The sequence below is a fragment of the Kitasatospora sp. NPDC001603 genome (assembly GCF_040298365.1).
Taxonomy (GTDB): Bacteria; Actinomycetota; Actinomycetes; order Streptomycetales; family Streptomycetaceae; genus Kitasatospora.
On record NZ_JBEPAA010000024.1, the window covers coordinates 1 to 55,435 of the forward strand.

At 72.4% G+C, this 55,435-nt stretch carries 54 protein-coding genes (1 of these 54 cut by a window edge); 23 read left to right on the forward strand and 31 right to left on the reverse strand.

The genetic code is table 11. The annotated features are described in order from the left end of the window. Positions 1 to 153: 153 nt before the first annotated feature. Genes ABT263_RS17230 through ABT263_RS17240 form a run of 3 tightly spaced genes read right to left on the reverse strand, consistent with a single transcriptional unit; the run spans position 154 to position 1,771 of the window. Positions 154 to 1,002: a helix-turn-helix domain-containing protein gene (locus ABT263_RS17230; RefSeq protein WP_352291233.1), complete on the reverse strand. Its 849-nt coding sequence runs from the start codon at positions 1,000 to 1,002 to the stop codon at positions 154 to 156. Positions 1,003 to 1,005: 3 nt separating this feature from the next. Further along, positions 1,006 to 1,524: a DUF6879 family protein gene (locus ABT263_RS17235; protein WP_352291234.1), complete on the reverse strand. Its 519-nt coding sequence runs from the start codon at positions 1,522 to 1,524 to the stop codon at positions 1,006 to 1,008. Then, positions 1,505 to 1,771 carry a hypothetical protein gene (locus ABT263_RS17240; protein WP_352291235.1) on the reverse strand — a complete coding sequence of 89 codons (267 nt, stop codon included), beginning with the start codon at positions 1,769 to 1,771 and terminating at the stop codon, positions 1,505 to 1,507. The genes ABT263_RS17235 and ABT263_RS17240 overlap by 20 nt, the downstream gene beginning before the upstream one ends. Before the next feature lie 341 nt (positions 1,772 to 2,112). Here ABT263_RS17240 and ABT263_RS17245 point away from each other — a divergent pair, with 341 nt between their 5' ends. Both ABT263_RS17245 and ABT263_RS17250 read left to right on the forward strand, forming a co-directional pair. Then, positions 2,113 to 2,265 (forward strand): hypothetical protein, encoded by a 153-nt coding sequence (locus ABT263_RS17245; protein ID WP_352291236.1) that lies wholly within the window; start codon positions 2,113 to 2,115, stop codon positions 2,263 to 2,265. Beyond that, positions 2,262 to 3,455: a methyltransferase domain-containing protein gene (locus ABT263_RS17250; protein ID WP_352291237.1), complete on the forward strand. Its 1,194-nt coding sequence runs from the start codon at positions 2,262 to 2,264 to the stop codon at positions 3,453 to 3,455. The genes ABT263_RS17245 and ABT263_RS17250 overlap by 4 nt, the downstream gene beginning before the upstream one ends. 55 nt (positions 3,456 to 3,510) lie before the next feature. Here ABT263_RS17250 and ABT263_RS17255 read toward each other — a convergent pair whose 3' ends face one another. Further along, on the reverse strand, positions 3,511 to 3,711 hold the full coding sequence (locus ABT263_RS17255; protein ID WP_352291238.1) for a DUF397 domain-containing protein: 201 nt from the start codon (positions 3,709 to 3,711) through the stop codon (positions 3,511 to 3,513). 10 nt (positions 3,712 to 3,721) lie between these two features. Beyond that, positions 3,722 to 4,606, reverse strand: coding sequence for a helix-turn-helix domain-containing protein (locus tag ABT263_RS17260; RefSeq protein WP_352291239.1), 885 nt, complete (start codon positions 4,604 to 4,606; stop codon positions 3,722 to 3,724). Between the two features lie 247 nt (positions 4,607 to 4,853). Here ABT263_RS17260 and ABT263_RS17265 point away from each other — a divergent pair, with 247 nt between their 5' ends. Genes ABT263_RS17265 through ABT263_RS17280 form a run of 4 tightly spaced genes read left to right on the forward strand, consistent with a single transcriptional unit; the run spans position 4,854 to position 5,858 of the window. Further along, complete coding sequence (locus tag ABT263_RS17265; protein ID WP_352291240.1) at positions 4,854 to 5,219, forward strand: ATP-binding protein; 366 nt, start codon at positions 4,854 to 4,856, stop codon at positions 5,217 to 5,219. Further along, entirely contained in the window at positions 5,216 to 5,479 is a 264-nt protein-coding gene (locus ABT263_RS17270) for a hypothetical protein (protein WP_352291241.1), read from the forward strand. Before ABT263_RS17265 ends, ABT263_RS17270 begins: the two co-directional genes overlap by 4 nt. After that, the gene (locus tag ABT263_RS17275) at positions 5,467 to 5,706 is read left to right on the forward strand and encodes a hypothetical protein (RefSeq protein WP_352291242.1); all 240 of its coding nucleotides are present in this window, start codon (positions 5,467 to 5,469) and stop codon (positions 5,704 to 5,706) included. Before ABT263_RS17270 ends, ABT263_RS17275 begins: the two co-directional genes overlap by 13 nt. Next, the gene (locus ABT263_RS17280; RefSeq protein WP_352291243.1) at positions 5,703 to 5,858 is read left to right on the forward strand and encodes a hypothetical protein; all 156 of its coding nucleotides are present in this window, start codon (positions 5,703 to 5,705) and stop codon (positions 5,856 to 5,858) included. The genes ABT263_RS17275 and ABT263_RS17280 overlap by 4 nt, the downstream gene beginning before the upstream one ends. 168 nt (positions 5,859 to 6,026) lie before the next feature. Here ABT263_RS17280 and ABT263_RS17285 read toward each other — a convergent pair whose 3' ends face one another. Genes ABT263_RS17285 through ABT263_RS17295 form a run of 3 tightly spaced genes read right to left on the reverse strand, consistent with a single transcriptional unit; the run spans position 6,027 to position 8,481 of the window. Continuing rightward, complete coding sequence (locus tag ABT263_RS17285) at positions 6,027 to 7,118, reverse strand: ABC-2 membrane transporter-related protein (RefSeq protein WP_352291244.1); 1,092 nt, start codon at positions 7,116 to 7,118, stop codon at positions 6,027 to 6,029. Then, the gene (locus tag ABT263_RS17290; RefSeq protein ID WP_352291245.1) at positions 7,115 to 8,074 is read right to left on the reverse strand and encodes an ABC transporter ATP-binding protein; all 960 of its coding nucleotides are present in this window, start codon (positions 8,072 to 8,074) and stop codon (positions 7,115 to 7,117) included. The genes ABT263_RS17285 and ABT263_RS17290 overlap by 4 nt, the downstream gene beginning before the upstream one ends. After that, a complete protein-coding gene (locus ABT263_RS17295; protein ID WP_352291297.1) occupies positions 8,071 to 8,481 on the reverse strand; it encodes a GntR family transcriptional regulator in 411 nt (136 codons plus the stop codon). The genes ABT263_RS17290 and ABT263_RS17295 overlap by 4 nt, the downstream gene beginning before the upstream one ends. A gap of 322 nt (positions 8,482 to 8,803) precedes the next feature. On the opposite strand from ABT263_RS17295, the gene ABT263_RS17300 reads away from it, so the two are divergent. Then, positions 8,804 to 8,986: a PspC domain-containing protein gene (locus ABT263_RS17300; RefSeq protein ID WP_329488007.1), complete on the forward strand. Its 183-nt coding sequence runs from the start codon at positions 8,804 to 8,806 to the stop codon at positions 8,984 to 8,986. A gap of 188 nt (positions 8,987 to 9,174) precedes the next feature. On the opposite strand, the gene ABT263_RS17305 is transcribed toward ABT263_RS17300, so the two are convergent. The 3 genes from ABT263_RS17305 to ABT263_RS17315 all read right to left on the reverse strand — a co-directional run bounded on the left by ABT263_RS17305 (position 9,175) and on the right by ABT263_RS17315 (position 11,916). Further along, positions 9,175 to 9,528 (reverse strand): ATP-binding protein, encoded by a 354-nt coding sequence (locus ABT263_RS17305; RefSeq protein WP_352291246.1) that lies wholly within the window; start codon positions 9,526 to 9,528, stop codon positions 9,175 to 9,177. Positions 9,529 to 9,732: 204 nt separating this feature from the next. Continuing rightward, on the reverse strand, positions 9,733 to 10,881 hold the full coding sequence (locus ABT263_RS17310; RefSeq protein WP_329488009.1) for an adenosine deaminase: 1,149 nt from the start codon (positions 10,879 to 10,881) through the stop codon (positions 9,733 to 9,735). Positions 10,882 to 11,001: 120 nt separating this feature from the next. After that, the gene (locus ABT263_RS17315; protein ID WP_352291298.1) at positions 11,002 to 11,916 is read right to left on the reverse strand and encodes a LysR family transcriptional regulator; all 915 of its coding nucleotides are present in this window, start codon (positions 11,914 to 11,916) and stop codon (positions 11,002 to 11,004) included. A 155-nt stretch (positions 11,917 to 12,071) separates the two neighbouring features. Between ABT263_RS17315 and ABT263_RS17320 the strand changes: the two genes are divergently transcribed. The 3 genes from ABT263_RS17320 to ABT263_RS17330 all read left to right on the forward strand — a co-directional run bounded on the left by ABT263_RS17320 (position 12,072) and on the right by ABT263_RS17330 (position 14,757). Beyond that, positions 12,072 to 13,361, forward strand: a complete 1,290-nt coding sequence (locus ABT263_RS17320) for an MFS transporter (protein ID WP_352291247.1) — start codon at positions 12,072 to 12,074, stop codon at positions 13,359 to 13,361. A 125-nt stretch (positions 13,362 to 13,486) separates the two neighbouring features. Next, a complete protein-coding gene (locus tag ABT263_RS17325; protein WP_352291248.1) occupies positions 13,487 to 14,161 on the forward strand; it encodes an alpha/beta fold hydrolase in 675 nt (224 codons plus the stop codon). A 41-nt stretch (positions 14,162 to 14,202) separates the two neighbouring features. Further along, the gene (locus ABT263_RS17330; protein ID WP_352291249.1) at positions 14,203 to 14,757 is read left to right on the forward strand and encodes a Uma2 family endonuclease; all 555 of its coding nucleotides are present in this window, start codon (positions 14,203 to 14,205) and stop codon (positions 14,755 to 14,757) included. 29 nt (positions 14,758 to 14,786) lie between these two features. Here ABT263_RS17330 and ABT263_RS17335 read toward each other — a convergent pair whose 3' ends face one another. The 7 genes from ABT263_RS17335 to ABT263_RS17365 form a co-directional block, all read right to left on the reverse strand. Further along, entirely contained in the window at positions 14,787 to 16,064 is a 1,278-nt protein-coding gene (locus tag ABT263_RS17335; RefSeq protein ID WP_329488013.1) for a thymidine phosphorylase, read from the reverse strand. 97 nt (positions 16,065 to 16,161) lie between these two features. Next, complete coding sequence (locus tag ABT263_RS17340; RefSeq protein ID WP_329488014.1) at positions 16,162 to 16,560, reverse strand: cytidine deaminase; 399 nt, start codon at positions 16,558 to 16,560, stop codon at positions 16,162 to 16,164. Next, positions 16,557 to 17,822 carry an ABC transporter permease gene (locus ABT263_RS17345; RefSeq protein WP_352291250.1) on the reverse strand — a complete coding sequence of 422 codons (1,266 nt, stop codon included), beginning with the start codon at positions 17,820 to 17,822 and terminating at the stop codon, positions 16,557 to 16,559. Before ABT263_RS17345 ends, ABT263_RS17340 begins: the two co-directional genes overlap by 4 nt. Further along, a complete protein-coding gene (locus ABT263_RS17350; protein WP_329488016.1) occupies positions 17,819 to 18,973 on the reverse strand; it encodes an ABC transporter permease in 1,155 nt (384 codons plus the stop codon). The genes ABT263_RS17345 and ABT263_RS17350 overlap by 4 nt, the downstream gene beginning before the upstream one ends. Positions 18,974 to 18,977: 4 nt before the next feature. Continuing rightward, positions 18,978 to 20,549 (reverse strand): ABC transporter ATP-binding protein, encoded by a 1,572-nt coding sequence (locus ABT263_RS17355; RefSeq protein ID WP_396486174.1) that lies wholly within the window; start codon positions 20,547 to 20,549, stop codon positions 18,978 to 18,980. A gap of 338 nt (positions 20,550 to 20,887) precedes the next feature. Then, positions 20,888 to 21,940, reverse strand: a complete 1,053-nt coding sequence (locus ABT263_RS17360; RefSeq protein ID WP_329488017.1) for a BMP family lipoprotein — start codon at positions 21,938 to 21,940, stop codon at positions 20,888 to 20,890. 309 nt (positions 21,941 to 22,249) lie between these two features. Continuing rightward, the gene (locus tag ABT263_RS17365; protein ID WP_352291300.1) at positions 22,250 to 23,494 is read right to left on the reverse strand and encodes an amidohydrolase; all 1,245 of its coding nucleotides are present in this window, start codon (positions 23,492 to 23,494) and stop codon (positions 22,250 to 22,252) included. Positions 23,495 to 23,849: 355 nt separating this feature from the next. Here ABT263_RS17365 and ABT263_RS17370 point away from each other — a divergent pair, with 355 nt between their 5' ends. The 3 genes from ABT263_RS17370 (at position 23,850) to ABT263_RS17380 (ending at position 27,125) form a co-directional block, all read left to right on the forward strand. After that, complete coding sequence (locus tag ABT263_RS17370; protein WP_352291251.1) at positions 23,850 to 24,590, forward strand: SDR family oxidoreductase; 741 nt, start codon at positions 23,850 to 23,852, stop codon at positions 24,588 to 24,590. A 78-nt stretch (positions 24,591 to 24,668) separates the two neighbouring features. Further along, a complete protein-coding gene (locus ABT263_RS17375) occupies positions 24,669 to 26,327 on the forward strand; it encodes an alpha/beta hydrolase (RefSeq protein ID WP_352291252.1) in 1,659 nt (552 codons plus the stop codon). A 312-nt stretch (positions 26,328 to 26,639) separates the two neighbouring features. Then, positions 26,640 to 27,125, forward strand: coding sequence for a 2-oxo-4-hydroxy-4-carboxy-5-ureidoimidazoline decarboxylase (locus ABT263_RS17380; RefSeq protein WP_329488020.1), 486 nt, complete (start codon positions 26,640 to 26,642; stop codon positions 27,123 to 27,125). A gap of 13 nt (positions 27,126 to 27,138) precedes the next feature. On the opposite strand, the gene ABT263_RS17385 is transcribed toward ABT263_RS17380, so the two are convergent. Beyond that, complete coding sequence (locus tag ABT263_RS17385) at positions 27,139 to 27,906, reverse strand: hypothetical protein (RefSeq protein WP_352291253.1); 768 nt, start codon at positions 27,904 to 27,906, stop codon at positions 27,139 to 27,141. Between the two features lie 265 nt (positions 27,907 to 28,171). Between ABT263_RS17385 and sdhC the strand changes: the two genes are divergently transcribed. Genes sdhC through ABT263_RS17405 form a run of 4 tightly spaced genes read left to right on the forward strand, consistent with a single transcriptional unit; the run spans position 28,172 to position 31,600 of the window. After that, entirely contained in the window at positions 28,172 to 28,552 is a 381-nt protein-coding gene (sdhC, locus tag ABT263_RS17390) for a succinate dehydrogenase, cytochrome b556 subunit (RefSeq protein ID WP_329488022.1), read from the forward strand. A gap of 8 nt (positions 28,553 to 28,560) precedes the next feature. Continuing rightward, positions 28,561 to 29,052 carry a succinate dehydrogenase hydrophobic membrane anchor subunit gene (locus ABT263_RS17395; protein WP_329488023.1) on the forward strand — a complete coding sequence of 164 codons (492 nt, stop codon included), beginning with the start codon at positions 28,561 to 28,563 and terminating at the stop codon, positions 29,050 to 29,052. 32 nt (positions 29,053 to 29,084) lie between these two features. Then, on the forward strand, positions 29,085 to 30,827 hold the full coding sequence (sdhA, locus tag ABT263_RS17400) for a succinate dehydrogenase flavoprotein subunit (RefSeq protein ID WP_329488024.1): 1,743 nt from the start codon (positions 29,085 to 29,087) through the stop codon (positions 30,825 to 30,827). Further along, the gene (locus ABT263_RS17405; RefSeq protein WP_352291254.1) at positions 30,827 to 31,600 is read left to right on the forward strand and encodes a succinate dehydrogenase iron-sulfur subunit; all 774 of its coding nucleotides are present in this window, start codon (positions 30,827 to 30,829) and stop codon (positions 31,598 to 31,600) included. Before sdhA ends, ABT263_RS17405 begins: the two co-directional genes overlap by 1 nt. A gap of 64 nt (positions 31,601 to 31,664) precedes the next feature. Here the strand turns inward: ABT263_RS17405 and ABT263_RS17410 are convergent, their stop codons facing one another. After that, positions 31,665 to 31,922 carry an SCO4848 family membrane protein gene (locus ABT263_RS17410; protein ID WP_352291255.1) on the reverse strand — a complete coding sequence of 86 codons (258 nt, stop codon included), beginning with the start codon at positions 31,920 to 31,922 and terminating at the stop codon, positions 31,665 to 31,667. A gap of 142 nt (positions 31,923 to 32,064) precedes the next feature. On the opposite strand from ABT263_RS17410, the gene ABT263_RS17415 reads away from it, so the two are divergent. Further along, on the forward strand, positions 32,065 to 33,279 hold the full coding sequence (locus ABT263_RS17415; RefSeq protein ID WP_352291256.1) for a D-alanyl-D-alanine carboxypeptidase family protein: 1,215 nt from the start codon (positions 32,065 to 32,067) through the stop codon (positions 33,277 to 33,279). Between the two features lie 25 nt (positions 33,280 to 33,304). On the opposite strand, the gene ABT263_RS17420 is transcribed toward ABT263_RS17415, so the two are convergent. Both ABT263_RS17420 and ABT263_RS17425 read right to left on the reverse strand, forming a co-directional pair. After that, positions 33,305 to 34,360 (reverse strand): YihY/virulence factor BrkB family protein, encoded by a 1,056-nt coding sequence (locus tag ABT263_RS17420; RefSeq protein WP_352291257.1) that lies wholly within the window; start codon positions 34,358 to 34,360, stop codon positions 33,305 to 33,307. 86 nt (positions 34,361 to 34,446) lie between these two features. Continuing rightward, positions 34,447 to 35,445, reverse strand: coding sequence for a glycosyltransferase family 2 protein (locus ABT263_RS17425; protein WP_329488028.1), 999 nt, complete (start codon positions 35,443 to 35,445; stop codon positions 34,447 to 34,449). A 197-nt stretch (positions 35,446 to 35,642) separates the two neighbouring features. On the opposite strand from ABT263_RS17425, the gene ABT263_RS17430 reads away from it, so the two are divergent. Together ABT263_RS17430 and ABT263_RS17435 are read left to right on the forward strand one after the other, a co-directional pair. Continuing rightward, positions 35,643 to 39,215, forward strand: coding sequence for a bifunctional glycosyltransferase/CDP-glycerol:glycerophosphate glycerophosphotransferase (locus tag ABT263_RS17430; protein ID WP_329488029.1), 3,573 nt, complete (start codon positions 35,643 to 35,645; stop codon positions 39,213 to 39,215). A 372-nt stretch (positions 39,216 to 39,587) separates the two neighbouring features. Further along, positions 39,588 to 42,152 carry a CDP-glycerol glycerophosphotransferase family protein gene (locus ABT263_RS17435; protein ID WP_352291258.1) on the forward strand — a complete coding sequence of 855 codons (2,565 nt, stop codon included), beginning with the start codon at positions 39,588 to 39,590 and terminating at the stop codon, positions 42,150 to 42,152. Here ABT263_RS17435 and ABT263_RS17440 read toward each other — a convergent pair. The 6 genes from ABT263_RS17440 to ABT263_RS17465 form a co-directional block, all read right to left on the reverse strand. Beyond that, positions 42,137 to 42,625 (reverse strand): 2'-5' RNA ligase family protein, encoded by a 489-nt coding sequence (locus tag ABT263_RS17440; protein ID WP_352291259.1) that lies wholly within the window; start codon positions 42,623 to 42,625, stop codon positions 42,137 to 42,139. The genes ABT263_RS17435 and ABT263_RS17440 overlap by 16 nt on opposite strands. 62 nt (positions 42,626 to 42,687) lie before the next feature. After that, positions 42,688 to 43,728, reverse strand: coding sequence for a tryptophan--tRNA ligase (gene trpS, locus ABT263_RS17445; protein WP_352291260.1), 1,041 nt, complete (start codon positions 43,726 to 43,728; stop codon positions 42,688 to 42,690). Between the two features lie 30 nt (positions 43,729 to 43,758). Continuing rightward, positions 43,759 to 45,081 carry a hemolysin family protein gene (locus tag ABT263_RS17450; protein WP_352291261.1) on the reverse strand — a complete coding sequence of 441 codons (1,323 nt, stop codon included), beginning with the start codon at positions 45,079 to 45,081 and terminating at the stop codon, positions 43,759 to 43,761. An 80-nt stretch (positions 45,082 to 45,161) separates the two neighbouring features. Further along, positions 45,162 to 46,154 carry a malate dehydrogenase gene (locus ABT263_RS17455; RefSeq protein ID WP_352291262.1) on the reverse strand — a complete coding sequence of 331 codons (993 nt, stop codon included), beginning with the start codon at positions 46,152 to 46,154 and terminating at the stop codon, positions 45,162 to 45,164. A 215-nt stretch (positions 46,155 to 46,369) separates the two neighbouring features. Further along, on the reverse strand, positions 46,370 to 46,756 hold the full coding sequence (locus tag ABT263_RS17460) for a DUF3017 domain-containing protein (protein ID WP_329488035.1): 387 nt from the start codon (positions 46,754 to 46,756) through the stop codon (positions 46,370 to 46,372). 151 nt (positions 46,757 to 46,907) lie between these two features. Further along, a complete protein-coding gene (locus tag ABT263_RS17465; RefSeq protein WP_329488036.1) occupies positions 46,908 to 47,762 on the reverse strand; it encodes a bifunctional methylenetetrahydrofolate dehydrogenase/methenyltetrahydrofolate cyclohydrolase in 855 nt (284 codons plus the stop codon). A gap of 509 nt (positions 47,763 to 48,271) precedes the next feature. Here ABT263_RS17465 and ABT263_RS17470 point away from each other — a divergent pair. Continuing rightward, positions 48,272 to 49,018, forward strand: coding sequence for an RDD family protein (locus ABT263_RS17470; RefSeq protein ID WP_352291263.1), 747 nt, complete (start codon positions 48,272 to 48,274; stop codon positions 49,016 to 49,018). Between the two features lie 80 nt (positions 49,019 to 49,098). Here ABT263_RS17470 and purH read toward each other — a convergent pair whose 3' ends face one another. Then, positions 49,099 to 50,700: a bifunctional phosphoribosylaminoimidazolecarboxamide formyltransferase/IMP cyclohydrolase gene (gene purH / locus ABT263_RS17475; RefSeq protein ID WP_352291264.1), complete on the reverse strand. Its 1,602-nt coding sequence runs from the start codon at positions 50,698 to 50,700 to the stop codon at positions 49,099 to 49,101. Continuing rightward, the gene (gene purN, locus ABT263_RS17480) at positions 50,697 to 51,356 is read right to left on the reverse strand and encodes a phosphoribosylglycinamide formyltransferase (RefSeq protein WP_352291265.1); all 660 of its coding nucleotides are present in this window, start codon (positions 51,354 to 51,356) and stop codon (positions 50,697 to 50,699) included. The genes purH and purN overlap by 4 nt, the downstream gene beginning before the upstream one ends. 535 nt (positions 51,357 to 51,891) lie before the next feature. Here purN and ABT263_RS17485 point away from each other — a divergent pair. Then, a complete protein-coding gene (locus tag ABT263_RS17485; RefSeq protein ID WP_352291266.1) occupies positions 51,892 to 52,566 on the forward strand; it encodes a hypothetical protein in 675 nt (224 codons plus the stop codon). 34 nt (positions 52,567 to 52,600) lie between these two features. Here ABT263_RS17485 and ABT263_RS17490 read toward each other — a convergent pair whose 3' ends face one another. Beyond that, positions 52,601 to 54,205 (reverse strand): cell division protein PerM, encoded by a 1,605-nt coding sequence (locus tag ABT263_RS17490; RefSeq protein WP_352291267.1) that lies wholly within the window; start codon positions 54,203 to 54,205, stop codon positions 52,601 to 52,603. Between the two features lie 135 nt (positions 54,206 to 54,340). On the opposite strand from ABT263_RS17490, the gene ABT263_RS17495 reads away from it, so the two are divergent. Then, positions 54,341 to 55,435, forward strand: partial view of a LuxR C-terminal-related transcriptional regulator gene (locus ABT263_RS17495; protein ID WP_352291268.1) — the 5' portion only. The gene runs 963 nt beyond the window's last position; the window shows 1,095 of its 2,058 coding nt (coding positions 1-1,095); the start codon lies at positions 54,341 to 54,343; the stop codon falls past the right edge of the window.

A 55,435-nucleotide genomic window follows, 5' to 3' on the forward strand; every position in this document is an offset into this window, starting at 1 on the left:
CCGGCGGCCCCTCGGCCCGCCACCAGGCTGCCGCGGCGGCGCCCTCGCCGCACCCCCCCCCCCCCCCCCCCGCCGGCCCCGCCCCGGCCCCAGGGCGGCGAGCGAGAGCAGCATTCACGGGCGGGGAATCTGCTGGCGCAGATTCCCCGCCCGTCACGCCAGCGCCTCCATCGCCGCACCGATCAGGGCCCGGGCCTGCTCACCGTGGACGGCCTGGTCGGCCAGCTCGCCGAAGGCCTGGGCGTAGAGGGCGATCTCGCTGGGCTGGGTGATGGTGAGGTAGCCGGAGACCAGTTCCACGTTGACCTGGGCGGTGTCATAGATCCAGAAACCCTCGACCGGCATCCGGGAACGGCCCGGCCCCATGGGGACGATGCCGAGACTGACCTGGGGCAGCGCGCCCACGGTCAGCAGGTGCGCCAGTTGCTCGCGCTGAACATCCCGGCTGCCGGGGCCCGACCGTAGGACGGACTCCTCCAGGAGAACGGCGAACCGCCGGTCACCTTCGCGGAGGATCCGCTGCCGCTCCATCCGGACTTCCACGGCGGCGTCCACATCGTCCACCACGACCCGGCGCCGCTGCACGGCCCGCAGCACCGCTTCGGTGTAAGCCCGGGTCTGGAGCAATCCGGTCACCAGCCACGACGAATACGCCCGGAAGCGGCGCGTGCGTTCGTAGCGCGGCAGGACAGACTCCTGTACACGCTTCAAACCGTCACGCTCGATGCGGCGCCATTCGACGAACATGCCCTCGACAGCGCGCAACGAGGCAATGAGATCCGAGGCCTGGTCATCGGCTCCGGAAACCCGACACCAAGCCAGAAGATCTGCCGGTGAAGGCACCGTCCGTGCATTCTCGATTCGGGACGTCTTGGACGGATGCCAGCCACAGAGCTGCGCGAGCTCCCGCCCGGTGATCCCCGCCTCCCGCCGGATCTCGCCGAGCCGATCGGCGAGATCCCGGCGCGCCCGCTGAACGCTTGACGATGCTGACAGAGTCATGGATCAGGTCGGCCGGTACTCCGAGTGGGGGACGGCGCGCAGCCAGACGGATTCGAATGCCCTGGCGTACAGCTCTACCAGAGCCGGATCCGTGCAGACCTCCATGCCCGAGCCGGCCCACTGCCCATCACCACTGAAGTGATGGAGGATCAGCGTCTCGCTGTCCACTACCCAGCAGTCCAGAGCGGGCAACAACAGATCACGCGCTGTCGATCGGGGCAGCCAGCGCACCTGCTCACCTGCTGCGACATTCGTGAACGTGCCGTCGTACTCGTACTGGATGTAGTCACTGACAGGCTCCGACACGACGCGGGCCCGCCGCATCGAAACGCCTCGTCCGGTCGTCTCGGCCACGACATCGAGCCATGGCCGCCACCAGGATTCACGATCCTCCGGATCTTCCCGGTGCCCTCCCTGCCAGGAGATGAACGCCGGGTCGTCACGCATGTAGCTGTCACGCATCTCAAGGTGCACGGCCGACCGCCGGGCCTTGGCGAGCGCCTCACGAACCGCAGTGGCCACCGTTGACCTCGCCATCGACTCGGGGGATGAACTGAAGCATGTTGGCGGGGAGCCTGATCACCGTCTCGTGATCGGGAACGTCCGTTGAGTGCCCAGGGATCGACCCGATCTCCTGGCAGCGCCTGATGGTCTCCTCGTCTGCTTTCCACGATTGAATGACCAGGTCACCGCTGGTCTCATCGAGCCAGATGGTCGGAGATCCGTCGTCCGGGGTGTTGGGGTAGATCCCGAGGAACTTGAGCGGCATTCCTGTCCCCCTCTGTGTCGAGTGAGTCGCTTCTGCCGCAAGGGTTCACCGCCCGTCGATCCTGGGTCAAGGCCACGACCCGGCGCACCGGAGTGAGGCCCGGCGCGGGGGCGCATCAGTGCAATTCGCCGCAACTCTGTTGGAGACAAAGGAGATCGCTACCTACGGTGGCGATGGCTCGACGTATCGAGCCATCGCCACCATGCGAGAGGGGTCTTCATGACCGCCCCCGGAGATCGCCCGAAGCCCCCAGAGCGTCCGCCCGGTCCGATGCCGCCGGACGGCCGGGGTCGCGCGGTCTGATTCACCTCAACCACCCTCAGCAGCAGAGGAGAAGGACCATGGCATGGGGAACCGGCAAGGGCGGCAGCTCCGGCGGAGGCAGCGGCCCCAACGACGGCGGGCAGGGCAGGCACGCCGGCAACAAGGACCCGGGCAAGGCTGCGCCGAATCCTGACACCGACAAGGCCAAGCCGGAGCCGAAGCACAAGTGACCCAGAACCAGCAGGAAGAGGAGCAGGCCGCCATTCGCGGCCTGCTCCTCTCCGTACGTGACGAGCTCGGTCACGAGGTCGCCGCCGAATGGCGGGCGGCGGCACTCGCCCTTCCGCGACACCGCTTCCTTCCCGATCTGATCTGGCTCCGGGACGGTCGGGGCCGCTATCGAGCTTGTGATCGCCGGACAGATCCCGCAGCTTGGTTCACCGCGGCCTACACCGACGAGGCAGTGGTGACACAGATCAATGACGGCGCGTCTCCGGCGGAGGGCGACCGGCCGTGGCCGTCGTCCTCCGCCTCTGCGCCGTCTGTGGTCTTCCGCATGCTCGAAGCGCTCGATCTCTCGGCCGGCATGAGAGTCCTGGAGATCGGCACTGGCACCGGCCTCACCTCGGCCTACCTCGCACACCGACTGGGCGATGCCAATGTGGTCACCATCGAGGTGGATTCGGCACTCACGGAGAAGGCCCGGGCAGTGCTGGCGGCGAACTCGGCGAAGCCGACGGTGATCTGCGGAGACGGGCAGGAAGGTTGGCGGCGAGAGGCACCGTACGACCGCGTGGCTGCCACCTGCTCCGTCACTCGTGTACCGGACGCATGGGTCCAGCAGACCAGGCCCGGCGGGGTGATCCTCACGCCGTGGGACAACCCCTGGATCTGCTGGGGCCTGTTGAGGCTCACGGTCAGAGGGGGCGGCACGGCAGAGGGCCGGTTCAGTCCGTACAGCGCCTTTATGACGTTGCGCGACCAGCGGCAGCAGCACCGGATCTACCGTGACGTGGTGCGGGACGAACACGAGCCGAAGGAGTCCTCGACCGGGCTCGACCCCCGGCTCGTGGCTGGGGGTGACTGGGAATCGGACTTCGCCGTCGGCCACCGGCTCGGTGACGTCTGGTATGTCTGGCACGACGATCCCGAGGTGGAGGGAGTGCGGCGGCGACTGTGGCTCGCCACGACGGACTGCACGTCGTGGGCCGCCGTCGACTGGGACGGCAATGAGAACGCCGAGCGGTACACGGTATGGCAGTACGGTTCGCGGCGCCTATGGGAGGAGGCCGAGGCGGCATACCGATGGTGGGGTGACCACGGACGGCCAGGACCGGAGCGATTCGGGCTCACGGTAAGTGGAGAAGGCCACCGGGTCTGGCTGGACGCCCCAGCGAACAGTTGGCCACTGCGCGGTTGAGCGATTTTGTGGGGGCGGGTGGCCTGGTGGCCGCCCGCCCCTCAGTGCTCGCTACTCAGATGAAGTGGTCGAACTCGCCGGCCTTGACCCCGAGGATGAACGCCCGGAGCTTGGCCACGTCGGTCGTGACGACGACATCAGGGTCGTCCGACTCGCGCAGGTGACGCAGGTCGCCGGTGCCGGGGGCCAGTTCGAGGCAGTTGTTCGAGGCATCTCCGCCGCTGAATGACGACTTCTGCCACAGGACTTCTGACATCACAGGCCTTTCAGACTTGGATCAGGTAGAGAAGGTGGTGGAGGAGGCCCCAGGAGTCACGGAAGGCCACCCCACGCCGAGGCTCGGCCGCGCTGACAGCAGGAAGGGCCAGATCCCTCAACTGATCGAACATCTGACGGTAGGCCGCGATGCTCTCCGGGTCACCATAATGCTCGGCACGACCAGGGGCATCAACGATGATCGTGGAAAGGTCGATGCAGGCAGGCTCGCAGAACAGGAACGAGTTGGGACTCGGCGGCTTCTCAGCCGCCGTGAACGGCATCACCTGCACGGTGATGTTCGGGCGCTCTGCCATGTCGAGCACATGAAGCAACTGGGCCCTCATGACTGCATCGCCGGGGAAGCGCATTCGCAGTGCGGCCTCATGAATGACGAAGTGGAACTCCCTGTCCTCCTCAAGGACTCGTTGGCGGTCCATTCGGAACTGGACCGCGTCCGCATTGCTCCACTTCCCGTCACCGTAGGGACCTCCGAAGATCGCCTCGGCATAGGCCTGAAGTTGAAGTGGCCCCGGGATGTAGAGCATCTCGTAGTTGGCCAGTCGCACGGACCGGTCCTCGGCCTCCGCCAGGTCCAGAGCAAGCGGAGGCACCTTGCCCTCGTACTCGCTCCACCAGCCCTTGCCCGTGCTCCGGCCCATCTCCGCAAGCGTGGACCTGTACGCGACATCGGTGCAGCCGTAGGCGTCGAGCCAGACTTCGAGTCGCTCCGCGTTCAGGGTGATCCGACCGGCCTCGGTGTGGCTCACCGCCGGGCCGCCCATCCCCACCAGTGCTCCGGCCTCCGCTGCTGACAACCCTGCTGCCATGCGCAGCCGTTGCAGCTCTTCGCCGAATCGGCGCTGCCGCTGGCTGATCGGCCCCTTGTATCCCACGGCTGTCCTTCCCTGTCTGCGCAGTCTCGCGCACAACCCACCTACGACGCCACCAAGGAGTGACGCAACCCTGAGACCCGACGAATGGCTTGCAAGTCTGCCATCGATCCCCCTACTCTCAGTGTTGCACCGATCACACGGCGGAGCGTCAGTAATGCCCTGTCCGGGCGCCGCAGAGCAGCCGTCACAGCCTGGCTCACGGTCTCGCCTCCGTCGCGAACTCCCTCTCCTCTCCCGGAGGTTCTTCGTGCGTGCCCTCAACCCTCCCGACTGGTCCGCCGCCCGGCACGAACTGCGTGCGGCCCTCGCCTCCTCCGGGTGGCCGCCGGACCCCATCGCCGACGCCGAACTCGCCCTCCACGAGCTCTTCGTCAACGCCTGGCGCCACGCGGGCAGCCAGGCGCCCCTCGTGGTCGTCGTCCTCGCGAACCGCACCCTCCGGGTCTCGGTCGCCGACGACAGCCCCACCCTCCCCGAGCAGCGCACCTCCGCCGATCCCTACGAACTCTCGGGCCGCGGCATCCACTTGGTCCGCTCCCTCACCCACCGCTTCGGCGCCGACGCCCGCAAGGACGGCAAGGTCGTCTGGTTCGAGCTGGACGCCGCCGCATGACCCGCCACGCCCCGGTCGCACCGGACGACCCCCGGATGCGCGACTACACCGAACCCCAGGTCACCGCACTGCTCGCCGAACTCCACGAGCACGGGCGCCCGTTCGGCATCGCCTGGGGCTCGGCCGCCACCAACGGCAGCGTCGACGGCCGCGTCCTCATCGGCTTCGGCAACGCCCCCGTCGCCACCCTCCTCAACCTCCTCGGCCTCCTGCGCGCCGCCGCGAGCGCCGCCGAACGGGGTGACCCGTGGGCGTCCTGATCCCGCTCCTCACCCAGGCGATCCACACCGAGCGCACCACCGTCGCCTACCTCGCCGTGGAGACCGTTCCCGACGCCGCGCTCCAACTCCGCGTCGCCGTCGACCTCGACGTCAACACCGGCCCCGGCGAGCACCTCGCCCTCCCGCTCACCCGCGACCAGGCCGACGAACTGCTCCACGCACTCGCCGCCCGTCTCGGCCGCCGCGTCATCGGCGTCCGGCGGTGAGGGCCGGCGGCACCGCCGACTTCCTCGTCGCCACCGCCTTCGTGCTCCTCCTCGCCCTCGCGCTCCTCACCGTCGTGCTCGGCGTGATCACCGCGCTGAGCGTGAACCGGCGCACCGGGGACGACTCCGAACGCGAGCGGCTGCCCCGCTGACCCACCCCGCCCGGCGGCTGCCGCCCCAGCCGCCGCGGCCCCCACACGCAGGAAGTCGGCCCGTCCGACTTTCCACTCTATTGCAGAGTTGCCACCTCATCCGGGCAAGCGGAAGGCAGGGCCCCCTGGATAAGAAGGCCCTGCCCGACAACCGCACCCCACGCCGGCTCAGCGCACGCGGCGCACCCACAGCGCGCAGAAGACCAGCAGCGCCGCCGTGGCCAGCAGGCTCAGCCCGGTCTGCGTCCAGTGCATCATCCACTCGTCGGCCGGCGGGTGGTAGAGCGTGTAGGCCCGGTCGATGACGTCGTAGTGGGCCTTGCAGGCATCGGTGGGGCAGACGGCCGTCCCGTCCGGCAGGGTGCCGATCCAGTCGCTGTCGGTCGGGATCCGCAGGCCGTCACGCGTCAGGAGACCGTTCTCCACGATGTGCGATTCGAGCGGCGAGGACGTCGACACCCGACCGCTCTGGACCACGGACATCCGGTCGACCGCATCGGGCGAGGCCATCCGGATGCTCGCCAACGCCTCCCGCGCCGGCGTCAGCAGGTACCGCCCGGAGTCCACCGCGAACCGTACGGCGACGGTCAGCACCGCCGTGACCACGATCGAGGCCACCACCCGCCGCACCACCAGTCCGACGGCGGCCCCGAGCGCGACGGAGAGCAGGCAGGACGCGACCAGCGACGGCCCGGAGGCACTGCGGCTCATCCAGCTGAACCAGTGGTACAGGCCGGGGAGGGCGAACCGCCCCTCGACCTGGTGGACGAACCGGGTCGAGACGACCGCGAGCAGGCTCGACCCCACCAGGGTCAGGAGCAGCGGCACGCCCAGCCGGGCCGCCAGCCAGCGCTGCCGCGACACGGACTGCGTCCAGGCCAGCGCGTACGTCCCGGTCTCGAACTCCCGTGCCAGCAAGGGCGCCGCGTAGAAGAGACCGAAGGCGATCGGCAGGATCACCAGCAGCCAGCCGGTGATCATCACGGCGATGCCCCAGTGCGCGTCCAGTGCGATCGCCTGGCTGCCCTCGCACTCCGCCGGGAAGTAGACGACGTTGCAGCCCTGGAGATGCCATTCGGCTATCTGGTCGGCGATCCGGCTGTGCAGGTAGACCATCCAGCCGCAGAGCAGCACCAGGACGGAGCCGGCGATCAGGAGCGGCGTGCGGTCCTGGCGCAGGCCCAGCCAGGTGGTGCCGCTCAGCAGGCGACGCCCGGACGGGCGGCTCCGCGGCATGGTGGCGAGGTCGGCGGTGCTCATCGGGCCACCACCTCCTCGCGCCCGGCGGTGTGCGCGCCGGCCTCGACCGGGGGCCGGCCCTGCGGGGCGGCGGTACGCAGATAGGCGATCAGAATCTCCTCCAGGTTCGGCCGGCTGACGTCCCAGCGCGGGTCGATCTCTCCGTGGGGCCTGAGCAGCGCGGTCGCCTGGCGGCCGGTGCGGCGCAGCTCGACGATCTCGTGGCGCGCCAGCTCGGCCGGGGTGCCGTCGGTGCCCTCGGTGGCGCCGACCACCAGGCGGTGGTCGTCCAGCAGGTCGTCGACGTCACCGCTGAGCCGGATCCGCCCGTCGCGCAGCACGGTGACGTGGTCGCAGACGCCGTCCAGCTCGGCGAGGACGTGCGAGGAGATGAGGATGGTCGTCCCGTGCTCCGCCGCCTCGGCCATCAGGATGCCGGTGAGCTCCTGGCGGGCCACCGGGTCGACGTCGGCGAGCGGCTCGTCGAGCATCAGCAGGTCGGGGCGCTTGCCGAGGACGAGCGCGAGGGCGACCCGGGTCCGCTGGCCGGCGGTGAGCGTGCCCACCCTGGCGTTCTGCGGGAGGTCGCCCAGCCGGACGATCCGCTCCGCGATCTCCTGGTCCCAGCCCGGGTTGAGCTCCCGGCCGGCGCGCAGGGTCTCCGCGACGGTGAACCGCGGGTAGAGCGGCTTGTCCTGCCGCAGGTAGGCGGTGCGCCGCAGGGCGGCGGCCCCGCCCGGGCCGGTCCCGAACACCGCGACCGTTCCCTCGGTCGGCGTGAGGAGTCCGGCGGCGAGCGCCATCAGGGTGCTCTTGCCGGCGCCGTTCGGGCCGACGAGCGCGCAGACGCGGCCGGCCGGGAGCCGGAGTTCGCAGTCGCGCAGGGCCCAGCGCGATCGGTACTTCAGGCCGAGGCCGGTCGCCTCCAGGGCGGGGACGTCCTCGGTGGGTCGGTGCTCTGCTGCGGGGTGGTTCACCCGGACTCCTCGGGGGCCTCGGTGCTGGTGGGGTAGGCGCGGTCGAGAGCGGTGTCGACGAGCGCGGCGACGTCCTCGCGTTCCAGGCCCGCGTCCCGCGCCCGGGCGATCCACCCGGCGAGGTCGGCGCGCAGGGCCGAGTCCTCGACGGCCGGCGGTTTGGCGAGGGACTTCCGGACGAAGGTCCCGACTCCCCTCCGGCTCTCGACCAGGCCTTCGCGTTCGAGCTCGCGGTAGGCCTTGAGCACGGTGTTCGGATTGATCGCCGTCGCCTCCACCACCTCGCGGGCGGTGGGGAGTTGGTCACCGGGCTGGAGCACTCCGAGCCGCAGTGCCCGCTTCGTCTGCTCGATGATCTGCAGATACGGCGAGAGGCCGCCGCGACGGTCGATGAGGTACTCGACGATGACATCCACCTTTCCACTAGTTAACTAGTGGAATAGTGCACCCGAGATGATCGGCCGTCAACTCCGGACTCAGCCGTCGCCTCCACGGGGGCCGCCCCCGGCCGCCCGCACCGGAAGTCGGCCCGTGCGACTTCCCACTCCTGCGCAGGCGAACCTCCGGGGCACCCCCGAGACAAACCCCGAGGTCGGGTCCTCCTCACCGGGGACAAAGGCCAGGGTCGGGATCGCCGCCGAGGCTGAGGATCCGGGGGCGGAGGCGGCGGAGTATGGACGTACGCCCTCCGGAGAGCCCGGACCGGGCGCCAGGAACACGGAGACCGCCATGAGCCGCCTCGCCCGCCCCCGCCACAACCGCGTCATCGCCGGCGTCTGCGCCGGGATCGCCGAGCGCTTCGGCCTGACCCCGTGGACCGTCCGGATCATCTTCCTCGCGTCCTGCCTGCTCCCCGGCCCGCAGTTCCTGATCTACCTGGCGCTCTGGCTGCTCCTCCCCCAGGAGCCGTGAGCCACGGCGCCCCCGCGCCCCCGCGCCCCCGCGCCCCTGGCGCCCAGCACCCACGCACCCCCACGCACCCACGCACCCACGCACCCACGCACCCACGCACCCACGCACCTGGGTCCGAACGCCGAAACGGGCCGCCCGCGCCCCGGGATCACCGGGGTGCGGGCGGCCCGTCGGCCGTGGCGGGAGCGTCAGCCGCCGAGGCCGGGCAGCGGGAGGGCCTGGGTCAGGCCACCGACCGGGGTGCTGCCGAGGCCCGGGATGCTCGGCACGCCGGCGCGGGGGGTGGCGTCCGCGGCCGGGGCCATCGCCTGGCCGGCGCTCGGGGTCAGGGTGCCGAGGGTGCCGGCGACCTTGTCACCGCCGGGCAGCTTGCTCGCGGTGTCGGTGACCGCGCCGGTCACGGCGGGGTTGGTCACGGCGCCGGTGGGAAGCCCGAGGCCACCCGGGGCGACCGGGTCGGCGGACGCGCTGCCGGCGCCGACCGCCGCGATGGCGAGCCCGAGCACGGCGGTGCCGGCGGCCTTGAGAGTGGCCTGCTTCATGTTCGTCCCCTTGGATCCTCGTCGGTGGCCGACATTCACGGCGGGGTGGCGGGTTCCGCCACCTCCGCCGGTCGGCGTTGACTGCCACACCGTAGTGATCGGATCGCACGGGGACCAAAGGCCGTTAACCCACACGAGTGGGTAGTCAGATGAACGCCAACACCCAGGGGTGACCAGGGCGTTCACCCGACCGACCGCACCGCCTCAGGAGGTCGCGCTGAACAGCCACTCCGCCTTGAGCTCGGCGTAGCCCGGCTTGATCACGTCGTTGATCATCGCCAGCCGCTCGTCGAACGGCAGGAACGCCGACTTCATCGCATTCACGGTGAACCACTCCATGTCGCCCAGCGTGTAGCCGAACGCCTCCACCAGGTGCCCGAACTCGCGGCTCATGCTGGTGCCGCTCATCAGCCGGTTGTCGGTGTTGACCGTGACCCGGAACTTCAGCCGGCTCAGCAACCCGATCGGGTGCTCGGCGTACGACGTGGCGGCCGCCGTCTGCAGGTTGGAGGTCGGGCACATCTCCAGCGGGACGCGCTTGTCGCGCACGTACGCGGCCAGCCGGCCCAGCTCGACGCTGCCGTCCTCGTTCACCGTGATGTCGTCGACGATCCGCACGCCGTGGCCGAGCCGGTCGGCGCCGCAGCACTGCAGGGCCTCCCAGATCGACGGCAGGCCGAAGGCCTCGCCCGCGTGGATGGTGAAGTGGTTGTTCTCGCCCTTGAGGTAGTCGAAGGCGGCCTGGTGGCGGGTGGGGGGGTACCCCGCCTCGGCGCCGGCGATGTCGAAGCCGACCACGCCGCGGTCGCGGTGGCGGTTGGCCAGCTCGGCGATCTCCGAGGAGCGGGCCGCGTGCCGCATCGCGGTGATCAGGGTGCCGACGCGGATCCGGTGACCGGCCGCGCGGGCGTTCGCCTCGCCGAGGCGGAAGCCCTCGTTGACGGCGTCGACGACCTCGTCGAGGGTGAGGCCGGCCTCCAGGTGCTGCTCGGGGGCGTAGCGGACCTCGGCGTACACGACGCCGTCGGCGGCCAGGTCCTCGGCGCAGTCCGCGGCGACCTTGATCAGGGCCTCGCGGGTCTGCATCACGGCACAGGTGTGCGCGAAGGTCTCCAGGTAGCGGACCAGCGAGCCGGAGTCGGCGGCCTCGCGGAACCACTCGCCGAGTTCCTTCGGGTCGGTGGTGGGGAGGCCCTCGTAGCCGACCGCGGCGGCCAGCTCGACGATGGTCTCGGGCCGCAGCCCGCCGTCGAGGTGGTCGTGCAGGAGCACCTTCGGGGCGCGGGCGATCTGGTCGGGGGTGGGGATCCGGGGGCCGGTGCCCGCGGTGGTGACAGGGGTCTGGTTCTCCATTGCGGGAGTGTAGCTCCTACGCGCGTAGACAGGCCACACCCGCGCGGCCGGTTCGGCCAATGTGCACCGGGAATTCCTCCGAAGGGCCGAGCGCGGCGCCCGGGCGCGCGGCGCGCCGGGTCAGTCGTGCTGCAGCAGCCGCCCCCGGCGGGCCAGCACGAAGTCGCGGAACGCCGCCACCGGCGGGGTCGGCGGCCGGCCCGCCGCCCAGGCCAGGCCGATCGCCCGCCGGGTGCGCGGCGCCGTCACCTCCAGCTCGACCACCCCCGGCCGGGGCACCAGCGCGGGCGGCAGCAGCGCCACCCCGAGCCCGGCCGCGACCAGGCCGCGCAGCGTCTCGGCGTCCTCGCCCTCGAAGGCGAGCCGCGGCACGAACCCGGCCTCGGCGCAGAAGCCGTCGGTGATCGCGCGCAGCCCGTAGCCGCGCTCCAGCCCGACGAACGGGTCCCGGGCCACCTCGGCCAGCCGGATCCGGCGCCGCCCGGCCAGCCGGTGGTCGGCCGGCACCGCCAGGTGCAGCCGCTGCTCGTCCAGCGGGCGGGCCACCAGCGCCGGGTCGTCCGGCACCGGCGAGACCAGGCAGAGGTCCAGCTCGCCGGCCAGCAGCCGCTCCAGCATCGCGCCGACGTAGTCCTGCACCAGCTGGAACCGCACCTGCGGGTGCGCCGCCCGGAACCCCCGCAACAGCGCCGGGACCGCGTCCGTCCCCATGGTGTGCAGGAAGCCGAAGACCACCCGCCCGGCCGCCGGGTCCGCCTCCGCCCGGGCCGCCTCCGCACCCCGTTCGACCTCGGCCAGCGCCCGCTCCACCGAGGCGAGCAGCAGCCGGCCGGCCCTGGTCAGCCGGACGGTCCGGCCCTGACGGGCCAGCAGGTCCACGCCCAGCTCGGCCTCCAACCGGGCCACCGCCCGGGACAGCGTCGGCTGCGGCACACCCAGCAGCGCGGCCGCCTGCGTCATGTGCTCCAGCCGGGCCACCGCCGCGAACTGCGCGAGCCGGGGCGCGAGTTGGACGGCCGGCAACTCCGGCCCCAGCTCCGCCGGCCGGTGCGGGCGATCGGCCCCGTCCGTGCTCTCCGCCACTCCCGCGCCATCCTCACCGACTCGACCTGCACTCATACTCCTGCGCATCGATTCTCCCGCATTCATGCATTGGACGCATCAGAGCGGCCGGTCCTAACGTCGACCACATGCAGCCCGCCAGTACCGGGGCGTCCGCGACCGTGCCGGATGCCCTCACCAAGCCGTCCCCGCTCGCCACCGACGACGCCCGCCACCGCCCCGGGCAGCGCGCCTTCCGCCGCGCCAACCTGGCCCTCTTCGCCGCCGGCATCGCGACGTTCGTCCTCCTCTACTCCACCCAGGGCCTGCTGCCGGTCCTCTCGGCCGACCTCGACCTCACCCCCGGCCAGGCCAGCTGGACGGCCTCCGCCGCCACCCTCGGCCTCGCCCTCGCCCTGCTCCCGGCCAGCGCCCTCTCCGACCGGTACGGACGCACCGCGGTGATGACGGCCTCCGTGCTCGCCGCCTCCGCGCTCGCCCTGGCCCTGCCCTTCGCGCCGGACCTCACCACCCTGGTCGTGCTGCGCGTCCTCCAGGGCGCCGCCCTCGCCGGGCTCCCCGCCACCGCGATGGCGTACCTCGCCGAGGAGATCCACCCCAGCGCGCTGGCCTCCGCGATGGGGCTGTACGTGGCGGGCAACAGCATCGGCGGCATGGGCGGGCGGCTGATCTCCGGGTGGACGGCCGCCGGCTTCGGCTGGCGCTGGGGCCTGGCCGCCTCCGCCGCCCTCGCGCTGCTGGCCGCGCTCGCCTTCCGGCTGCTGATCCCGCCCGCCCGCCACTTCACACCCGCCCCGGTGGACGCCCGCGCGCTGGCCCGCACCGTCGGCCGCCACCTGGGCAACCCGCTGCTGGTCCGGCTGTACGCGCTCGGGCTGCTCTTCATGGCGGTGTTCGGCGCGGTCTACAACACCGTCGGCTACCGCCTGATCTCCGCGCCGTTCCACCTGCCGGAGTCGGTGGCGGCCTCGATCTTCGTCGTCTACCTGGTCGGCACCGGCACCTCGGCCGCCGCCGGACGGCTCTCCGGCCGACTCGGCCGACGCGGCGCGCTGTACGTGGCGATCGGCGTGACCACCGCCGGCCTGCTGCTCTCGCTCGCCGACTCGCTGCTCTGCGCGCTGCTCGGCCTGGTGCTGATCACCGCCGGCTTCTTCGCCGGCCACGCCACCGCGTCCTCCGCCGTCGGCCGCACCGCCACCGAGGGCCGCGCCCAGGCCTCCGCGCTGTACCTGATCGCCTACTACCTGGGCAACAGCCTCGGCGGCACCATCGGCGCCGACGCCTACCACTCCACCGGCTGGCCCGGCGCGGCCGCCGTCGGCCTCACCGCGATGACCCTCGCCGCCGGCGTCACCCTCTACGCCACCCGCCGCGCCCACACCACCCGCCGTGCGGCCGTCCCGGCGGGGCGCTGACGACCGGCTTCTCCCCGGCGGATACCTGACACAGGGTGTCGGGTATCCGCCGTAGCTTCCTCTCGTCGCCCAGCCCGATCGAGCCTTCGACCGATCGACCGATCCGCCCAGAGGAAGAAGACGCCATGGCCAGCTACGTACTCGTCCCCGGCATGCTGCACGGCGCCTGGTGGTACCGGCCGCTCACCGAGGGGCTCCGCGCCGCCGGGCACGAGGTGTACCCGGTGACGCTGACCGGCGTCTCCGAGCGGGGGCACCTGAACAACGCGGTGGTCGACCTGGACACCCACGTCCAGGACGTGGTCGGGCTGCTGGAGGCGGAGCGGCTCACCGACGTGGTGCTGGTCGGGCACAGCTACGGCGGGATGGTCCTCTCCGGGGTCGCCGACCGGGTGCCGGAGCGGGTCGGGGCGCTGGTGTACGCGGACGCCTTCGTCCCCCGCGACGGCGAGTCGGCCTACCGGATCGTCAACGAGGTCTGGAAGCAGCGCTACCTGGCCGGCGCCGCGGCGGGCGGCGGTGTCACCGTGGTCGGCTCGAACCCCGCCCTCGACCCGCGCGCCACCGTCCACCCGGTGGCCAGCCTCCTCCAGCCGATCGCCCTCACCGGCGCGGCCGACGCCGTCACCCGCCGGGTCTACATCCACGCCGAGCGCTTCGAGGACAGCCCGCTGCTGGAGACCTTCGACCGCCTGCGCGACGACCCGGCCTGGACCGTGCACACCCTCCCGGTCGGCCACGACCTGATCCACGAGGCCCCCGAGGAGTTCCTGAAGATCGCCCTCACGGCGGCCTCCTGACCGCCGTGAGGGCGTCGGCGGTCGCCGATACACTCCGGACTATGAGCATCGATCCTGCTGCGTACGCCCGGTTGCGCGAGATCGCCGATCAGCTACCGCAGATTCCCGGCATAGGGAAGGTCGAGATCGCCGACGGCGAGATCGTCATGATGATGTCGCCGGTCATGCGGCACGAGCTCGCCGTTCTGCGCATCGCCCGGCAGCTCAATGCCCAGGTGCCGAACACGCACCCCGGCCACATCGCCTACCACGGAGCCGACCTGGAGGACGTCGGGCTCGGCCGGCTGCGCAATCCGGATCTGATGGTCTTCCCCGAGGCTCTGCTGGAGAGCGAGCAGTCCGCGGTTCTCCCGCACGACGTGCTGCTCGTCGTGGAGATCGTCTCCAAGTCGAACCCCGAGAACGACTACCGCGACAAGGTCCGCGACTACTCGGCGATGGGAATCCCGTTCTATCTGATCATCGATCCGCGCACGGGCACAGGCATCGTGCACTCGGAACCCGGCTACGACTCCTGCGAGAAGTTCGCCTTCGGCGACACGATCACCGTCGGTCCCTGGATCATCGACACCAGCGGTCTGCTCACGTACGCCTGACCCGGCGCACGTGAGCGGACCTCAGGCCGTCACGCGATGCGGTCCAGCACGATCGGGTTCGGGGTGAACGCGGTGCCCGCCGGGGCGACCTCGATGCCGCCGGCCAGCGCCTCGATCGCGTACTCGTAGCGCTCGGGGGTGTCGGTGTGCAGGGTCAGCAGCGGCTGCCCGGCCACCACGGTGTCGCCGGGCTTGGCGTGCATCTCGACGCCGGCGCCGGCCTGCACCGGGTCCTCCTTGCGGGCCCGGCCGGCGCCCAGGCGCCAGGCGCAGACGCCCACCGCGTAGGCGTCCAGGGCGGTGAGCACGCCCGAGGCCGGGGCCGGGATGACGTGCTGCTCGCGGGCGACCGGCAGCGGGGCGTCGACGTCGCCGCCCTGGGCGGAGATCATGCGGCGCCAGTGGTCCATCGCGGAGCCGTCGCGCAGCGCGTCGGCCGGGTCCTTGCCGTGCACGCCGGCCGCGGCGAGCATCTCGCGGGCCAGCGCGAGGGTGAGCTCGACGACGTCGGCCGGGCCGCCGCCGGCCAGCACCTCGACCGACTCGCGGACCTCCAGCGCGTTGCCGGCGGTGAGGCCGAGCGGGGTCGACATGTCGGTCAGCAGCGCGACGGTGTTGACGCCGGCCGCGGTGCCCAGGCCGACCATGGTGCGGGCCAGCTCGCGGGCGTTGTCCAGGTTCTTCATGAAGGCGCCGGAGCCGACCTTCACGTCCAGGACGAGGGCGCCGGTGCCCTCGGCGATCTTCTTGGACATGATCGAGGAGGCGATCAGCGGGATGGCCTCGACGGTGCCGGTGACGTCGCGCAGCGCGTACAGCTTCTTGTCGGCGGGGGCCAGACCGTCACCGGCGGCGCAGATGACGGCGCCGGCGTCGTGCAGCACCTTCATCATCTCGTCGTTGGAGAGCAGGGCGCGCCAGCCGGGGATCGACTCCAGCTTGTCCAGGGTGCCGCCGGTGTGGCCGAGGCCGCGGCCGGAGAGCTGCGGGACGGCGGCGCCGCAGGCGGCGACCAGCGGGGCGAGCGGCAGGGTGATCTTGTCGCCGACGCCACCGGTGGAGTGCTTGTCGCTGGTGGGCTGCGCGAGGGAGGAGAAGTCCATCCGGACGCCGGAGCGGATCATCGCGTCGGTCCAGCGGCTGATCTCGCGCGGGTTCATGCCGTTCAGCAGGATCGCCATGGCGAGGGCGGACATCTGCTCGTCGGCGACGTCGCCGCGGGTGTAGGCGTCGATGACCCAGTCGATCTGAGCGTCGCTCAGCTCTCCGCGGTCGCGCTTGGTCCTGATGACGGAGATGGCGTCCATGGCTGCTCCAAGAGGGGTTCAAAATGCGAAGAGTGTCGCGAGCTGGCCGGATTGCGGCCCCACTCGCGACACTCTACGCGCGTAACAGAAACAAAGACTAGAGCCGCTCCGGCCCGAACGCGTCGGGCAGGACCTCGCTCATCGGCTTCACGCCGGACGGCAGCTCGACCAGCAGATCGGGCCCGCCGTGCTCGTACAGCAGCTGGCGGCAGCGGCCGCACGGCATCAGCAGACCGCCGCTGCCGTCCACACAGGTGAACGCGGTCAGCCGGCCGCCACCGGTGGCGTGCAGCATGGAGACCAGGCCGCACTCGGCGCACAGCGCGAGTCCGTACGAGGCGTTCTCCACGTTGCAGCCGGTGACCACCCGACCGTCGTCCACCAGCGCGGCCGCGCCGACCGGGAACCTGCTGTACGGGGCGTAGGCGTGGGTCATCGCCTCGCGCGCCGCCGCCCGCAGTGCCTCCCAGTCGACCGCCGCCGCGGGGGCCGTCACTTGCCCTGGCCCTTGCGGTAGATCTGGCCGTCGGCCTTCGGCGGCCGCAGCCGCTGCGAGGCCAGCGAGAGCACCACCAGGGTGATCACGTACGGCGTCGCCACGATCAGCGGACGCTGCACCTCCTCGGTGGTGGCGTACCAGACCGCCAGGCCGCCGGCCACCACGAAGGTGATCAGCGCGGCCGGGATCTTGCGGCGGTACAGGTTCCAGAGCGCCAGCAGGAACATGGCGATGGCGACCACCAGGATCAGCACGTGCACCGACTCCGGGTCACGCAGCTGGAGGCTGTCGGTGAAGCCGAACAGACCGGCGCCCATGGCGAGGCCGCCCGGCATCCAGTTGCCGAAGATCATCGCCGCGAGGCCGATGAAGCCTCGGCCGTTGGTCTGGCCGTCCTTGTAGAAGTGCGCCGCGACCAGCGAGAGGTACGCGCCGCCGAGGCCCGCGAAGGCGCCGGAGGTGATGACCGCGAGGTACTTGTACTTGTAGACGTTGACGCCCAGCGACTCGGCCGCCGTCGGGTTCTCGCCGCAGGAGCGCAGGCGCAGGCCGAACACCGTGCGCCAGAGGGCGAAGTAGCTGACCACGATCAGCGCGCCGGCCAGCAGCACGACCACCGAGATGTTGGTGACCAGACCGCCGAGCACGCCCGCGACGTCGGACACCAGGAACCAGTGGTGGGTCTCGATGTCCTTCAGCCCGGAGGAGAGCCCAGGGATGGTGATGTACGGCAGCGGATCGGCCGGCGGGGACTGGTTCGCCCCGGCGCCGACGGAGATGTAGTCCTTGTAGTAGATCCGGTTGACGTACGCGCAGATGCCGGGGATCAGCAGGTTGACGCCGACACCGGAGACGATGTGGTCGACGCCGAAGGTCACCGTGATGACGGCGTGCAGCAGACCGCCGAGCGCACCGCCGAGCATGCCGGCCACCAGGCCGAACCACGGGTTGACCAGGTAGCCGCCCCAGGCGCCGCAGAAGGTGCCGGCGACCATCATGCCTTCGAGGCCGATGTTGACCACGCCGGCCCGCTCGGACCAGAGGCCGCCCAGACCGGCCATGCCGATCGGCACGGCGGCGCTGAGCGCGGCGGTGACCTGGCCGGAGGAGGTCAGCGAGTGGTTGCCGGTGGCCATGCCCACGGCGGAGAAGAGGACCAGGGCGCCCGCGATCAGCAGCAGCACCACCGGCCAGGACAACTTGCGCTTCTTGGCGGGAGCGCCCGGCGCCTTCGCGCGGGCAGCGGTGGCCGTGCTCATGCGGACACCTCCTTCTTCTCGTTGGCGGCAGCCTGGGCCGCGAGCTCGGCGCCGACCTTCTGCTGCTGGCGCTTGAGGCCGTAGCGGCGCACCAGCTCGTAGGCGACGACGACGCAGATGACGATGGTGCCCTGCATGACCGGGACGATCTCGAACGGGAAGCCGCCCTGGAGGGGCAGCTGCGAGCCGGTGGCGTCCAGGAAGGCGAACAGCAGCGCGGCGAAGGCCATGCCGATCGGGCTGTTGCGGCCGAGCAGGGCGACCGAGATGCCGAGGAAGCCGAGGCCGCCCTGGAAGCTCTGACCGAAGTTGTACGAGTTCTGCAGCAGCTCGGGCATGCCGATCAGGCCGGCCAGCGCACCGGAGACCACCATCGAGGTGACGACCATGCGCTTGACGTTCACGCCGGAGGCGGTCGCGGCGGTCTCGGAGCGGCCGGTGGCGCGCAGGTCGAAGCCGAAGCGGGTGCGGGTCAGGGTGAACTGGAAGGCCACGCCGACCAGGATCGCGATGAAGAGGAAGCCGTAGAGCGGCCCGCCGTCGGTGTTGATCGCGAAGAAGTGGCTGGACTCCGAGACCGGGCTGGTCTGGATGGAGTTGCTGGTCGAGCTCTTCTCCGGCGCGAAGATGCCGGGGACGAGCAGCAGACCGACGATCGCCACCGCGATGGCGTTCAGCATGATGGTCGAGATGACCTCGCTGACGCCGCGGAAGACCTTCAGCAGACCGGCGATGCTCGCGTACAGGCCGCCGACCAGCATGGCGGTGATCAGCAGCAGCGGGATCTGGATGAACGACGGCAGGTCGAGCCGGCTGCCGACGAACGCCGCGAACAGCGCCGCGACCTTGTACTGGCCCTCGACACCGATGTTGAAGAGGTTCATCCGGAAGCCGAAGGCGGCGGCCGCGGCGGCCAGGTAGTACGTGGTGGACCGGTTGAGGATGGCCACCTGGCCGTCCGACTTGGTGGCGTACGTGATCATCACGTTCCAGGCGTCGAACGGGTTCTTGCCCGAGGTCGCCAGGAGCACCGAACAGATCACGACGGAGAGCAGCACGGCGAGCACCGGCGCTGCGAGGGCGAGCACGATCTTCTCGCCGTCGAACCGCTGCGCCAGCTTGCTCTTGGCCGCGGGGTTGGGACTGGTCATGTGGCTACTCCCCCGCCTGCGGGTCGGCGGTGTCGGTGGGGGTGTCGGACGAGGTGGCGTCCTGGGCGGCGGCGTCCTCGGTGGAGCCGGTCCCGGCGGCCTCGGCCTCGGTGCCCTCCGCGGTGACCGCGTGGAACTCCTCGACGGCCTCGGGCTCGGACTCGATGTGGCCGCGGGCGGCACCGGTCATCGCGGTACCCAGGTCCTCGGCGGTGACCGTGGCCGGGTCGGCGTCGGCCACCAGACGGCCGCGGTAGATCACCCGGATGGTGTCGGAGAGGCCGATCAGCTCGTCCAGGTCGGCGGAGATCAGCAGCACCGCGAGACCGGCCCGCTGGGCGGTCCGGATGTGCTCCCAGATCTGCGCCTGCGCGCCGACGTCCACCCCGCGGGTGGGGTGGGCGGCGATCAGCAGCTTGGGGTCGTGGCTCATCTCGCGGCCGATGATCAGCTTCTGCTGGTTGCCGCCGGAGAGCGACGCCGCGGTGACCTCGATGCCGGGGGTGCGGACGTCGTACTCGTCGACGATCCGCTGGGTGTCCTTGCGGGCACCGGCCGGGTCGAGCAGCAGGCCCTTGGAGTTCGGGCTCTCGGTGACGTGACCGAGGATCCGGTTCTCCCAGAGCGGGGCCTCCAGCAGCAGGCCGTGGCGGTGGCGGTCCTCGGGGATGTAGCCGATGCCGGCCTCGCGGCGGCTGCGGGTGAGCGAGCCGGAGAGGTCCTTGCCGTCCAGCGTGACGGCGCCGCCGTCCAGCGGCAGCATGCCCATGATGGCCTCGACCAGCTCGGCCTGGCCGTTGCCCTCGACACCGGCGATGCCGAGGATCTCGCCCTTGTGGATCCGCAGCGAGATGTCGTCGAGCACCACGCGCTCGATGCCCTCGGCGTCGGTCTTGGCGATCCGCAGGTCCCGGACGTCGAGCATCTCGGTGGTGGTGACGGTCGACTCGCGGCTCCCCGGGGAGGGCAGCTCGGCGCCGACCATCAGCTCGGCCAGCTGGCGCGCGGTGACGTTCGCCGGGTCGGCGTCGCCGACCGTGGTGCCGCGCCGGATGACGCTGATCGCGTCCGCCACCGACAGCACCTCGTGCAGCTTGTGCGAGATGAAGATGACGGTGACGCCCTCGGCCTTGAGCTCGCGCAGGTTGCCGAAGAGCGCCTCGACCTCCTGCGGGACGAGCACCGCGGTGGGCTCGTCGAGGATCAGGATCTTGGCGCCGCGGTAGAGCACCTTGAGGATCTCGACCCGCTGGCGGTCGGCCACGCCCAGGTCCTCGACCAGCGCGTCCGGGCGCACGCCCAGGCCGTACTGGTCGGAGATCTCCTTGATCTTCGCCTTCGCCTTGGCCCCGATGCCGTGGAGCTTCTCGCCGCCGAGGACGACGTTCTCCCAGACGGTGAGGTTGTCGGCGAGCATGAAGTGCTGGTGCACCATGCCGATGCCGCGCGAGATGGCGTCACCCGGGGTGTTGAACTCGCACTGCTCGCCGTTGATCGCGATGGTGCCCTCGTCCGGCTTCTGCATGCCGTAGAGGATCTTCATCAGCGTCGACTTGCCGGCGCCGTTCTCACCCATGAGGGCGTGCACGGTGCCGGTGCGGACGGTGAGGTTGATGTCGTGGTTGGCCACGACGCCGGGGAAGCGCTTGGTGATGCCGCGCAGTTCGACGGCCGGTGTCGCCGTCCCCGCGCTGGGGGTACCGCCCTTGCTGAGGGCGGGGTCGGATGCGGTGATGGCGATCTCCTGGTGGTCTGGAGGCGCGTCGTTGCGCTGGAGGGCCAAGAAAATACGGTGGGGTACGGGACGGGGCCCGGGGGTACGCACTGAGCGCACCCTTCCGGGCCCCTCCCTGATGCTGCGTCAATCATTGCGCTGCCGGGCAGGCGGCAGCGGCAGCGACGTCCGGGCGCGCCTTACGGAGCGGTCGGGACGGTGGTGGCGCCGCTCTTGATGGCGGTGGCGGCGTCGTTGAGCTTGCCCTGGATGTCGTCGATCTTGCCGCCGGTGGTGGCGAGCGAGACGCCGTCGGCCTTCAGGTCGAAGTTCTTCACGCCGGTGAAGGGGGAGCCCTTCTTGGCGGAGTCGATGTAGGCGAAGACGGCCTTGTCGACGTTCTTCACCATCGAGGTGAGGATGCTGGCCTTGTACTTCGCCAGGGCGGGCTGGGCGGCCTGGTCGGAGTCGACGCCGATCGCCAGCTTGCCGGCGTTGGCGACGGCCTCGATGGCACCGTTGCCGGAGGAGCCGGCGGCGGTGTAGATGACGTCCGCGCCCTTGTCCAGCTGACCCTGCGCGGCCTCCTTGCCCTTGTCGGGCGAGTTGAAGCCGGAGAAGTCCGGGGGGGTGGTCAGGTAGGTGGTCTCGACCGCCATGCTCGGGTCGACGGACTTCACACCCGCCTTGTAACCGGCCTCGAACTTCTTGATCAGCTCGGACTGCACACCGCCGATGAAGCCGACGTGCTTGGTCTTCGTCTTGAGGGCGGCGGCCACACCGGCCAGGTACGAACCCTCCTGCTCCGAGAACGTCAGCGAGGTGACGTTGCTCGGCTGGGTGTCGGACGCCGAGTCGATGATCGCGAACTTGGTGTTCGGGTTGTCCTTGGCGACCTTCTCGACGGCGCCCTGGTACACGAAGCCGACCGCGATGATCGGGTTGTAGCCGGCGGTGACCAGGTTCTTGAGCCGGGTCTCCTTGTCGGCCTCGGCCTCACCGGTCTTGGCGTCGGCCTCGGTGACGGCGACGCCCAGGTCGGCCTTGGCCTTGTCGAGACCGCGGGCGGCGGAGTCGTTGAACGACTGGTCGCCACGACCACCGATGTCGTAGGCCATGCCGACCTTCAGGCCGCCCTCGGACGAGCCGGAGGAAGCGGTGGTGTCGTTGCTCTTTGCGCCGCAAGCGGCGAGCGAGGCGATGCCCAGGGAACCCGAGAGCACAACCGCAGCGAGCTTAGTAGAACGGCGCAAGGGAGTATCTCCTTCTCACACGCACCCGTTTAGCGTGGTCGGACGCCACCGTAACGCGCGTAGAACACGGTTGGGTCACAGGTCGCCGGAGCATTCGGGTTGTTATCAAACCGTGGTCTGACAGTCCTCCCGGGGCCCCTTTCCCGTACGCGGAGGGTGATCGGAACTGGCGCTGCCCAGTGTACGTAACCGGACAAAAAGCCAGGAAGCAGATAACTCGGGCGTTGCTCGATCGAGGCCCGGCCCGGTGAACCGACGACGGGCCCGGTCCGTTGCGGACCGGGCCCGGGACGCCCACCGCGGAGCGGACTACGCCCCCTCGGTCTCCAGCGCCAGCGCCGCGAACAGCTCCACGCCGATCCCGATCGCCCGCTCGTCCGCGTCGAAACGGCCCTGGTGAAGGTCACGGACCGTGCTGTCGCCGGGAGTGCGGACGCCGAGCCGGGCCAGCGCGCCCGGGGCGTGCTCCAGGTACCAGGAGAAGTCCTCGCCGCCGAGGCTCTGCTCGGTGTCCTCCACCACCTGGTCGGCGGCCGCCGTGGCGCGCCCCTCGTCCCGGTGCCCGAAACGGGCCGTCATCGCGGCCTCCAGCAGGCCCACCGAGACGGCCTCGTTGACCACCGGCGGCACCCCGCGGTGGTAGTCGAGCGTCCACTTCGCCCGGTAGGTCTCGGCCAGCTTGGCGATCAGCTCGTGCAGCAGGTCCGGCGCCTCGCGCCAGCCCGCCAGCTCCAGGCAGCGGACGGTGCCCTCCAGCTCGGCGTGCTGCGGGATGACGTTGGGGGCCGAGCCCGAGGCGATCCGGCCCCAGACCAGGCTGACGCCCCAGCGCGGGTCCATCCGGCGGGACAGCGCGGCCGGCAGGTCGGCGGCCATCCGGGCGATCGCGGTCACCAGGTCGGTGGTCAGGTGCGGGCGGGCGGTGTGGCCGCCGGGGCCGTCCAGGTGCAGCACCAGGCGGTCGCAGGCCGAGGTGATCGCCCCGGTGCGCAGCGCGATCCGGCCGGCCTCCACCTTCGGGTCGCAGTGCACCGCGAAGATCCGGCCGACGCGGTCCATCCCGCCGGCGGCGATCACGTCCAGCGCGCCGCCGGGCATCAGCTCCTCGGCGGGCTGGAAGATCAGCCGGACCGGGCGGCGCAGCTCGCCGGACCGGGCCGCCTCGGCGAGCACCAGGGCGGTGCCCAGCACGACGGAGGTGTGCACGTCGTGGCCGCAGGCGTGGGCCCGGCCGGCGACGGTCGACCGGTACGGCACGTCCGTCTTGGCGTCGTCGATGGGCAGCGCGTCGATGTCGGCGCGGAAGGCCAGGAACTCGGCGCCGCGCGGGGTGCCCTCCGGGACGATGTCGACGATCATCCCGGTGCCGCCGGGCAGCACCCGGGGGGCCAGACCGGCGGCCGTCAGCCGGTCGCGCAGCAGGGCGGTGGTGCGGAACTCCTGGCGGCCCAGCTCCGGGTGGCGGTGCAGATCGCGGCGGAACGCGATCAGCTCCGGCTCCAGCGCCGCGACACGGTCGCGCAGGGCGGCGACGGGGCGGGCAGCGGTGGGCATGACGGCCGGCTGGGCGGACTCAGGACGGTTCATCTCAACAAGGGTAGGCCTGTTGGGGGGATTTGGCCCGACTTCCCGAAAAGAAGTCCCCGTATGGGCGCATAGGGGCTGAGCAGGTGGGTATGACATCTCGTTTCAGTCGCCTTCCCCGGGTTGCGTGCCCTGTGCAACGACGACCCGCACCGGCGGTCACGGGGCCACTCCGACGGGGGATTGACGCCGTTCGGGACGGCTGGAGGACCCACCGGGGTGGACGTCCCCCACCGCGGCGCGGGCCCCGGTCGGCGTCATTGAGATGATCGGACGAGCGACCGACGTACTTCCCCCGACCGACGCGTTCCTCCAGGGAGTGGCAATGACCGAGCAGAAGGTGGCCGTGGTCACCGGAGCCAGCAGTGGAATCGGCGCGGCGACCGCCCGCCGGCTCGCGGCCGAGGGCTTCGAGGTGGTGCTGACCGCCCGCCGCACCGAGCGGATCGAGGAGCTCGCCAAGGAGCTCGGCGGCCGCGCCCACACCCTGGACGTCACCGACCGGGCGGCCGTGGACGCCTTCGCGGCCGAGGTCGGCCGGGTGGACGTCCTGGTCAACAACGCCGGCGGGGCGATCGGCGCGGAGCCGGTCGAGGCCGCCGACCCGGCCGACTGGCTGGCGATGTACCAGGTGAACGTGCTCGGCGTGCTGCACATGACGCAGGCCCTGCTGCCCGCGCTGCGGGCGAGCGGCGACGGCACCGTGCTGGTGCTCTCCTCCACCGCGGCGCTGGCCGCGTACGAGGGCGGCGGCGGCTACGTGGCGGCCAAGCACGCGGCCCACACCATCGCGGCCACCCTGCGGCTGGAGCTGTGCGGGGAGCCGATCCGGGTGATCGAGATCGCCCCCGGCATGGTCAAGTCCGAGGGCTTCGCCGTCACCCGCTTCCGGGGCGACGAGGAGAAGGCCGCGGCCGTGTACGCGGGCGTCGCCGAGCCGCTGACCTCGGACGACGTCGCGGACACCGTCGCCTGGGCGGTGACCCGGCCCCCGCACGTCAACATCGACCTGCTGGTCGTCCGCCCACGCGCCCAGGCCGCCAACCACAAGGTGCACCGGGTCTGACGGCCGGGCGGCGCGGGCGGGCGGTCCGACGCCGGGGCCATGATCCACGCGGTCACCCGGCAGTGATACATACGTGCGATGAGATCTCTTCGGGCCGCCCGCCCGCGCTTTCTGCTGACCGCTTTCGCGGCCGGCACCCTGCTTCTCGGCTCCGCCTGCAACGACAGCACCAAGCCCGCCCAGGACGGGGCCGCCGCGGCCCCGTCGGCCGCCCCGGCCACCCCGACGGCCACCCCGGCCACCCCGACGCCGACCGCCAAGCCCACCGGCGCCGACGACCCCGCGCTCAAGCCGTTCTACGGCCAGCAGATCGCCTGGGCCGCCTGCCCGGCCGACCCGCAGGCCGCCCGGGCCAAGATCGACATATCCGCGATGCTCTGCGGCCGGCTGCACGTCCCGCTCGACTACACCGCCCCCGCCGCCGACGCCCTCGACCTCGCGCTGATCAAGCTGCCCGCCGCCCGGCCGGACCAGCGGCTCGGCTCGCTCATGGTCAACCCGGGCGGCCCGGGCGCCTCCGGCGTCGAGATGGTCAAGTACGGCGCCACGGAGTACGACGGCACCCTGCACGACCGCTTCGACGTGGTCGGCTTCGACCCGCGAGGCACCGGCGAGAGCTCCCCGGTGGTCTGCTACGACGACAAGCAGCACGACGAGGTCAACCAGCGTGACACCCCGCTGGAGCCGGCCGCCCGCACCGCCGACCGGGTCAGGAACGCCACCGACCACGCCGCCGCCTGCCAGGCGAAGTCCGGCCGGCTGCTGCCCTTCGTCGGCACCCGCGACGCCGCCCGCGACCTGGACGTGCTGCGCGCCGCCGTCGGCGACCGGAAGCTCAACTACCTCGGCATCTCCTACGGCACCTACCTCGGCGCGCTCTACGCCGAGGAGTTCCCGCAGAACACCGGCCGGCTGATCCTGGACGGCGCCGTCGACCCCGCCCAGGACCGGCTGGACCACGGCGTCGACCAGCAGATCGGCTTCGAGAAGTCCTTCGAGCGCTTCGCCGCCGACTGCGTGAAGAACCACGCGGCCGAGTGCCCGCTCGGCAAGGACCCGGCCAAGGCCGCCCAGAAGGCCGCCGACTTCCTGGACGGCCTGTACGGCCACCCGATGACCGCGTCCGACGGCCGGAAGGTCGGCCGCGACCTCGCCTGGACGGGCGTCATCAGCGCGCTCTACGGCGACGAGAAGACGTCCTGGACGTACCTGCGCAACGCGCTCGGCTGGGCCATGGTCGGCCACAAGGTGGACCCGCTGCTCGCCTCCGCCGACGGCTACGACGGCCGCGACGAGAAGGGCCACTTCAGCCCGATGGAGGAGGCGAACCGCGCGATCAGCTGCGCCGACGCCGCCCCGCCGGCGCCCACCGCGGAGCGCGCCCAGCAGGCGGTGGCCAGGCTCCTGGCCGAGGCCCCGCTGGTCTCCAAGGGCGTCACGGTGGAGGACTACAGCGAGGCCGGCTGCGCCCGCTGGCCGTTCCGGACGACGGAGCGGCCGCACGCCGTCCGCGCCGAGGGCAGCGCGCCGATCCTGGTGGTCGGCACCACCGGCGACCCGGCCACCCCGTACGCCTCCGCCGAGGCGCTCGCCAAGGGCTTCGCCGACGCCACCCTGCTGACCCGGGTCGGCGAGGGGCACGGCGCCTTCGGCAAGGGCAACGGCTGCGTCGACGCCGCGCTGACCGCGTACCTCGTCGAGGGGACGATGCCGGCGCCGGGGACGCGCTGCTCCTGAGTGGAGCCGGCGGCCGAAAGGCCTGGACGACTAGCAGATCTGAACGGGGAGGGCGCTGACACCGAGGTGTCAACGTCACAACTTGATAGCTCGATCGGATGAATTCCGCGTGCGCTCTCCCCAACTGATGACTGCTCAACTACCGTTGAGCCGCTGCCCGGCGGGTCTCGAACACCGCCCCGCGGCCTCATACTTCACCTGCTTCACCACCCCCTTTCACCGGCACCTTCCCGCCCTCACGAGGAGGACCCGCTGGCCAGCGACATCCCGTCACCGCGGCTCGATCCCAGCTCCGAGCCGACCCTCCTCGGGTTGCACCGCTTCAACGAGGCCGACGCCGGCGCGGCCGAGGAGGCCCTCCTGGCCTGCTGCGGCAGCCACCGCTGGGCCCTGCGGCTCACCGCCCACCGGCCCTACCCCGACATAGAGTCCCTGCTGGCCGCGGCCAGCGAGGCCTCCTACGACCTGCGACCGGCCGACCTGGCCGAGGCGCTGGCGGACGAGAGCTGGATGCCGCAGCCGCTCCTGGGCATGCGCGCACCCGGCAGCCAGGCGGCGCACACCGCCCTTCGCGCCGCCCACGCCGCGTACGAGGCCCGGTTCGGGCACGTCTTCGTGGTCTGCCTGGAAGGCGTGGCCCCCGAGGAGATGCTCGACACCGTGCTCAGCTCGATCCGCACCCGGCTGGCGCACGACCCGGACGAGGAACGGCTGATCGCCTCGGACGAGCTCCGCCGGATCGCCCTGACCCGGCTGGAGCACCTGGTCGCCACCCACTCCGAGGCCGGAGCCCGCTGACCCGGGCCCGCCCTCACCCGCGCGCCTGCGCGGCGCGGAGCTTCGCCACCTGCTGCCGGACGATCCGCTCGTCCGGCACGGGGGCGGGCTCCGCGCCGACGCCGACGGTGGTGAGCACCGCCAGCACCGGTCCGACCCGGGCCACCACGGCACGCTGGGCGAGCACCACGCTGCCCGACTCACTCGTCAGGGTGAACCCGGTCACCGCGTCGGCTCCCCCGGGCGTGGGCGTGTCGTCCCGGAGCAACCGGTGCCTGGTCCGCACCGGCTTGCGGCTCTTCTCCGCCGGCGGCGGCGGCGCGCTGGAGACGAACGAGGCGCACGGGCCGAACAGCTTCTCCAGCTCCGCCTGCAGCTGCGCCGCCCGCCCGGCCCGGTAGCCGAGCAGTCCTCCGTACACGCCCCCCTGGGGATCGGCCGCCCGCGCCACGCTCAGATCGGTCTCCGCGTAGGGATCCCCCGGGCCCGGCGGCGCGGTGGCGCCGCCCGCCGCCACCGCCGGGGTCACCGCGTCCAGCAGCGGCTGGCAGACGGGCAGGTCGGAGACCTCCCGGCCGCCGCCCGAGCCGGTCTCGCCGTGACCGGGCGTCATCACCGTCACCGTGTACCCGGCCCCCAGGTCTCCGTCGGCCACCGCGGCCGCCCGCAGCTCGGCGGCGGACAGCTCGCGGGCCGGCGCGGCCCGGTCGGCGGAGCCGCCGACCGTGGTGCAGCCCGCGGCGAGCAGCAGGGCGCAGACCGCGACGGCGGGGGACGGGCGGCGGGGCGGGCTGAGCGGCACGGGGGCCTCGGCAGAGTGTCGGCGACGGAAGCGGCGGCCACGGTAGCGCAGTCGAACGGTCACGCTGCGTGGCCGTGGGGCCTCCCGAGCCGCCCGGGTTCCCGCCGCACTAGGCCAGTCGTGCCTGATTGATCACACCTCGGGCCCCCGGAGGCGGTTCGCAATAACGCGTCGATAGGATGCTGGCGGCCGGTGGACCGTACCCGGCCGGGCTGACCGACACCGAAGCCGGCCGAGCCCCCAATCGCTTCCGGAGGGTTTTTCCGTGCCGGCTGGAACGCTGTACCGCGGCCGGGAAGGCATGTGGAGCTGGGTGGCTCATCGAGTCACCGGCGTCCTCATCTTCTTCTTCCTGTTCGCTCATGTCCTGGACACCGCACTGGTGCGAGTGTCGCCCGAGGCGTACGACTCTGTGATTCAGACGTACAAGACGCCCCTGGTGAACCTGATGGAGTACGGCCTGGTGGCCGCCATCCTGTTCCACGCCCTCAACGGCCTGCGGGTCGTCGCCGTCGACTTCTGGTCGAAGGGTCCGAAGTTCCAGAAGCAGATGCTCTGGACCGTGGTCGGGGTGTGGGTCGTCCTGATGGCGGGCGCCTTCTACCCGATCCTTCAGCACACGCTGACCACCTGGTTCGGGAAGTGATCTGAGACATGTCCACGGAAATCTCCGACGCCCTGGTGGTCCCCTCCGCCCACGCGCACACCGGCAAGGGCCTCGGCACCGGCAACCCCGCCGACGCCTTCGTGGTCGAGCCGGCCCGCCAGCGGACCAAGAAGACCCCGCGCCGCACCCGGACCAACTTCGAGATGCTGGCGTGGCTCTTCATGCGCCTGTCCGGCATCGTCCTGGTGGTCCTGATCCTCGGCCACCTGCTGATCATGCTGGTGCTCGACGGTGGCGTCTCCAAGATCGGCTTCGCCTTCGTGGCCGGCCGCTGGGCCTCGCCGTTCTGGCAGGGCTGGGACCTCCTGATGCTCTGGCTCGCCATGCTGCACGGCGCCAACGGCATGCGGACGGTCATCAACGACTACGCCGAGAAGGACTCCACCCGGCTCTGGCTGAAGGGCCTCATGGGCGCCGCAACGGTCTTCACCGTGCTGCTCGGCACCCTGGTCATCTTCACCTTCGACCCGAACATCTAATCGGCAGAGGCCAGAGGCGAGTTAGAACCCCCATGCAGATTCACCAGTACGACACCGTCATCGTCGGCGCCGGCGGCGCCGGCATGCGCGCGGCCATCGAGTCGACCCAGCGCAGCCGCACCGCGGTGCTCACCAAGCTCTACCCCACCCGGTCCCACACCGGCGCGGCCCAGGGCGGCATGTGCGCCGCCCTCGCCAACGTCGAGGAGGACAACTGGGAGTGGCACACCTTCGACACGGTCAAGGGCGGTGACTACCTGGTCGACCAGGACGCCGCCGAGATCATGTGCAAGGAGGCCATCGACGCCGTCCTCGACCTGGAGAAGATGGGCCTGCCCTTCTCCCGCACCGAGCAGGGCCGGATCGACCAGCGCCGCTTCGGCGGTCACTCCCGCAACCACGGCGAGGCCCCGGTCCGCCGGTCCTGCTACGCGGCGGACCGCACCGGCCACATGATCCTCCAGACGCTGTTCCAGAACTGCGTCAAGCACGGTGTCGAGTTCTTCAACGAGTTCTACGTCCTCGACCTGCTGATCAACGAGGGCAGGACGGCCGGCGTCGTCGCCTACGAGCTGGCCACCGGCGAGATCCACGTCTTCCAGGCCAAGTCGGTCGTGTTCGCCTCCGGCGGCACCGGCAAGTTCTTCAAGGTCTCCTCCAACGCCCACACCCTCACCGGTGACGGCCAGGCCCTGGTGTACCGCCGCGGCCTGCCGCTGGAGGACATGGAGTTCTTCCAGTTCCACCCGACGGGCATCTGGCGCATGGGCATCCTCCTCACCGAGGGCGCCCGCGGCGAGGGCGGCATCCTGCGCAACAAGGACGGCGAGCGCTTCATGGAGCGCTACGCCCCCGTCATGAAGGACCTCGCGTCCCGTGACGTCTGCTCCCGCGCGATCTACACCGAGATCCGCGAAGGCCGCGGCTGCGGTCCGGACGGCGACCACGTCTACCTGGACCTCACCCACCTGCCGCCGGAGCAGCTGGACGCCAAGCTCCCGGACATCACCGAGTTCGCGCGCACCTACCTCGGCATCGAGCCCTACACGGACCCGATCCCGATCCAGCCCACCGCGCACTACGCGATGGGCGGCATCCCGACCAACGTCGCCGGTGAGGTGCTGCGCAACAACACCGACGTCGTCCCGGGCCTGTACGCGGCCGGCGAGGTCGCCTGCGTCTCGGTGCACGGCGCCAACCGCCTGGGCACCAACTCGCTGCTGGACATCAACGTGTTCGGCAAGCGCGCGGGCATCGCCGCCGCCGACTACGCGCAGACGGTGGACTACACCGAGCTGCCCGAGAACCCGGCCGAGAAGGTTCAGGCGCTGGTCGAGGGCCTGCGCGAGTCCACCGGCACCGAGTCCGTGGCGCAGATCCGCAAGGAGCTGCAGGAGACCATGGACACCAACGCCATGGTCTACCGCACCGGCGCGACGCTGAAGCAGGCGGTCGAGGACATCGCCGCGCTGCGCGAGCGCTACAAGAACGTCTCCATCCAGGACAAGGGCTTCCGTTACAACACGGACCTCCTGGAGGCCGTCGAGCTGGGCAACCTGCTCGACCTGGCCGAGGTGCTGGCCGTCTCCGCGCTCGCCCGCGAGGAGTCGCGCGGCGGTCACTACCGCGAGGACTTCCCGACCCGTGACGACGTGAAGTTCATGCAGCACACCATGGCGTACCAGGAGGTCGCCGAGGACGGCACCACCTCCATCCGCCTCGACTACAAGCCGGTCGTCACGACCCGGTACCAGCCGATGGAGCGTAAGTACTGATGAGCACTCCTACTGCGGAGAAGCACTCGGCCGCTCTGGACGCGGCCGAGGCGGGCGGCGTCCAGCTGATCACCGTCACCTTCCGGATCCGCCGGTTCAACCCGGAGGAGCACCCCGACCCGGTGTGGGTCGACTACCAGCTGACCCTGGACCCGAAGGAGCGCGTCCTGGACGCGCTCAACAAGATCAAGTGGGAGCAGGACGGCACCCTCACCTACCGCCGCTCCTGCGCGCACGGCATCTGCGGCTCCGACGCGATGCGGATCAACGGGCGCAACCGGCTGGCGTGCAAGACCCTGATCAAGGACGTCAACCCGGAGAAGCCGATCACGATCGAGGCCATCAAGGGCCTCACGGTCCTCAAGGACCTGGTCGTGGACATGGATCCGTTCTTCCAGGCGTACAAGGACGTCATGCCGTTCCTCATCACCAAGGGGAACGACCCGACCCGCGAGCGCCTGCAGTCCGCCGAGGACCGCGAGCGGTTCGACGACACCACCAAGTGCATCCTGTGCGCCGCGTGCACGTCGTCCTGCCCGGTCTTCTGGAACGACGGCCAGTACTTCGGCCCGGCCGCGATCGTCAACGCGCACCGCTTCATCTTCGACTCGCGCGACGAGGGTGCGGAGCAGCGGCTGGAGATCCTGAACGACCGTGAGGGCGTCTGGCGCTGCCGGACCACCTTCAACTGCTCGGAGGCCTGCCCCCGCGGCATCGAGGTCACCAAGGCGATCCAGGAAGTGAAGCGGGCCCTGGTCACCCGCCGCTTCTAGTTCCTGCCCGAGCACGCCGAGGCCCCGTCCGATCACCCGATCGGACGGGGCCTCGGCGTTGCGGCTACTCGGCGGCGGGCTCGCGACGGGTGGCGCGGAGGCCGCGGAGGCCGATGGCGCCGACGGCGACGCCGAGGACGAAGGAGGTCACGGCGAGCAGGAGGTGGATCCAGAAGAACGCGGTCGGCTGGGAGTGGTCGCCGTCGGTGAAGGCCTGGCCGCCGGAGTCCTTCCAGAGGTTCTTGACGAAGGTGATCCAGATGATCATGGACCAGACGCCGAAGGCGGTCAGGAACCAGGAGGTGCGGCGGCTGAGCTTCATGGAGCGTCCTCGGCGGCTGAGGTGAAGATGGTGTGCGGTTCCAGTATGCGCAGGCGGCCGTTCGGCGTACGGTGGCCCCCTCCTGTGGAGGACGGGCCCGAAGGGGCGGACGGCGGCGGCCCCGACTGGGTACGGTCTGCTGGTGCCCACACGCCGTAAGCTCGCACACCTGCTCGTCGCGTACGCCGCGGCGCTCCCCGTCCTCCTCGCCGCCCCGGTGGCCGTCGCGGCCCCGCACGAGCCGCCGCCCCCGCCGGCCGCGATCGGGGGCGAGAGACTGGGGCTCCCCGGTGCCCAGGTGGCACCCCTGCCCGGCGCCCCGGCCCTGCCGGGGGATCTCACCGGGCGGTCCTGGATAGTCGCCGACGCGACGTCAGGAGAGGTGCTGGCGGCCAGCAACCCCCATCTGCGGCTCGCCCCGGCCAGCACCCTGAAGATCCTCTTCGCGGACACCGTGCTGCCGAAGTTCGACCGCAACCTGGTGCACCGGGTCGAGGACGCGGAGATCCAGGGGATCGGCGCCGGCAGCAGCCTGGTCGGCATCAAGGAGAACCTGGACTACCGGGTCGAGGACCTCTGGCGCGGGGTCTTCCTCAGCTCGGGCAACGACGCGGTGCACGTCCTGTCGCACATGAACGGCGGGGTCCAGCAGACCGTCGCCGAGATGCAGGCCCGCGCGGACGCGCTGCAGGCCCGGGACACCCGGGTGATCTCCCCGGACGGCTACGACATGGACGGCCAGCTCTCCTCGGCCTACGACCTGACCCTGTTCGCCCGGGCCGGGCTGCGCAATCCCGACTTCCGGATGTACTGCGCCACCCGGGACGCGCAGTTCCCCGGCGCGGTGGACAAGAACACCGGGCAGCGGGGCAGCTTCGGGATCGCCAACACCGACCGGCTGCTCGGCAAGTACCTGGGCCTGATCGGCGTGAAGAACGGTTTCACCACCGAGGCCGGCTCGACCTTCGTCGGCGCCGCCGAACGGAACGGCCGCACCCTGCTGGTGACGGTGATGCACCCCTCGACGTACCAGAAGGTCTACGACGAGACGGCGGCGCTGCTGGACTGGGGGTTCGCGGCGGCCGACAAGGTCACCCCGGTCGGCAAGCTGGTGGACGAGGCGCCGGCCGGCGGGGAGCCGACCGGACAGGCGGGTGGCACCGCCGGTGCGCCCGCGCCGCCGCCGCACCCCTCCCCGAGCGCCTCCCCGACCGCCCCGGCGGCCGCCGCGGCCGGTGGTGACGGGGGCTCGGGCCCCGGCCCGGCCGGCTGGGTGGGGATCGCGCTGGCCCTCGCGGCGGGCGGCGCCGGTGCGCTGTTCCTGCTGCGGCGGCGCGGCGGCCCCGCCGCCGACTGACGGCGGTGCCGTCGGGGGCCCGGTCTCACTCCCGGGGCCGGGCCTTCGGCGTGCCATCCCCGCCGTCCCCGTCACCCTCACCGTTCCCGTCACCCCCGCCGTCCTTGCCGTCCTTGCCTTCCTTGCCTTCCTTGCCTGCGGTGGCGGCGTCGTCCCGCTCGGCCGCCTCCGCCTCGTTCGCGGCCTTCAGCATGGCCCCGGCGCGCTCGCGGGCCCGGTCGCGGGCGGCGGCCGGGTCGGCCAGCGCCGTCCAGGCGACGCAGTACATCAGCAGCCGGGAGACGAAGTTGATCCAGAGCAGCAGCGCCACCGGCACCCCGAAGGCCCCGTAGAGGCTCTTGCCCGCGACCGAGCCCAGGTAGGAGGCGAGCAGGATCTTCAGCAGCTCGAAGCCGACCCCGCCGATCAGCGCGCCCTGCACCACGTCCCACCGGTGCTGGCCGCCGATCCGGGGGAAGGGCGCCAGCAGGTAGGCGAAGAGCACCATGTCGGAGGCGACGGCGATCAGCAGGCCGACGCCGGTCAGCAGGTAGCCGCCGGGCCCGCCCGTCCCCAGGCCGATCCAGCCGGCGATCCGGCCGGCCAGCGTCGTCCCGGCGGCCGAGGCCGCCAGCGAGAACAGCGAGACCAGGCCCAGGCCGCCCAGCACCAGGCAGTCCCAGGCCTTGCGCAGGATCGGGTTGCCCTCCTCCTCCGGGAGCTGCCAGACGTCCCGGATCGAGGTGCGCATGGTGTCGACCCAGCCGAGGCCGGAGATCAGCAGCAGCACGCCGCTGACCAGGCCGACGGCGCCCGCGTTGGCCACCAGCGAGTTGAGGTTGAGCGCGTCCGAGATCCCCGGCAGCTGGTCGGAGATGTGCTTCTGGATCTCCTCGACCCGGGAGTCGGTCAGGGTGGCGACCGCGATCGCCAGCGCCACGGTGAGCAGCGGGAAGAGCGCCAGGAAGCCGAAGAAGGTGACCGCGCCCGCCAGCCGGTTGCCGCGCGCGGCGGTGAAGTGCTCGTACACGCGGTACGGGTGGCTGCGCAGGACCCGCGCCACGAGCGGGCCGATGACCGGGAGCCGGGTGAGGAAGTCCACCTGTCCGGTTATACCGGCCGTTCGCCCGAACGGCCGTCAGGCTCGGCGGGCGGCAAGGGGTTCGATAGGCGCCGCGGCCGCCGGGGTCAGCGCTTCAGCAGACGGCGGGCCCCGGCCAGCACCCGGACCGTGCGGTAGGCGCCGTACCGGCCGTGGCTCAGCAGCTCGGTGCGCACCCCCGCCACCCCGGCGGGCGGCGTGTAGCCGGCCGGGCGCAGCCGGGCGCAGTGCTCGGCGGCCCGGCGGAAGTACTCGCGGCGGTCGCGGGGCGGGACCCGGCCGGGCTTGGAGACCACGGTGTTCAGGTGGTGCAGCATCCGGCCGTAGACCACCGGGCGCCAGCGGTCGAGGTCCGGGCGGCCGTCCAGGAAGGCGAAGACCAGGTCGTACTGGGCGAAGACGTCGAAGTGCTTGCGCGAGGCGGTGGCGAGGATGTTGCCGCCCTCCTGGCGCTGGCGGTAGTGCACGCCGACCTGGTCGAGCAGGGTGATGCTCCCGGCGGCGAGCAGCGCCGGGTAGGTCCAGGGGGTGTCCTCGTAGTACCCGGCGGGGAAGGTGAGGCCCTGCTCGGCGACGAAGCCGCGGCGGTAGGCCTTGTTCCAGACCACCTGGAGGAGGTCCAGCAGGTCGGGGCGGCGGTCGAGGTCGAAGACGTCCGGGGAGTCGGCGCCGAAGACGTGCGCCGAGGCGGCCTTGGTGATCCGGCCGTCGGCGTAGGTGCGGGCGTAGTCGTAGACCAGGACGTCCGGGTCGCCGCCGGCCGCCAGCCGGTCGTCGACGGCCTTGAGCAGGCCGGGGGTGAGCGTGTCGTCGCTGTCCAGGAAGATCACGTAGTCGCCGGTGGCGACGGCCAGGCCGGCGTTGCGGGCCCGGCCGAGGCCGACGTTCTCCGCCAGGTGCAGCACCCGCACGCGCGGGTCGCGGGCGGCGGCCTCGTCGAGGATCGCGCCGCAGCCGTCCGGGGAGCGGTCGTCCACCGCGATCAGTTCGAAGTCCGGACCGCCCTGGCCGAGCACCGAGTCGAGGCACTCGGGAAGGTACTCCTCGACCTTGTGGACGGGGACGATGACGCTGAAGCGGGGCATGGCCACAGAGTAGTGGCCCCCCGGACGGCCGGACCCACCGCGCCCGGGCACCCGGTCCGCCCGCGGGCGGACCGAAGGCCCCGGAGGGCCCCCGGGACCGGACGGTAGGATCGGTGGGCACGTACGCACCGGTTCAAAGTGCGGCCAGACCCCGACCGGGCTGCCACGCTCCTTCCCAAGAAAGGCCTGCGTAGCCGATGGCTCCCCGCCTCTCCATCGTCGTTCCGATCTACAACGTCGAGCGCTACCTCGTGGAATGCCTCGACTCGATCGCCGCCCAGACCTTCACGGACTTCGAGTGCGTCATGGTCGACGACGGTTCGAAGGACGGCAGCGCGGCACTCGCCGAGGCGTACGCCGCCAAGGACTCCCGGTTCCGGCTGGTCCGCCAGGTGAACAAGGGCCTCGGCGCGGCCCGCAACACCGGCATCCGCCACATCGACCCGGACGGCGAGTTCCTCTGCTTCGTCGACTCCGACGACTCGATGCCGCCGAGCGCCTACGAGCTGATGATCAACACGCTCGACGAGACCGGCTCGGACTTCGCCACCGGCAACGTGCTGCGGTTCCGCGCGGTGGGCTACTACCAGTCCGGCGGGCACTCGCGGCCGTTCAAGGAGACCAGGCTCAAGACCCACATCACCGAGATCCCCGCGCTGGTCACCGACCGCACGGCGTGGAACAAGGTGTACCGCCGCTCGTTCTTCGACGCGGCCGGCATCCTCTACCCCGAGGGCATCCTGTACGAGGACGCCCCGGTCAGCGTGCCGCACCACTACCTCGCCACGAGCGTGGACGTGCTCTCCGAGCCGATCTACCACTGGCGCGAGCGCGAGGTCGGCGAGATGTCGATCACACAGATGCGGACCAACCCCAAGGGCCTGGTCGACCGCGTCACCTCGGTGGAGCTGGTCCGCACCTGGCTGAAGAAGCAGACCGACCCGCGCTTCGCCGAGTACCTGCGCTCCTACGACGAGAACACCCTCGTCGAGGAGATCCCGATGTTCTTCTGGTCCGTCGTGGACGGCGACAAGGAGTACCGGGACGCCTACCAGAAGAACGTCGGCCGGCTGCTCCGCTCGATCGGCCCCGAGCAGGTCCGCAAGCTGCGCGCGCCGCTGCGGCTGAAGTACCACCTGACCCTGGCGGGCCGGATCGACGAGTTCGTCGAGCAGATCAAGTACGAGGGCGAGAGCAACGGCGGCGTCGCCGCGCGCGGCCTGCTGCGCCCGTACGCCGACTACCCGTTCCTGCGCGGCGGCCGCAAGAGCGTGCCGGCCGGCATCCTCAAGCTGGACAACTCGCTGGTGATGCGCAGCCGGCTGTACGAGTCGGCCTGGGAGGGCGGCAAGCTGCAGCTGACCGGGCACGCGTACCCGGAGCAGCTGGGCGCCGAGAACCGGCACGACATGGTCCGGGTGCTGGTGCTCCGCGAGACCAAGGGCCGGCGCGTGCTGGCCGTGCCCACCAGGACGCAGTACAGCCCGGAGGCGACCGCCAGCTGCCACCACGACCTGTACAACTGCGACTGGGCCGGCTTCACCGCCGCCATCGACCCCAAGCGGCTCAAGCACCGGGGCCAGTGGAAGGACGGCAACTGGCGCGTCCTGGTGGCCGGCGCCGGCAAGGGCGGCGTCTACAAGGGCCGGATCTCGGCGGGCTGGAGCGACACCGCCCAGTACCTCCCCGCGCACTGGGTCGAGCCGGACGTGCGGATCGTGCCGTGGGTCCGCGACGGCAGCGTCTACCTGCGGGTGGAGACGGTCCGGACCAGGGTGACCGGGCTCGCCGTGCGGGACGGCCGGCTGGAGATCTCCGGCGCCGCCCGCTCCGGCCCGAACCTCGCCGGGGCCCGCTTCAAGCTGACCCACGTCGAGTCGGACCGCGAGGTGGTCTACCCGCTGGAGCTCACCGCCCCGGTCGGCACCCTCCAGCCGTTCACCGTCACCGCCCCGGTCGACGAGCTGACCGCCGTCCGCGAGGCCTGGGCCGAGCTGGACCCGGTCGCCCCGGAGCGGGCCCGGGACCGCTGGGACACCGCCATACTGCTCGCCGACGGCAGCACCGTGCCGGTGGCCTGGGACGACCGCAACGCACCCGAGCAGCTGCACCTGCCGCTGAACCCGGACGCCCCGGTCGACGAGCGCCGCGCGCTCTACTCGAAGCCCTCCCCCGGCGGCTACCTCCAGCTCTCCGACCAGCTGCTGCAGCCGGTGGTGACCGAGGTCGCCTCGCGCGGCGCGGACGGCTACCTGCTCAGCGGTACCTTCCCGCTGCCCGGCACGCACCGCTGGGAGCTGGTCGTGCGGCACAACTGGCGCGAGGAGGAGCACGTCTACCCCGTGGAGATCGCGGACGGCGGGTTCCGGGCCGCGCTGCCGGCGGTGCCGACGGCCTCCTTCGCCGGCCGGGTGCCGCTCGCCCAGGGCACCTGGGACGTCTTCTTCCGCCCGCTCGGCGAGCCGGTCGAGACCCTGGCGACCCGCTACGCGCTGATCGCCCCGGAGTGCTTCGCCACCCTGCCGCTGGAGGTGGAGTCGCGCGGCAAGCGGATCGTGCTGGAGCGCCGCCACTACGACGGCCTCTCGCTGGAGTCGCACTCCGCGCTGCTGCCCGAGGAGCGCAGCGGCTTCCGGCAGCGCCAGCTGCGCACCACCGACTACCCGTCGGCCCGCCGGCTCCCGCTGCGCGACACCGTGCTCTACAACGTCGCGCTGGGCGGCCTCTACGCGGACTCGCCGCGGGCGATCCACGAGGAGCTGGTCCGCCGCGGCCTGCCGCTGGAGCACCTCTGGGGCAGCGACGACCTGCAGGCCGAACTGCCGCAGACGGCGGGCGCGATCCGGCTCTGGAGCCCCGAGTGGTTCGAGACGCTGGCCACCGCCAAGTACATCGTCACCAGCGCGCACCTGCCGGACTTCTTCGTCCGGCGCCCCGGCCAGGTGGTCGTGCAGACCTGGCACGGCACCCCGCTGAAGCAGATCGGGTACGACTTCGAGAAGGTCTGGTTCACCGACGCCAACTACCTGAAGGGCGTCGTCAAGGAGGTCCCGAACTGGAGCATGCTGGTGGCCGGCAACAGCTGGTCGGCTCCGGTGCTGCGCCGCGCGTTCGATTTCAAGGGCGAGATCCTGGAGAGCGGCGCGCCGCGCAACGACCTGCTGTTCGCCCCCGACCGGGAGAAGACCGCCGAGCAGGTCCGCGAGCGGCTCGGGCTGCCCGAGGGCAAGAAGGTCGTGCTCTACGCGCCGACCTTCCGTGAGGACCGCCGCCGCCCGAACGGCGGCTACCAGATCGACCTGCGGATCGACCTGGAGGCGGCCAAGGCGGCGCTCGGCGACGACCAGGTGCTGCTGGTCCGCCGGCACAGCGTGATGTGCGGTCAGATCCCCGGCGCCGGCAACGGCTACATCTGGGACGTCGGCAGCTACCCCGACATGGCCGAGCTGCTGCTGATCGCGGACGTCCTGGTCACCGACTACTCGGCGACGGTGTTCGACTTCGCCACCACCGGCAAGCCGGTCCTGTTCTTCACGCACGACCTGGAGCACTACCGCGACAACCTGCGCGGCTTCAGCCTCGACTACGAGGCGGAGATGCCCGGCCCGCTGCTGGCCACCTCCGAGGAGCTGGTCGCGGCGCTGGGCCGGGTGGACGAGCTGACGGGTGAGTACGCCGAGAAGTACACGGCGTTCCGCGAGGCGTACTGCGACCTGGACGACGGCCAGGCCGCGGCCCGCGTGGTGGACGGCATGCTCCGCCAGCAGTAACCGGTACCGCCCCGGAGGCGCCCGACGCGAATCCCGCGTCGGGCGCCTCCGTGTTTTCCGGGCTGCTTCAGGCGGCTCCGGGCGGCTCTCCCGGCTGCTCTCCGGGCTGCTCCGGGCAGATTTCCGGGCTGGTCCGGACAGCTTTCCGGACTTTTCTGGACGCTTTCCGGGAGTCGCCGAAGACTCATATGAACAATTCAATCGAACCCATGTTTCGCCGACGGATTTCCCAGCTATTCCTCCGGATTTCTCAGTTGACCCCGGGTGTCATTTCGGTATTCGATATCGAATCGGCTTCGTCCGCTCCCCCGGTACGAATGCCGACCCGGACCACCGCCATGGGCCGGGATCCCGTTGCCGAAGGGCCACCCCATGCCTGTCCTCACGCGGTTCGTCCTCCCGCAGGCCGCCCCCCACTCGCACGACGACCTGCCCGCCGCCGACGAGGGCGTCGCCTTCGGCCTGCTGCGCGCCCGCTGGCACGCCCGCGGCCTCGAACTCACCGGCTTCGCCCGCCCCGACGACCTGGACACCGCCCGCCCCGGCTCGGCCTGGACCTGGCTGACCCTGCTCCGGGACGACGCCGAACCGCCCCTCCACCTCCGGTCCCGGCCGCGCCGGCTGCCCGAGATCACCGACGACAGCGCCCAGCCCGACCACAACCACGACTGGTCCGGCTTCACCGCCCTGGTCGAACCGCGCCGGCTGCGGCGGGCCGAGGAGTGGCTGCTCGGCGACTGGCGGATCGGGGTCACCCTGTTCACCCGCCCCCGGCCCACCCGGCTGCGCCGCCAGTACGGCGCCCTCGCCCCGCACTGGTGCGGCTCCGGCGAGTACCCGCCGGCCCGCTGGGTCGACCACGACGTCCGCCTCCAGCCGCACTTCGCCGACGGCCGGCTGCGGCTGCGGCTCGAACGCCCCGGCGTCCGGCTCACCCACGCCGCCCCCGCCACGGACGGCCTCGACCTGCGCGGCACCGCCGGGCACTGCCCGCCCGGCACCGCGCTGCGGCTGCGCCACCGGGAGAGCGACGCCGTCCTGCTGCGGCCGGTCGCCCGGACCGGCAACACCTTCGCCCTCCACCTGCCGTACCGGCCGTTCACCGCCGACGGGCGCGGCGCCGGCCACCTGGAGCACTGGGACGCCGAACTGCTGCGCCCGGACGGCTCCACCGAGCAGCTGACCCTGGACGAGCGCGGCGGCCCGGTGGCCGGTCAGCACGCGCTGCCCGGCGCCCCCGACCGGGCGCTCTACCTGAAGCACCTCGCCGACGGCCGGCTGCAGTTCTGCGTCCAGCCCGCGGCCGGCTACGTCGAGCGGATCGCGGTGCGGGCCGGCGGCTTCGAGCTCACCGGGCACTGCCCCGGCCGCGAGCCGCTCGACCTCGTCCTGCGGCACACCGGGACGGCCGGCGAGGTCCGCCACCGGGTCGACCGCGGGGCGGACGGCCGCTTCACCGTCCGGCTGCCCGCCACCCGCACCGGCTCCGACGGCACCGCGCTGCCGCTGCGCAAGGGCGTCTGGGAGGCCTCGCTGCTCCCGGCCGGCCGGCCGGGAGCTCCCCGGCCGCTGATCGCCGCCCCCGCGGCGCTCCCCGCGCTGCCCGCCGCCACCGGGGCCGGCGGCAAGCGGATCCTGCTCCAACGCCGCTGGCACGACACCCTGCTGGTGGACTCCACCCCCGTCCTCTCGCCCGCCGAGCGCAGCGCCTGGAGCCAGGCCCGCCAGCGCGCCGACGGGTACCCGGCCGCCCGCCGGGAGCCGCTGCGCGACGCCGTGCTGTACGACGTGTTCGGCGGCCGCGGGTACGCCGACTCACCGCGCGCGGTGCACGCCGAACTCGCCCGGCGCGGCGAGCCGTTGGAGCACCTCTGGACGGTCGACGACGCCCAGGCCGCCCTGCCCGCCGGCGTCCGCGCGGTACGGGTCTGGAGCCCCGAGTGGTACCGCGCGCTGGCCACCAGCCGGTACCTGGTCGGCAACACGCACTTCCCCGACTTCCTGGACCGCCGGGACGGCCAGGTGGTCGTCCAGACCTGGCACGGCTCGCTGCTCAAGCGGATCGCGCACGACGTCGAGAACCCCTGGCTCGCCGACCACGGCTACCTGGCGGCGCTCGACCGGGAGACCCCGCAGTGGAGCCTGCTGCTCTCGCCCAGCCCGTTCGCCACCCCGCTGCTGCGCCGGGCGTTCCGCTTCGGGGGCGAGGTCCTGGAGTCCGGCTACCCGCGCAACGACGTGCTGGCCCGGCCGGACGCCGGGCGGGCGGCGGCCGTCCGGCGCCGGCTCGGCATCCCCGACGGCAGGCGCGTGGTGCTCTACGCCCCGACCTGGCGGGAGGACCAGCGGCGCGGCGACGGCGAGGGGTTCCGCCTCGACCTGCGGATCGACCTGGACCGGGCCCGGCGCGCCCTCGGCCACGACCACGTCCTGCTGATCCGCCCGCACGCGCACGTCCGCGAGCCGCTGCCCGGCGCCGGGGACGGCTTCGTCCTCGACTGCGGGGACTACCCCGACGTGCAGGAACTGCTGCTGATCGCGGACGTGCTGGTCACCGACTACTCGTCGATCACGTTCGACTTCGCGATCACCGGCCGCCCGGTGCTCTTCTTCACCTACGACCTGGAGCACTACCGGGACACCCTGCGCGGCTTCTCCTTCGACTTCGAGGCGCAGGCCCCCGGCCCGCTCATCCCCGACTCGGCCGGGCTGCTCGACGCGCTGCGCGGGCTCGCCGACGACGGCTCCGGCCCGCCGCCCGGGTACCGGGAGCGCTACCGCGCGTTCCGCGCCACGCACTGCGGGCTGGAGGACGGCGGGGCCGCGCGCCGGGTGGTCGACCGGATGCTCGACCTCGGCCGGGCCGGCGGGCACGGGGCACCGCGGCCCGGCGGCCGCGCGGCCGCCGGCGGCGGTGCCGGTCAGCCGAAGTCGTAGGAGCGCCAGGGGCGCCAGACCTCGTCGGCGTCGAACCGGGACAGGCCGAAGCCCGGCACCGCGAAGGCCGCCCGGAAGCCACGGGTCTGCCCGTACGCCTGGTCCAGCACGTCCTCCGCCAGCCCGTGCGCCACCGTGACGTGCGGGTGGTACGGGAAGGCCAGCTCCCGGGCCAGCGGGCCGGAGCGGATGTCCGCCTCCAGCAGCCGGCACTCCTGGGCGCCCCCCTCGACCCGGACGAAGACCACCGGCGAGACCGGCCGGAAGGTGCCGCTGCCGCGCAGCAGCATCCGGAACGGCCGGTGCGCCCGGGCCACCGCCGCCAGGTGCTCCTCGATCTTCGGCAGCTCGGCGGCCGCCACCTCGGTCGGCGGCAGCAGGGTGACGTGCGTGGGTATCGACCGGGCCAGCGGATCGCCGAACCCGGCCCGCGCGTCCTGGATCGCCGAGCCGTACGGATCCGGGACGCTCACGGACACGCCGATGGTGACGAGCTCGGGGAGATCGTCACCATCGGGCAGGCTCGTCAGGGCTGTCACCGCTTGGCGGCCGGGAGGAAGCCGATCCGGTCGTACACCGTCTCCAGCGTCTGCGACGCCACCGTCCGGGCCTTCTCCGCACCGATCGCCAGTACCCGGTCCAGCTCGGCCGGGTCGTCCAGGAAGGTGCGGGTGCGCTCCTGGAAGGGCGTCACCCACTCGGTGAACAGCTCGGCCAGCTCGGTCTTCAGGGCGCCGTACATCTTGCCCTCGAAGTGCGCCACCAACTGGTCGACCGACTGGCCGCTGAGCGCGGAGTGGATGCGCAGCAGGTTGGAGACGCCGGCCTTCTCCTCCTCGTCGTAGGAGACGACGGTACCCGTGTCGGTGACGGCGCTCTTGAACTTCTTGGCGCTGACCTTCGGCTCGTCCAGCAGGCTGACCAGGCCCTTGGCCGAGGAGGCCGACTTGCTCATCTTGATGCCCGGGTCCTGGAGGTCCTGGATCTTCGCCGTCTCCTTGAGGATGTACGGCTTCGGGACGGTGAAGGTCGGGCTGTAGCGGGTGTTGAAGCGCTCCGCGAGGTCCCGGGTGAGCTCCACGTGCTGGCGCTGGTCCTCGCCGACCGGCACCGCGTCCGCCTGGTAGAGCAGGATGTCGGCGATCTGCAGGATCGGGTAGGTGAAGAGGCCGACCGAGGTGCTCGCGGCGCCCTGCTTGGCGGACTTGTCCTTGAACTGGGTCATCCGGGAGGCCTCGCCGAAGCCGGTGAGGCAGTTCATCACCCAGCCGAGCTGCGCGTGCTCGGGCACGTGGGACTGGACGAACAGGGTGCAGCGGTCCGGGTCCAGGCCGGCGCCGAGCAGCTGGGCGGCGGAGACCCGGGTGTTCTGGCGCAGCGTCGCCGGGTCCTGCTCCACGGTGATCGCGTGCAGGTCGACCACCATGTAGAAGGCGTCGTTGGCCTCCTGGAGATCGACCCACTGGCGGACGGCACCGAGGTAGTTGCCCAGGTGGAACGAGCCGGAGGTGGGCTGGATGCCGGAGAGTACCCGGGGACGGTCCTTGACCGGACCAGTGACCGCTGCGTTGACCATGCGGGCCATTGTTCCAGTTCCACCGACCGGTCAGGAAACCTCTGCCCCCGGAGGTTCCGACAGTGTGACCGCACTCACCCCGACCCGGGCGATCCGCCGGCCCTCCAGCTTGGCCACCGTCAGCCGGACCTCCTCGGCGCCGATCGGGATCCGGACCTGGTCACCGTCGACCGGCAGCCGGCCGAGCGCGGCCACCAGGCAGCCGGCCACCGTCTCGTACGGGCCCTCGGGCAGGGTGACGCCGGTCTCCTCGGTGAAGTCGCCGAGGTTCAGCAGGCCGTCCAGCTCCATGGCGCCGCCGGCCAGCCGGCGGGTGGTGCTCGGCTCCTGGGAGTCGTACTCGTCACGGATCTCGCCGATCACCTCCTCGACCAGGTCCTCCAGGGTGACGATGCCGGCGGTGCCGCCGTACTCGTCCACCACGATGGCCAGGTGGTGGCCCTCCCGGCGCATCTCGCCCATCGCCGCCAGCACCCGCTTGGTGCCGGGCAGCAGCTTGATCGGGCGGGCCAGGTCGCGCACCTTCACCGCCTGCTCGCCGCGGGCACCGTACAGGTCGCGGACGTGGACGAAGCCGGTGACCGCGTCGTAGCTGCCCTCGACCACCGGATAGCGCGAGTGCGGCGAGGAGTCGGCCTGCTCGCGGACCTCGGCGAGCGGGCGCTCGGCGTCCAGGAAGGTCACCTCGGTGCGCGGGACCATCACCTCGCGCAGCTGGCGCTCCCCCGCGGCGAACACGTCGGCGATCAACGCCCGCTCGTCGCTTCCGAGTTCGGTGTTGGTGGCGACCAGGCCGCGGAGCTCCTCGGAGCTCATCGAGCCGCGCCCGGCCGCCGGGTCGCCGCCGAGCAGGCGGACCATCAGGTTGGTGGAGTGGCCGAGCAGCCAGATCACCGGGCGCAGCGCCACCGACATCACGTCCACCACCGGGGCGGCGAGGACGGCGATGGAGTCGGCGCGCTGGAGGCCGATCCGCTTGGGGGTGAGCTCGCCGAGCACCAGCGAGGCGTAGCTGATCAGCAGGGTGAGGCCGACCAGGGCGAGCGCGTCGGCGACGCCCGCGGACAGCCCGGCCCGGACGAACAGCGGCGCCACCTTGCCGGCCAGGGTGTCCGCGCCGAAGGCGGCGGACAGGAAGCCCATGCAGGTCACCCCGACCTGCACGGCGGCCAGGAAGCGGTTCGGGTCGGCGGCCAGGTGTGCGGCGCGGGCCGCGCGCCGGGTCCCGCGCCCCGCCAGTGACCTGATCTGGCCCTCGCGCAGCGAGATCAGCGAGATCTCGGCGACGTTGAACAGGCCACCCAGCATGATGAAGACGAGGACGAGGGCCGCGTCCTCCAGGGTTTCGTTCACAGCGGGTCAGTGTAGGGCGACGGCCCGCCGCCTCCGGTCAAGGAGGCGGCGGGCCGTCGAAGGTCCTGCCGGGAACGGGCTCAGATGAGGCCGAGCTCCGTGACGGCGTCGCGCTCCTCGACCAGCTCCTGGACCGAGGCGTCGATGCGGCCGCGGGAGAAGTCGGAGATCTCCAGGCCCTGGACGATCTGGAACTCGCCGTCCTTGGTGGTGACCGGGAAGGAGGAGATCAGACCGGCCGGAACGCCGTAGGAGCCGTCGGAGACGACACCCATGGAGGTCCAGTCGCCCTCGGCGGTGCCGTTGACCCAGGTGTACACGTGGTCGATGGCGGCGTTGGCGGCCGAGGCGGCCGAGGAGGCGCCACGGGCCTCGATGATGGCCGCGCCGCGCTTGGCGACGGTCGGGATGAAGTCGCCCTCCAGCCACGCCTGGTCGGCGCCGACGGCCTCGAAGGCCGGCTTGCCGGCGATCTCGGCCTGGAAGACGTCCGGGTACTGGGTCGCCGAGTGGTTGCCCCAGATGGTGACCTTCTTGATCTCCGACACGGCGGCACCGGTCTTGGCGGCCAGCTGGCCGAGCGCGCGGTTGTGGTCCAGGCGCGTCATCGCGGTGAAGCGCGCGGCCGGCACGTCCGGGGCGTTGCGCTGGGCGATCAGGGCGTTGGTGTTGGCCGGGTTGCCGACGACCAGGACCTTGATGTCGTCCGCGGCGTGGTCGTTGATGGCCTTGCCCTGCGGGCCGAAGATGCCGCCGTTGGCCTGCAGCAGGTCGCCGCGCTCCATGCCGGCGGTGCGCGGACGGGCGCCGACCAGCAGCGCGACGTTGGCGCCGTCGAAGGCCTCGTTGGCGTTGTCGGTGATCTTGATGTCGCGCAGCAGCGGGAAGGCGCAGTCGACAAGCTCCATCGCGGTGCCCTCGGCGGCCTTCAGGCCCTGCGGGATCTCCAGGAGGCGCAGGTTCACCGGCACGTCGGCGCCGAGCAGGTGGCCCGAGGCGATGCGGAAGAGCAGCGCGTAGCCGATCTGGCCGGCCGCTCCGGTGATGGTGACGTTGACGGGGGTGCGGGTCATTTCTACCTTCTCCAGCAAATCGCCAGGTGCCCCAGGCACACCGGCGCACTGGAGCCGAGGATGATCTCTCGACATCGAGAGACCGGCGTCAGGTTATCGCAAAGCGAAGCGTATGCCGCGGGTGCCGTCGTGGCTGATTGGTCACAGACGATGACGGCCCCCGTCCCGACGGTGCGGGCGGGGGCCGATCGGGCTGCGCGGGCGGGCCGGGCGGGTCAGTGCTTCGGCCGCCCGACCAGCTCGCCGACGTTGTCCAGCAGCGGGATCTCCAGCCACGGGTTTGGCTGGGCCACCAGGGTCAGCAGCACGATCGAGACGCCCAGGAAGGTCAGCACGATCACGTCGGTGAACCGGCTGCGCACCGCCAGCATGCCGACCTCGGGCAGCACCAGCCGCAGCAGCGCGCCGAGCAGCACGCCGCCGCCGAGGATCAGCAGCCCGTACTTGAAGCCGTCCTTGAAGTCGGCGAACCAGGTGACGGCGAGCCCGGCGCCGACCACCAGCAGGACGAGGGTTATCGGCCACTGGCGCACCGGCAGGGCGTGGTCACGCCCCAGCGCCGCCGCCGAGCCCTCGGGGGGCAGCGTTCCGGTGGTCTTCACCGGCCTGCGCCGGGAGCTCGCCGGCCGTGGCCCGCTCATCCGCCCACCCCGCCCCGCTCGGCCGCCGCGTCGCGCAACGCGCGGCTCGCCGGCCTTCGCTCGGTCCGCCCGTTCATAGCTCGCCGTCCTTCCGGAGTCGGATCGCGGTCGTTCAGAGGCCGGCGCGGCGCTCGGCCGCCACGACGATGTTGTTCAGCAGCATGGCGCGGGTCATCGGGCCGACGCCGCCCGGGTTCGGGGAGATCCAGCCGGCCACCTCGGCCACGCCCGGGTGGACGTCACCGACGATCTTGCCCTCGCTGCGGCTGACGCCGACGTCCAGCACGGCCGCGCCGGGCTTGACGTCCTCCGGCTTGACCAGGTGCGGCACCCCGGCGGCGGCGACCACGATGTCGGCCTTGCGCAGGTGGTAGGCGAGGTCCCGGGTGCCGGTGTGGCAGAGGGTCACGGTGGCGTTCTCGCTGCGGCGGGTGAGCAGCAGGCCGATCGAGCGGCCGACGGTGACACCGCGGCCGATCACGACCACCTCGGCGCCGTCGATCGCCACGTCGTGGCGGCGCAGCAGCTCGACGATGCCGAGCGGGGTGCAGGGCAGCGGGCCCTCGATGCCCAGCGCGAGCCGGCCGAGCGAGGTGGGGTGCAGGCCGTCGGCGTCCTTGTCCGGGTCCATCAGCTCCAGGACGGGGTTCTGGTCCAGGCCCTTGGGCAGCGGGAGCTGGACGATGTAACCGGTGCAGGCCGGGTCGGCGTTCAGCTCGCGGACGACGTTCTCGACGTCCTCCTGGGTGGCGGTGGCGGGCAGTTCGCGCTGGATGGAGGCGATGCCGACCTCGGCGCAGTCCTTGTGCTTGCCGTTGACGTACCAGCGGCTGCCGGGGTCGTCGCCGACCAGGACGGTGCCGAGACCGGGCGTGACGCCCTTGGCACGAAGGGCCACCACACGGGCGGCGAGTTCGGACTTGATCGCGGCGGCGGTGGCCTTGCCATCGAGAATCTGGGCAGTCATGACCCCATTCTCCCGGATGCCGGAGGCGGACGGCGCCAGCCCCCGGCGACAGCGGTGCCGGGGAGCCCCGGAGGCTCGAAAACCGTTCGGACCACGTTGCGGTTGCGCCACAGTCCGGTCCGCCACGCGGGCGCGGCTGGACAGCGCCGGGCCGCCCGGTCGACGATAAGCGGGCATTCCCTGCCGCCTCCGGCCCGGTGACGGGCCGACGGACACCGGCGGGGCGTACCCGGGGGAAGAACAGAGTGAGCCGACCACACCACACCGTGCCGCCCGACCGCCACGGCCGCGTGCTGCCAGGACCGCAGCCGTCGATGCTCCCGTTCGCGCCGGACCGGCGCCACCCACGTTCCTGAGCCAGCCCGTGCCGGCGGGCGCCGGACCGTGTCCGCCCCCGTTGTCACCGCGCTCCGCTATCGTCCCGTCCGCTCGGCAGTTCGCCCCGCCGGTGCGTTCCGGACCCAGCGCTGTCCCGTCCCACGTCCCCACATCCCTGCCCGGAGGCATCGATGAGTTACCCGCCCGACCCGAACAACCCGTACGGCCAGCAGCCCCCTCAGCAGGGCTACGGCTACCCCCAGCAGGCCCCGCCGGCCGCCGGGTACGGCTACCCGCAGCAGCCGCCGCAGGCCCCGCAGTACGGTGTGCCGCAGCAGCCGACGTACGGGTACGCGCCGATGCCGGGCACCCTCCAGGCCAACAACGGCTACATCAACATCGCCCAGCTGGGCACGGTGAAGATCGCCACCATGGGCCAGCGCTTCCTGGCCCGCCTGATCGACGGCCTCGCGATCGGCGCGGTCGTCGCCCTGGTGATGGCGCTCGGCCTGGCCAGCGCGCTCGGCATCGCCAAGGACACCCAGGACTGCAGCGGCAAGTACACCTACGGCGGCTCCAACTCGGCGTACTACGACTGCCTGAACGCCAACAACGACGCCGCCGCGGGCTTCTTCGTCACCATGCTGATCATGGTCGGCGTGCTCTCGGTGTTCAACCTGCTGTACGAGTGGCTGATGGTCTCCTTCGCGGGCGCCACCCTCGGCAAGATGGCCCTGGGCCTGCGCGTCGTCAAGGAGAGCAACGGCCAGGTCCCCGGCCTGGGCGGCGGCTTCATCCGCTTCATCATCCCGATCGTCGGCGCGTTCCTCTGCTACATCGGCGCCGCGCTGGTCTACCTGTCCCCGTTCTTCGACAACTCCGGGAAGCTGCAGGGCTGGCACGACCGTGCCGCCGGCACCCTGGTGATCAAGAAGTAACACCCACCGGCGACAGCGGAGCGGCCCGGTCCCCTTCCCAGGGGGCCGGGCCGCTCCGTCGTACCGTCACACCGCCGGTGTCAGTGGAAGAAGTGGCGGGTACCGGTGAAGTACATCGTCACGCCGGCCGCGGCGGCGGCCGCGACGACCTCCTCGTCCCGGATCGAACCGCCCGGCTGCACCACGGCCTTGACGCCGCCGTCGAGCAGGATCTGCAGGCCGTCCGCGAACGGGAAGAAGGCGTCGGAGGCCGCGTAGGAGCCCCGGGCCCGCTCGCCGGCCCGCTCCACGGCGAGCTTCGCCGAGTCGACCCGGTTGACCTGGCCCATCCCGACGCCCACCGAGGCACCGCCCTTGGCCAGCAGGATCGCGTTGGACTTGACGGCCCGGCAGGCCCGCCAGGCGAACGCCAGCTCGGCCAGCTCGGCCGCGGGGAGCGCCTCGCCGGTGGCCAGCGTCCAGCTCGCCGGGTCGTCGCCCGCGGCGTGGATCCGGTCGGCGTCCTGGAGCAGCACGCCACCGGAGATCGGGCGCAGCTCCTGGCGGTTGGCCGGCGCCTCGGGGGCGACCAGCACCCGCAGGTTCTTCTTGCGCGCCAGCACCTCGACGGCGCCGTCCTCGTACCCGGGGGCGACGACGACCTCGGTGAAGATCGGGGCGATCTGCTCGGCCAGCTCGACGGTCACCGGGCGGTTGACCGCGATCACGCCGCCGTACGCGGAGACCGGGTCGCACTCGTGCGCCTTGCGGTGCGCCTCGGCGACGTCCGCGCCGGTGGCGATGCCGCACGGGTTGGCGTGCTTGATGATCGCGACGGCCGGCTCGGCGTGGTCGTACGCGGCGCGACGGGCGGCATCGGTGTCGACGTAGTTGTTGTACGACATCTCCTTGCCGTGCAGCTGCTCGGCGCCGGCCAGGCCGCCGGTGCCGTCGCTGTAGAGCGCGGCGCCCTGGTGCGGGTTCTCGCCGTAGCGCAGCACGTTCTGGCGCTCGTAGGTGGCGCCCAGGAACTCCGGGAAGCCCTCGACGTCGCCGGCCGCGTAGCCGGCCTCGAACCAGGAGGCCACCGCGACGTCGTAGGCGGCGGTGTGCGCGAACGCGGCACCGGCCAGGCGCTTGCGGGTGGCCAGGTCGAAGCCGCCCTCCTGGACGGCCTTCAGCACGTCGCCGTAGCGGGCCGGGTCCACGACGACGGCGACCGACGGGTGGTTCTTGGCCGCGGCGCGGACCATGCTCGGGCCGCCGATGTCGATCTGCTCGACGCACTCGTCCGGGCTCGCGCCGGAGGCGACGGTGGCCTTGAACGGGTAGAGGTTCACCACGACCAGCTCGAAGGGCTCGACGCCCAGCTCGGCGAGCTGCGCGCGGTGCGACTCCAGCCGCAGGTCGGCGAGCACACCGGCGTGCACGCGGGGGTGCAGCGTCTTCACGCGCCCGTCGAGGCACTCGGGGAAGCCGGTCAGCTCGGAGACCTCGGTCACCGGGACGCCCGCGGCGGCGATCCGGCCGGCGGTGGAGCCGGTGGAGACGATGGCGACCCCGGCGGCGTGCAGGCCCTGGGCCAGCTCCTCCAGACCGGTCTTGTCGTACACGCTGATCAGCGCGCGACGGATCGGGCGGACGCCGCTCTCCTCGTCGAGGGGGGCGGTGACGGGGGACGTGGTGCTGGGGGCGGCGCTCATGCCGGGATCCATACCTTTCGGTCCTCGATGCGGTGACCCTCGCGGGCCAGCCGGCCCACGATGTCGACGAGCAGCTTTCGCTCGACAGTCTTGATGCGCTCGTGCAGCGCTTCGCCGCCATCGGCGTGGTCGGCGTCGGTGACCTCGACGACGCCCTGCGCGATGATCGGCCCGGTGTCCACCCCGGCGTCGACCAGGTGGACGGTGCAGCCGGCGACCTTCACCCCGTACGCGAGCGCGTCGGTGACGCCGTGGGCGCCGGGGAAGGCGGGCAGCAGTGCGGGGTGGGTGTTGATGATCCGCCCGGCGAAGGCCGCGATGAACGCGGGGCCGAGGATCTTCATGAAGCCCGCCGTGACCACGAGGTCCGGCCGGTGCTCCGCGACGGAGGCGGTCAGCGCGCCGTCCCACGCGGCGCGGTCGGCGAAGTCCTTCAGGCGGTGCACGAAGACCGGCAGCCCGGCCCGCTCGGCGCGCTCCAGGCCCGCGATGCCGTCACGGTCGGCACCGACGGCGACGATCTCCGCGCCGAAGGCCGGATCGGCCACGGCCTCGATCAGCGCCTGCAGGTTGGTGCCGGAGCCGGAGACCAGCACCACCAGCCGGGCCGGGCCGGGAGTGCGGGGCGGGAAGAGTTGAGCGGGGGCGGCGGCCACTGCGCGATTCTCCGTAGGTCGGGCGCCGCCCGCTGGTACATCCACCGGCGGTGGGGCCACTACGAACGGCAGGTCGAGCGAGGGGGAACACCGGAGGAACCCGCCGCGATGCGGGCCCGGGGAACCTATCTGAGCTGCTGACCGTCACCACGATAACGGCTGGTCGGACGGCCCTTGAAACGCCCTGACGGCGCTACGCGCGTAGTTGAGACGGGGATCTCCATCGGGGCACCGTTCACCCGCCGTCGGCCCGGCGTCCGCCCGCCGGCCGTGCGCGGACGGCGGGCCGACGGCGGCGACGGGGTGGTGCGGAGCTGCCGGCGGTGGCCGGTCGGGCGGGGCGGGGCGCCGACGGAGTGGGGCGGCGGGCCCGGGGGCGGGACGTCGGGTGCGGCCGGGCGGGCGGGCCCTCGCGGGTTCGCCGGTGCGGTGGAACGCGCCCTGAAGGCAGGCCGCCGAAGGCCCCACGGGCGACTGCGGGATCATAGGGTGGCGCGGGCGTCCGCCCCACCGACCGAGAAGGAATGGCTGAACCATGAGCAGCGGTGACAACACCGGCGAGCGCAACCCCTTCGCGCCGCCGCCGGCGGATGCCCCGGACCAGCCGTGGCAGCCCCGCAACCCCGGGCCCGCCGGAGGTTCGGACGGTTCCAGCGGTTCCAACGGTGCCGACGGCACCGACGGCGGCGGGAACCCGGACGGGCGGCCCGAGGTCCCGCCGCCGCACCCGTGGAGCCCCGGCTACCAGGGCGACGGCTGGCACCCCCGCCCGCCCGCCCCGCAGCCGCCCAAGCTCGACCCGAGCGACCCGGCGCAGCGCAAGGCCCGCAACGCCGCGCTGGCCGGTATGGGCGCGCTGGTCTGCGCGTTCGCCTCACTGCACTACGTGGCGCTGTTCGTCGGCGCGCTGGCCATCGTCTGGGGAGTCGCCGCGATGCGGGCCCCCAAGCCGGCCGCCGCGACCGCGACCGGCGGGGCGGCACCCGCCGCCGGCGAGTCCGCCGCCCCCAACCCGCTGACCCCGGCCGCCCTCGCCGGGGTGCTCACCGGCGCGATGACGGTGGTCTTCGTCTCCTCGGTGATCGGCCTCAGCCTCTACTACAACGACTACGTGACCTGCGTCCGGGACTCGCTCACCTCGACCGGCGCGGACAACTGCGAGCGCCTCGCGCCGAAGTGGTACGTGGACATCACCTCGAAGAGCGAGTAGCGGGTAGCGGACGGGCGGACGGACGGCGGCCCCGTCAGTCCAGCTCGTCCAGGCCGGTCGCGTCCTCCGCGGCCGCCTCCGCGCCGTCGGCCGACCGACCCAGCCGCAGCACCACGGCGTACGCGCGGGCGCGCAGCCACAGCACGCCCCGGCGCGCGCGGCCGGCGATCGCGCCGCTCCCGGGGGCGCCGACGGCCCCGGGCAATCCGACGGTTCCGGGGCCGACGGTTCCGGGGACGCCGACGGTCCCGCCCCGGGAGAGGCCGACCGCGTCGGTATCGAGTCCGGTGTCCGCCCCGGCCGCCGCCGTGGTGGCCGACGCCCGGGCCGCGACCCGGGCCCGGGTCAGCAGGGCGCCCGGGACGGCCACCGCGGCGATCCAGCCCGCCGCCGCCAGCCCCGTCCGCCACGGCGCCGGGCCCAGCTCCGCCATCCGGCCGCCGGCCAGCGCCCCGCCGGAGAGCCAGCCGAGCACCGCGGCGGCCGCACCGGTCAGCAGGGCCACCGCCAGCACGGCGACGACCGTCCCCGCCGGCCGCCACGGGCCGGGCCGGGCCGGCGCCGGCTCCTCCCGCTGCCGGATGGTCCGGTCCGCGCCGCCCGGGTACCGGGCCCCGGCCGCCGCACGGCCGATCAGGACGGCCGGGACCACCCCGGCCAGGGCCGGCAGCAGGCAGACCAGCTGCCGCCAACCGCCCGCGCCGGGCTCCGCCAGCAGGGCGAACAGCGGGAAGTCCGGCACCGGCCCCCGCACCGTGCCGGACGGCGCCACCACCGTCCCCGCACCCGCCGCGAACCCCGGGCCCAGCGCGTAGGCCGTCCCCCAGAGCACCGCGTTCGGCAGCAGCGCCACGCTGAGCAGCAGCAGTCCGGCGACCGCGGCCGGGCCCTGAGCGAGCGCCGCCGTGCCGTGGCCGCCCCCGGTCACCGCGTCCAGCAGCGCCGCCACCGCGACCACCGCTGCACCCGCCGCCACCAGCCCCGCACCGGCGGCCAGCGCCGCCGACCGGATCGCCGCCGCGCCCCCGTCCAGGCGGGCCCAGGCGGGCAGCCCGTCCAGCGCCCGCCGCCGGAGCACCCGCCAGGGCGCCGGCCAGGACGTCGGTCCGGACCTCGGCGAGGGCGCCCCGGTCGCCCGGGCGCCGAAGGCCGTCGCGACGGCCGCCACCAGCGCCACCACCAGGACGTCCGGCAGCACCCGCGCCCGGAACAGGCCCGCGCCCGAACACTGCGCGACCACCACCACGGCGACGGCGCAGTAGCCGGACCACACCGCCAACGGACCGCTCCAGCGCGGCCGCAGCCGGCGCCGGGCCGCCGCCCGGGCACCCGCGCGGTGGAGCTGGCCCACCGCCAGCAGGCCGAGCAGCAGCGGAGTCACGGTCAGCGGGGCGTCCAGGGCGCCGCGGAGCACCGGCGCGCCGTGCCCGAGCAGCCAGAGCGCCCCGGCCAGCCGAACGGCGCCGGCCGCGCCGTCGTCCGCGTACGGGGTCACCACCCAGAGCCCGAGGGCCGGGACGGCGACCACCGCCAGGCCGAGCAGCGCCGTCCGCACCCCCGTGAGCACGTCGGCCAGGACGGGTCTGGCGCCCAGCTCGCCCGGCACTTCCAGGATCGGACGGCCCATCAGCTGCGTCATGCGCCTCATGGTGCCAAGGCGACTCGCCATGCTCCGTGAAGAGGCAAACCACCGTCGTGTCCCAGATTATTGGCTTATGCGCATTTTCAGACCCTGCCCTCATGCCGTCGCCCCCGCTCCGGCCCGGAGCGTCTGATGACCACGCCGCCGACCGCCGAGCGCCCGGCCGACGCCGCCGCCGCCAACCACCCCGCCCGGACCGCCGGATCCGCCGACCCCCCGGCACCCCAGGGACGCCCCGGGAGGGAACGCCCCGGAAAGGGCCGGACCGAACGGGGCCGGGGGGCGCAGGCCGCCGCGGGCGTCGCCGGTGCCGCGGGTGCCGACGGGCCCGGCCGGGCCACCGGGGCGAACGGGCCGGCCGGAGAGCAGAGCGAGGCGCTCCGGCTGCTGCGGCAGTTGACGCCCCGTGAAGCCCAGGCCCTCGCCCACCTCGCGGCGGGCCGGGACCTCGCCCAGTCGGCGGCGGCGCTCGGCGTCACCCCGGCCACCGCGCGCAGCTACCAGCACCGGGCCATGCGCAAGCTCGGCACGCGGACCCACGCCGAGATCGTCGCCTTCGCCGCACTGCTGAGCCCCGCCCAGGGCGCCTCCGGGGTGCCGGGCCCGCCGGACACGCCGGGGCCCGGCACCCCGGTGGAGCAACCGGCCGGGCGGGAACGGCGCGGGCACGCCAAGGCCCGGCCGACCGGCCCGGGCGACGCCGCCTCCCACGGAGCCCCGCGCCCCGGGGAGGAGGCCCCCACGCCGCGACCCGCCGCCGACTCGACCCCCACGCGCCCCGGGACACCCCGGCCGAACGGCGGCAAGGCCGGTGCCGCGCACACCCCCGCCGCCTCCGGGACGCCCCGCACTGACGACGGCACACCCGGCGCCCCGGCCACCGGCGCGGTGAACACCCCCACCGCCTCCGGGACGCCCCGCACCGACGGCCGCACCGCCCCCCGGAGCGGACCGGCGTCAGGCGCGCCGCCGCGGCCGAACGGCGGCAGGCCGGCCGGCACCGCCGCGAAGCCGCCCGCCCGGACGAACCCCGCCGACGGCCCCGCACCCGCCGGGTCGCCTCGCACCGACGGCGGGAGCGCCCCCGAGCCGAACGACCACAGGCCCGCCGCCGCCGCGCTGGCCGCCGCGAACGCGGCAGGTGCGACCTCGGAGCCCCTGGACGCCGTACCCGTACCGTCCTTCGAGGAGCTGTACGAGGCCGCCCACACCCGCCTGGTCCAACAG

Bases quoted from the DNA above. Each gene is read 5' to 3' on its own strand.
- ABT263_RS17230 (WP_352291233.1), bottom strand. From the start codon at position 1,002: ATGACTCTGTCAGCATCGTCAAGCGTTCAGCGGGCGCGCCGGGATCTC.
- ABT263_RS17240 (WP_352291235.1), bottom strand. From the start codon at position 1,771: ATGCCGCTCAAGTTCCTCGGGATCTACCCCAACACCCCGGACGACGGA.
- ABT263_RS17245 (WP_352291236.1), top strand. From the start codon at position 2,113: ATGGCATGGGGAACCGGCAAGGGCGGCAGCTCCGGCGGAGGCAGCGGC.
- ABT263_RS17255 (WP_352291238.1), bottom strand. From the start codon at position 3,711: ATGTCAGAAGTCCTGTGGCAGAAGTCGTCATTCAGCGGCGGAGATGCC.
- ABT263_RS17270 (WP_352291241.1), top strand. From the start codon at position 5,216: ATGACCCGCCACGCCCCGGTCGCACCGGACGACCCCCGGATGCGCGAC.
- ABT263_RS17285 (WP_352291244.1), bottom strand. From the start codon at position 7,118: ATGAGCACCGCCGACCTCGCCACCATGCCGCGGAGCCGCCCGTCCGGG.
- ABT263_RS17300 (WP_329488007.1), top strand. From the start codon at position 8,804: ATGAGCCGCCTCGCCCGCCCCCGCCACAACCGCGTCATCGCCGGCGTC.
- ABT263_RS17305 (WP_352291246.1), bottom strand. From the start codon at position 9,528: ATGAAGCAGGCCACTCTCAAGGCCGCCGGCACCGCCGTGCTCGGGCTC.
- ABT263_RS17310 (WP_329488009.1), bottom strand. From the start codon at position 10,881: ATGGAGAACCAGACCCCTGTCACCACCGCGGGCACCGGCCCCCGGATC.
- ABT263_RS17320 (WP_352291247.1), top strand. From the start codon at position 12,072: ATGCAGCCCGCCAGTACCGGGGCGTCCGCGACCGTGCCGGATGCCCTC.
- ABT263_RS17325 (WP_352291248.1), top strand. From the start codon at position 13,487: ATGGCCAGCTACGTACTCGTCCCCGGCATGCTGCACGGCGCCTGGTGG.
- ABT263_RS17330 (WP_352291249.1), top strand. From the start codon at position 14,203: ATGAGCATCGATCCTGCTGCGTACGCCCGGTTGCGCGAGATCGCCGAT.
- ABT263_RS17335 (WP_329488013.1), bottom strand. From the start codon at position 16,064: ATGGACGCCATCTCCGTCATCAGGACCAAGCGCGACCGCGGAGAGCTG.
- ABT263_RS17345 (WP_352291250.1), bottom strand. From the start codon at position 17,822: ATGAGCACGGCCACCGCTGCCCGCGCGAAGGCGCCGGGCGCTCCCGCC.
- ABT263_RS17350 (WP_329488016.1), bottom strand. From the start codon at position 18,973: ATGACCAGTCCCAACCCCGCGGCCAAGAGCAAGCTGGCGCAGCGGTTC.
- ABT263_RS17355 (WP_396486174.1), bottom strand. From the start codon at position 20,549: ATGGGTGAGAACGGCGCCGGCAAGTCGACGCTGATGAAGATCCTCTAC.
- ABT263_RS17365 (WP_352291300.1), bottom strand. From the start codon at position 23,494: ATGCCCACCGCTGCCCGCCCCGTCGCCGCCCTGCGCGACCGTGTCGCG.
- ABT263_RS17370 (WP_352291251.1), top strand. From the start codon at position 23,850: ATGACCGAGCAGAAGGTGGCCGTGGTCACCGGAGCCAGCAGTGGAATC.
- ABT263_RS17375 (WP_352291252.1), top strand. From the start codon at position 24,669: ATGAGATCTCTTCGGGCCGCCCGCCCGCGCTTTCTGCTGACCGCTTTC.
- ABT263_RS17395 (WP_329488023.1), top strand. From the start codon at position 28,561: ATGTCCACGGAAATCTCCGACGCCCTGGTGGTCCCCTCCGCCCACGCG.
- sdhA (WP_329488024.1), top strand. From the start codon at position 29,085: ATGCAGATTCACCAGTACGACACCGTCATCGTCGGCGCCGGCGGCGCC.
- ABT263_RS17405 (WP_352291254.1), top strand. From the start codon at position 30,827: ATGAGCACTCCTACTGCGGAGAAGCACTCGGCCGCTCTGGACGCGGCC.
- ABT263_RS17410 (WP_352291255.1), bottom strand. From the start codon at position 31,922: ATGAAGCTCAGCCGCCGCACCTCCTGGTTCCTGACCGCCTTCGGCGTC.
- ABT263_RS17425 (WP_329488028.1), bottom strand. From the start codon at position 35,445: ATGCCCCGCTTCAGCGTCATCGTCCCCGTCCACAAGGTCGAGGAGTAC.
- ABT263_RS17430 (WP_329488029.1), top strand. From the start codon at position 35,643: ATGGCTCCCCGCCTCTCCATCGTCGTTCCGATCTACAACGTCGAGCGC.
- ABT263_RS17435 (WP_352291258.1), top strand. From the start codon at position 39,588: ATGCCTGTCCTCACGCGGTTCGTCCTCCCGCAGGCCGCCCCCCACTCG.
- trpS (WP_352291260.1), bottom strand. From the start codon at position 43,728: ATGGTCAACGCAGCGGTCACTGGTCCGGTCAAGGACCGTCCCCGGGTA.
- ABT263_RS17455 (WP_352291262.1), bottom strand. From the start codon at position 46,154: ATGACCCGCACCCCCGTCAACGTCACCATCACCGGAGCGGCCGGCCAG.
- ABT263_RS17465 (WP_329488036.1), bottom strand. From the start codon at position 47,762: ATGACTGCCCAGATTCTCGATGGCAAGGCCACCGCCGCCGCGATCAAG.
- ABT263_RS17470 (WP_352291263.1), top strand. From the start codon at position 48,272: ATGAGTTACCCGCCCGACCCGAACAACCCGTACGGCCAGCAGCCCCCT.
- purH (WP_352291264.1), bottom strand. From the start codon at position 50,700: ATGAGCGCCGCCCCCAGCACCACGTCCCCCGTCACCGCCCCCCTCGAC.
- ABT263_RS17485 (WP_352291266.1), top strand. From the start codon at position 51,892: ATGAGCAGCGGTGACAACACCGGCGAGCGCAACCCCTTCGCGCCGCCG.
- ABT263_RS17490 (WP_352291267.1), bottom strand. From the start codon at position 54,205: ATGACGCAGCTGATGGGCCGTCCGATCCTGGAAGTGCCGGGCGAGCTG.